The organism is Streptomyces sp. SCSIO ZS0520, assembly GCF_025643355.1.
GTDB classification, from domain to species: domain Bacteria; phylum Actinomycetota; class Actinomycetes; order Streptomycetales; family Streptomycetaceae; genus Streptomyces; species Streptomyces physcomitrii.
In genome coordinates this window covers 1,895,367-1,948,231 of sequence record NZ_CP092644.1, presented here as the reverse complement: position 1 = coordinate 1,948,231, position 52,865 = coordinate 1,895,367, and the positions used below count along the sequence as shown (strand labels likewise).

At 72.1% G+C, this 52,865-nt stretch carries 77 protein-coding genes and 1 pseudogene (1 of these 78 only partly in view); 72 read left to right on the top strand and 6 right to left on the bottom strand.

The window, feature by feature from the left end; all coding sequences use genetic code 11:
- The first annotated feature begins 2 nt into the window (after positions 1–2).
- From MID12_RS06930 to MID12_RS06820, 23 genes are all read left to right on the top strand, one after another.
- Positions 3–326, top strand: coding sequence for a hypothetical protein (locus tag MID12_RS06930; protein ID WP_263165460.1), 324 nt, complete (start codon positions 3–5; stop codon positions 324–326).
- On the top strand, positions 323–532 hold the full coding sequence (locus MID12_RS06925) for a hypothetical protein (protein WP_263165459.1): 210 nt from the start codon (positions 323–325) through the stop codon (positions 530–532). The genes MID12_RS06930 and MID12_RS06925 overlap by 4 nt, the downstream gene beginning before the upstream one ends.
- Positions 529–762: a hypothetical protein gene (locus MID12_RS06920; RefSeq protein WP_263165458.1), complete on the top strand. Its 234-nt coding sequence runs from the start codon at positions 529–531 to the stop codon at positions 760–762. Before MID12_RS06925 ends, MID12_RS06920 begins: the two co-directional genes overlap by 4 nt.
- A complete protein-coding gene (locus MID12_RS06915; RefSeq protein WP_263165457.1) occupies positions 759–1,004 on the top strand; it encodes a hypothetical protein in 246 nt (81 codons plus the stop codon). Before MID12_RS06920 ends, MID12_RS06915 begins: the two co-directional genes overlap by 4 nt.
- Positions 1,001–1,432, top strand: a complete 432-nt coding sequence (locus MID12_RS06910; RefSeq protein WP_263165456.1) for a hypothetical protein — start codon at positions 1,001–1,003, stop codon at positions 1,430–1,432. Before MID12_RS06915 ends, MID12_RS06910 begins: the two co-directional genes overlap by 4 nt.
- The gene (locus tag MID12_RS06905) at positions 1,429–2,208 is read left to right on the top strand and encodes a hypothetical protein (RefSeq protein WP_263165455.1); all 780 of its coding nucleotides are present in this window, start codon (positions 1,429–1,431) and stop codon (positions 2,206–2,208) included. Before MID12_RS06910 ends, MID12_RS06905 begins: the two co-directional genes overlap by 4 nt.
- Positions 2,205–2,462, top strand: a complete 258-nt coding sequence (locus MID12_RS06900) for a hypothetical protein (RefSeq protein ID WP_263165453.1) — start codon at positions 2,205–2,207, stop codon at positions 2,460–2,462. The genes MID12_RS06905 and MID12_RS06900 overlap by 4 nt, the downstream gene beginning before the upstream one ends.
- Complete coding sequence (locus MID12_RS06895) at positions 2,459–2,758, top strand: hypothetical protein (RefSeq protein WP_263165452.1); 300 nt, start codon at positions 2,459–2,461, stop codon at positions 2,756–2,758. Before MID12_RS06900 ends, MID12_RS06895 begins: the two co-directional genes overlap by 4 nt.
- Entirely contained in the window at positions 2,751–3,653 is a 903-nt protein-coding gene (locus tag MID12_RS06890) for a PD-(D/E)XK nuclease-like domain-containing protein (RefSeq protein WP_263165451.1), read from the top strand. Before MID12_RS06895 ends, MID12_RS06890 begins: the two co-directional genes overlap by 8 nt.
- On the top strand, positions 3,650–4,453 hold the full coding sequence (locus MID12_RS06885) for a hypothetical protein (protein ID WP_263165450.1): 804 nt from the start codon (positions 3,650–3,652) through the stop codon (positions 4,451–4,453). The genes MID12_RS06890 and MID12_RS06885 overlap by 4 nt, the downstream gene beginning before the upstream one ends.
- Positions 4,450–4,641, top strand: a complete 192-nt coding sequence (locus tag MID12_RS06880) for a hypothetical protein (protein WP_263165449.1) — start codon at positions 4,450–4,452, stop codon at positions 4,639–4,641. The genes MID12_RS06885 and MID12_RS06880 overlap by 4 nt, the downstream gene beginning before the upstream one ends.
- The gene (locus MID12_RS06875; RefSeq protein WP_263165448.1) at positions 4,638–4,934 is read left to right on the top strand and encodes a WhiB family transcriptional regulator; all 297 of its coding nucleotides are present in this window, start codon (positions 4,638–4,640) and stop codon (positions 4,932–4,934) included. The genes MID12_RS06880 and MID12_RS06875 overlap by 4 nt, the downstream gene beginning before the upstream one ends.
- A 76-nt stretch (positions 4,935–5,010) precedes the next feature.
- A complete protein-coding gene (locus MID12_RS06870) occupies positions 5,011–5,808 on the top strand; it encodes a helix-turn-helix domain-containing protein (protein WP_263165446.1) in 798 nt (265 codons plus the stop codon).
- Positions 5,805–6,458 (top strand): hypothetical protein, encoded by a 654-nt coding sequence (locus MID12_RS06865; protein WP_263165444.1) that lies wholly within the window; start codon positions 5,805–5,807, stop codon positions 6,456–6,458. Before MID12_RS06870 ends, MID12_RS06865 begins: the two co-directional genes overlap by 4 nt.
- A complete protein-coding gene (locus MID12_RS06860; RefSeq protein ID WP_263165442.1) occupies positions 6,455–6,757 on the top strand; it encodes a hypothetical protein in 303 nt (100 codons plus the stop codon). The genes MID12_RS06865 and MID12_RS06860 overlap by 4 nt, the downstream gene beginning before the upstream one ends.
- Positions 6,754–7,086: a hypothetical protein gene (locus MID12_RS06855; RefSeq protein ID WP_263165441.1), complete on the top strand. Its 333-nt coding sequence runs from the start codon at positions 6,754–6,756 to the stop codon at positions 7,084–7,086. The genes MID12_RS06860 and MID12_RS06855 overlap by 4 nt, the downstream gene beginning before the upstream one ends.
- Positions 7,086–7,451: a hypothetical protein gene (locus tag MID12_RS06850; RefSeq protein ID WP_263165440.1), complete on the top strand. Its 366-nt coding sequence runs from the start codon at positions 7,086–7,088 to the stop codon at positions 7,449–7,451. The genes MID12_RS06855 and MID12_RS06850 overlap by 1 nt, the downstream gene beginning before the upstream one ends.
- On the top strand, positions 7,448–7,633 hold the full coding sequence (locus tag MID12_RS06845) for a hypothetical protein (RefSeq protein ID WP_263165439.1): 186 nt from the start codon (positions 7,448–7,450) through the stop codon (positions 7,631–7,633). Before MID12_RS06850 ends, MID12_RS06845 begins: the two co-directional genes overlap by 4 nt.
- On the top strand, positions 7,633–9,330 hold the full coding sequence (locus MID12_RS06840) for a DNA cytosine methyltransferase (RefSeq protein ID WP_263172936.1): 1,698 nt from the start codon (positions 7,633–7,635) through the stop codon (positions 9,328–9,330). Before MID12_RS06845 ends, MID12_RS06840 begins: the two co-directional genes overlap by 1 nt.
- Positions 9,330–9,602, top strand: coding sequence for a DUF6011 domain-containing protein (locus MID12_RS06835; protein WP_263165438.1), 273 nt, complete (start codon positions 9,330–9,332; stop codon positions 9,600–9,602). The genes MID12_RS06840 and MID12_RS06835 overlap by 1 nt, the downstream gene beginning before the upstream one ends.
- The gene (locus MID12_RS06830; protein WP_263165437.1) at positions 9,602–10,234 is read left to right on the top strand and encodes a hypothetical protein; all 633 of its coding nucleotides are present in this window, start codon (positions 9,602–9,604) and stop codon (positions 10,232–10,234) included. The genes MID12_RS06835 and MID12_RS06830 overlap by 1 nt, the downstream gene beginning before the upstream one ends.
- A gap of 66 nt (positions 10,235–10,300) precedes the next feature.
- The gene (locus MID12_RS06825; RefSeq protein ID WP_263165436.1) at positions 10,301–10,993 is read left to right on the top strand and encodes a hypothetical protein; all 693 of its coding nucleotides are present in this window, start codon (positions 10,301–10,303) and stop codon (positions 10,991–10,993) included.
- Between the two features lie 70 nt (positions 10,994–11,063).
- On the top strand, positions 11,064–11,318 hold the full coding sequence (locus tag MID12_RS06820) for a hypothetical protein (RefSeq protein ID WP_263165434.1): 255 nt from the start codon (positions 11,064–11,066) through the stop codon (positions 11,316–11,318).
- Positions 11,319–11,382: 64 nt separating this feature from the next.
- On the opposite strand, the gene MID12_RS06815 is transcribed toward MID12_RS06820, so the two are convergent.
- The 3 genes from MID12_RS06815 to MID12_RS06805 form a co-directional block, all read right to left on the bottom strand.
- The gene (locus tag MID12_RS06815; protein ID WP_263165433.1) at positions 11,383–11,556 is read right to left on the bottom strand and encodes a hypothetical protein; all 174 of its coding nucleotides are present in this window, start codon (positions 11,554–11,556) and stop codon (positions 11,383–11,385) included.
- A 253-nt stretch (positions 11,557–11,809) separates the two neighbouring features.
- Positions 11,810–12,148 carry a DUF6233 domain-containing protein gene (locus MID12_RS06810; protein WP_263165432.1) on the bottom strand — a complete coding sequence of 113 codons (339 nt, stop codon included), beginning with the start codon at positions 12,146–12,148 and terminating at the stop codon, positions 11,810–11,812.
- 75 nt (positions 12,149–12,223) lie between these two features.
- Positions 12,224–12,427: a hypothetical protein gene (locus tag MID12_RS06805; RefSeq protein ID WP_263165431.1), complete on the bottom strand. Its 204-nt coding sequence runs from the start codon at positions 12,425–12,427 to the stop codon at positions 12,224–12,226.
- Positions 12,428–12,585: 158 nt separating this feature from the next.
- On the opposite strand from MID12_RS06805, the gene MID12_RS06800 reads away from it, so the two are divergent.
- The 36 genes from MID12_RS06800 (at position 12,586) to MID12_RS06625 (ending at position 38,565) form a co-directional block, all read left to right on the top strand.
- Positions 12,586–12,735, top strand: a complete 150-nt coding sequence (locus tag MID12_RS06800; protein WP_263165430.1) for a hypothetical protein — start codon at positions 12,586–12,588, stop codon at positions 12,733–12,735.
- Entirely contained in the window at positions 12,732–12,902 is a 171-nt protein-coding gene (locus tag MID12_RS06795) for a hypothetical protein (protein ID WP_263165429.1), read from the top strand. The genes MID12_RS06800 and MID12_RS06795 overlap by 4 nt, the downstream gene beginning before the upstream one ends.
- Complete coding sequence (locus tag MID12_RS06790) at positions 12,899–13,075, top strand: hypothetical protein (RefSeq protein ID WP_263165427.1); 177 nt, start codon at positions 12,899–12,901, stop codon at positions 13,073–13,075. The genes MID12_RS06795 and MID12_RS06790 overlap by 4 nt, the downstream gene beginning before the upstream one ends.
- 232 nt (positions 13,076–13,307) lie before the next feature.
- Complete coding sequence (locus MID12_RS06785; protein ID WP_263165426.1) at positions 13,308–14,087, top strand: helix-turn-helix domain-containing protein; 780 nt, start codon at positions 13,308–13,310, stop codon at positions 14,085–14,087.
- A complete protein-coding gene (locus tag MID12_RS06780; protein ID WP_263165425.1) occupies positions 14,084–14,653 on the top strand; it encodes a hypothetical protein in 570 nt (189 codons plus the stop codon). Before MID12_RS06785 ends, MID12_RS06780 begins: the two co-directional genes overlap by 4 nt.
- Entirely contained in the window at positions 14,650–15,150 is a 501-nt protein-coding gene (locus tag MID12_RS06775; RefSeq protein WP_263165424.1) for a hypothetical protein, read from the top strand. Before MID12_RS06780 ends, MID12_RS06775 begins: the two co-directional genes overlap by 4 nt.
- A complete protein-coding gene (locus MID12_RS06770; RefSeq protein WP_263165423.1) occupies positions 15,147–15,767 on the top strand; it encodes a hypothetical protein in 621 nt (206 codons plus the stop codon). Before MID12_RS06775 ends, MID12_RS06770 begins: the two co-directional genes overlap by 4 nt.
- Before the next feature lie 74 nt (positions 15,768–15,841).
- The gene (locus MID12_RS06765) at positions 15,842–16,084 is read left to right on the top strand and encodes a hypothetical protein (RefSeq protein WP_263165422.1); all 243 of its coding nucleotides are present in this window, start codon (positions 15,842–15,844) and stop codon (positions 16,082–16,084) included.
- 76 nt (positions 16,085–16,160) lie between these two features.
- The gene (locus MID12_RS06760; protein ID WP_263165421.1) at positions 16,161–16,313 is read left to right on the top strand and encodes a hypothetical protein; all 153 of its coding nucleotides are present in this window, start codon (positions 16,161–16,163) and stop codon (positions 16,311–16,313) included.
- Between the two features lie 69 nt (positions 16,314–16,382).
- Positions 16,383–16,970: a hypothetical protein gene (locus MID12_RS06755; protein WP_263165420.1), complete on the top strand. Its 588-nt coding sequence runs from the start codon at positions 16,383–16,385 to the stop codon at positions 16,968–16,970.
- A gap of 449 nt (positions 16,971–17,419) precedes the next feature.
- Positions 17,420–17,803, top strand: a complete 384-nt coding sequence (locus tag MID12_RS06750) for a holin (protein ID WP_263165419.1) — start codon at positions 17,420–17,422, stop codon at positions 17,801–17,803.
- Between the two features lie 35 nt (positions 17,804–17,838).
- Positions 17,839–18,111 carry a hypothetical protein gene (locus MID12_RS06745; RefSeq protein ID WP_263165417.1) on the top strand — a complete coding sequence of 91 codons (273 nt, stop codon included), beginning with the start codon at positions 17,839–17,841 and terminating at the stop codon, positions 18,109–18,111.
- Positions 18,112–18,293: 182 nt separating this feature from the next.
- The gene (locus tag MID12_RS06740; protein WP_263165416.1) at positions 18,294–18,743 is read left to right on the top strand and encodes a hypothetical protein; all 450 of its coding nucleotides are present in this window, start codon (positions 18,294–18,296) and stop codon (positions 18,741–18,743) included.
- The gene (locus tag MID12_RS06735) at positions 18,740–20,353 is read left to right on the top strand and encodes a terminase TerL endonuclease subunit (protein ID WP_263165414.1); all 1,614 of its coding nucleotides are present in this window, start codon (positions 18,740–18,742) and stop codon (positions 20,351–20,353) included. The genes MID12_RS06740 and MID12_RS06735 overlap by 4 nt, the downstream gene beginning before the upstream one ends.
- A 19-nt stretch (positions 20,354–20,372) precedes the next feature.
- Complete coding sequence (locus MID12_RS06730; protein ID WP_263165412.1) at positions 20,373–21,833, top strand: phage portal protein; 1,461 nt, start codon at positions 20,373–20,375, stop codon at positions 21,831–21,833.
- A complete protein-coding gene (locus MID12_RS06725) occupies positions 21,830–22,855 on the top strand; it encodes a hypothetical protein (RefSeq protein ID WP_263165410.1) in 1,026 nt (341 codons plus the stop codon). The genes MID12_RS06730 and MID12_RS06725 overlap by 4 nt, the downstream gene beginning before the upstream one ends.
- A gap of 45 nt (positions 22,856–22,900) precedes the next feature.
- Positions 22,901–23,629: a hypothetical protein gene (locus MID12_RS06720; RefSeq protein ID WP_263165409.1), complete on the top strand. Its 729-nt coding sequence runs from the start codon at positions 22,901–22,903 to the stop codon at positions 23,627–23,629.
- A 16-nt stretch (positions 23,630–23,645) separates the two neighbouring features.
- The gene (locus tag MID12_RS06715; RefSeq protein WP_263165408.1) at positions 23,646–24,629 is read left to right on the top strand and encodes a major capsid protein; all 984 of its coding nucleotides are present in this window, start codon (positions 23,646–23,648) and stop codon (positions 24,627–24,629) included.
- Positions 24,630–24,642: 13 nt separating this feature from the next.
- Positions 24,643–25,155 carry a hypothetical protein gene (locus MID12_RS06710; protein WP_263165406.1) on the top strand — a complete coding sequence of 171 codons (513 nt, stop codon included), beginning with the start codon at positions 24,643–24,645 and terminating at the stop codon, positions 25,153–25,155.
- Position 25,156: 1 nt separating this feature from the next.
- Complete coding sequence (locus MID12_RS06705; protein WP_263165405.1) at positions 25,157–25,705, top strand: hypothetical protein; 549 nt, start codon at positions 25,157–25,159, stop codon at positions 25,703–25,705.
- Positions 25,702–26,115 carry a DUF6093 family protein gene (locus MID12_RS06700; protein ID WP_263165403.1) on the top strand — a complete coding sequence of 138 codons (414 nt, stop codon included), beginning with the start codon at positions 25,702–25,704 and terminating at the stop codon, positions 26,113–26,115. Before MID12_RS06705 ends, MID12_RS06700 begins: the two co-directional genes overlap by 4 nt.
- Positions 26,112–26,519, top strand: a complete 408-nt coding sequence (locus tag MID12_RS06695) for a hypothetical protein (RefSeq protein ID WP_263165401.1) — start codon at positions 26,112–26,114, stop codon at positions 26,517–26,519. Before MID12_RS06700 ends, MID12_RS06695 begins: the two co-directional genes overlap by 4 nt.
- Complete coding sequence (locus MID12_RS06690; RefSeq protein ID WP_263165399.1) at positions 26,516–26,914, top strand: hypothetical protein; 399 nt, start codon at positions 26,516–26,518, stop codon at positions 26,912–26,914. The genes MID12_RS06695 and MID12_RS06690 overlap by 4 nt, the downstream gene beginning before the upstream one ends.
- A gap of 12 nt (positions 26,915–26,926) precedes the next feature.
- Positions 26,927–27,256: a hypothetical protein gene (locus MID12_RS06685; RefSeq protein ID WP_263165398.1), complete on the top strand. Its 330-nt coding sequence runs from the start codon at positions 26,927–26,929 to the stop codon at positions 27,254–27,256.
- A gap of 70 nt (positions 27,257–27,326) precedes the next feature.
- Positions 27,327–27,806 carry a hypothetical protein gene (locus MID12_RS06680; protein ID WP_263165396.1) on the top strand — a complete coding sequence of 160 codons (480 nt, stop codon included), beginning with the start codon at positions 27,327–27,329 and terminating at the stop codon, positions 27,804–27,806.
- Complete coding sequence (locus tag MID12_RS06675; protein ID WP_263165395.1) at positions 27,806–28,324, top strand: hypothetical protein; 519 nt, start codon at positions 27,806–27,808, stop codon at positions 28,322–28,324. Before MID12_RS06680 ends, MID12_RS06675 begins: the two co-directional genes overlap by 1 nt.
- A 20-nt stretch (positions 28,325–28,344) precedes the next feature.
- Positions 28,345–28,626 carry a hypothetical protein gene (locus tag MID12_RS06670; RefSeq protein ID WP_263165394.1) on the top strand — a complete coding sequence of 94 codons (282 nt, stop codon included), beginning with the start codon at positions 28,345–28,347 and terminating at the stop codon, positions 28,624–28,626.
- 6 nt (positions 28,627–28,632) lie between these two features.
- On the top strand, positions 28,633–32,670 hold the full coding sequence (locus MID12_RS06665) for a phage tail tape measure protein (RefSeq protein WP_263165392.1): 4,038 nt from the start codon (positions 28,633–28,635) through the stop codon (positions 32,668–32,670).
- A gap of 16 nt (positions 32,671–32,686) precedes the next feature.
- Positions 32,687–33,556 carry a phage tail family protein gene (locus MID12_RS06660; RefSeq protein WP_263165390.1) on the top strand — a complete coding sequence of 290 codons (870 nt, stop codon included), beginning with the start codon at positions 32,687–32,689 and terminating at the stop codon, positions 33,554–33,556.
- Between the two features lie 10 nt (positions 33,557–33,566).
- Positions 33,567–34,589: a hypothetical protein gene (locus MID12_RS06655; protein ID WP_263165389.1), complete on the top strand. Its 1,023-nt coding sequence runs from the start codon at positions 33,567–33,569 to the stop codon at positions 34,587–34,589.
- The gene (locus MID12_RS06650; protein ID WP_263165388.1) at positions 34,586–35,719 is read left to right on the top strand and encodes a hypothetical protein; all 1,134 of its coding nucleotides are present in this window, start codon (positions 34,586–34,588) and stop codon (positions 35,717–35,719) included. The genes MID12_RS06655 and MID12_RS06650 overlap by 4 nt, the downstream gene beginning before the upstream one ends.
- Positions 35,719–36,489: a hypothetical protein gene (locus MID12_RS06645; protein ID WP_263165386.1), complete on the top strand. Its 771-nt coding sequence runs from the start codon at positions 35,719–35,721 to the stop codon at positions 36,487–36,489. Before MID12_RS06650 ends, MID12_RS06645 begins: the two co-directional genes overlap by 1 nt.
- A 199-nt stretch (positions 36,490–36,688) precedes the next feature.
- Complete coding sequence (locus tag MID12_RS06640; RefSeq protein ID WP_263165384.1) at positions 36,689–37,543, top strand: N-acetylmuramoyl-L-alanine amidase; 855 nt, start codon at positions 36,689–36,691, stop codon at positions 37,541–37,543.
- Positions 37,543–37,806, top strand: a complete 264-nt coding sequence (locus tag MID12_RS06635; RefSeq protein ID WP_263165383.1) for a holin — start codon at positions 37,543–37,545, stop codon at positions 37,804–37,806. Before MID12_RS06640 ends, MID12_RS06635 begins: the two co-directional genes overlap by 1 nt.
- Positions 37,806–38,246: a hypothetical protein gene (locus tag MID12_RS06630; RefSeq protein ID WP_263165382.1), complete on the top strand. Its 441-nt coding sequence runs from the start codon at positions 37,806–37,808 to the stop codon at positions 38,244–38,246. Before MID12_RS06635 ends, MID12_RS06630 begins: the two co-directional genes overlap by 1 nt.
- Complete coding sequence (locus MID12_RS06625; protein WP_263165380.1) at positions 38,239–38,565, top strand: hypothetical protein; 327 nt, start codon at positions 38,239–38,241, stop codon at positions 38,563–38,565. The genes MID12_RS06630 and MID12_RS06625 overlap by 8 nt, the downstream gene beginning before the upstream one ends.
- A gap of 36 nt (positions 38,566–38,601) precedes the next feature.
- On the opposite strand, the gene MID12_RS06620 is transcribed toward MID12_RS06625, so the two are convergent.
- Positions 38,602–39,270, bottom strand: a complete 669-nt coding sequence (locus MID12_RS06620) for an HAD family hydrolase (RefSeq protein ID WP_263165378.1) — start codon at positions 39,268–39,270, stop codon at positions 38,602–38,604.
- Between the two features lie 72 nt (positions 39,271–39,342).
- Here MID12_RS06620 and MID12_RS06615 point away from each other — a divergent pair, with 72 nt between their 5' ends.
- The 4 genes from MID12_RS06615 to MID12_RS06600 all read left to right on the top strand — a co-directional run bounded on the left by MID12_RS06615 (position 39,343) and on the right by MID12_RS06600 (position 41,135).
- Positions 39,343–40,545: a helix-turn-helix domain-containing protein gene (locus MID12_RS06615; protein ID WP_263165376.1), complete on the top strand. Its 1,203-nt coding sequence runs from the start codon at positions 39,343–39,345 to the stop codon at positions 40,543–40,545.
- A 67-nt stretch (positions 40,546–40,612) separates the two neighbouring features.
- The gene (locus MID12_RS06610; protein WP_263165374.1) at positions 40,613–40,810 is read left to right on the top strand and encodes a hypothetical protein; all 198 of its coding nucleotides are present in this window, start codon (positions 40,613–40,615) and stop codon (positions 40,808–40,810) included.
- On the top strand, positions 40,807–40,980 hold the full coding sequence (locus tag MID12_RS06605; protein ID WP_263165373.1) for a hypothetical protein: 174 nt from the start codon (positions 40,807–40,809) through the stop codon (positions 40,978–40,980). The genes MID12_RS06610 and MID12_RS06605 overlap by 4 nt, the downstream gene beginning before the upstream one ends.
- Positions 40,977–41,135, top strand: a complete 159-nt coding sequence (locus MID12_RS06600; protein WP_263165372.1) for a hypothetical protein — start codon at positions 40,977–40,979, stop codon at positions 41,133–41,135. The genes MID12_RS06605 and MID12_RS06600 overlap by 4 nt, the downstream gene beginning before the upstream one ends.
- Positions 41,136–41,236: 101 nt before the next feature.
- On the opposite strand, the gene MID12_RS06595 is transcribed toward MID12_RS06600, so the two are convergent.
- On the bottom strand, positions 41,237–41,479 hold the full coding sequence (locus tag MID12_RS06595) for a helix-turn-helix domain-containing protein (RefSeq protein WP_263165371.1): 243 nt from the start codon (positions 41,477–41,479) through the stop codon (positions 41,237–41,239).
- 338 nt (positions 41,480–41,817) lie between these two features.
- Here MID12_RS06595 and MID12_RS06590 point away from each other — a divergent pair, with 338 nt between their 5' ends.
- A complete protein-coding gene (locus MID12_RS06590; protein WP_263165370.1) occupies positions 41,818–42,060 on the top strand; it encodes a hypothetical protein in 243 nt (80 codons plus the stop codon).
- A 16-nt stretch (positions 42,061–42,076) separates the two neighbouring features.
- Positions 42,077–43,336: a hypothetical protein gene (locus MID12_RS06585; protein WP_263165369.1), complete on the top strand. Its 1,260-nt coding sequence runs from the start codon at positions 42,077–42,079 to the stop codon at positions 43,334–43,336.
- 48 nt (positions 43,337–43,384) lie between these two features.
- Here the strand turns inward: MID12_RS06585 and MID12_RS06580 are convergent, their stop codons facing one another.
- A complete protein-coding gene (locus tag MID12_RS06580) occupies positions 43,385–43,714 on the bottom strand; it encodes a DUF427 domain-containing protein (RefSeq protein WP_411576915.1) in 330 nt (109 codons plus the stop codon).
- A 240-nt stretch (positions 43,715–43,954) separates the two neighbouring features.
- Between MID12_RS06580 and MID12_RS06575 the strand changes: the two are divergent.
- From MID12_RS06575 to gatA, 7 genes and pseudogenes are all read left to right on the top strand, one after another.
- Positions 43,955–44,495, top strand: a pseudogene (locus MID12_RS06575) (TIGR00730 family Rossman fold protein).
- A 73-nt stretch (positions 44,496–44,568) separates the two neighbouring features.
- Positions 44,569–45,258, top strand: coding sequence for an SDR family oxidoreductase (locus MID12_RS06570; protein WP_263165367.1), 690 nt, complete (start codon positions 44,569–44,571; stop codon positions 45,256–45,258).
- A gap of 29 nt (positions 45,259–45,287) precedes the next feature.
- Entirely contained in the window at positions 45,288–46,325 is a 1,038-nt protein-coding gene (locus tag MID12_RS06565) for a methionine synthase (RefSeq protein WP_263172931.1), read from the top strand.
- 39 nt (positions 46,326–46,364) lie between these two features.
- A complete protein-coding gene (gene ligA / locus MID12_RS06560) occupies positions 46,365–48,530 on the top strand; it encodes an NAD-dependent DNA ligase LigA (RefSeq protein WP_107071282.1) in 2,166 nt (721 codons plus the stop codon).
- 259 nt (positions 48,531–48,789) lie between these two features.
- Positions 48,790–50,997, top strand: coding sequence for a putative bifunctional diguanylate cyclase/phosphodiesterase (locus tag MID12_RS06555; RefSeq protein ID WP_078844794.1), 2,208 nt, complete (start codon positions 48,790–48,792; stop codon positions 50,995–50,997).
- A gap of 432 nt (positions 50,998–51,429) precedes the next feature.
- Positions 51,430–51,726: an Asp-tRNA(Asn)/Glu-tRNA(Gln) amidotransferase subunit GatC gene (gene gatC / locus MID12_RS06550; RefSeq protein WP_040247996.1), complete on the top strand. Its 297-nt coding sequence runs from the start codon at positions 51,430–51,432 to the stop codon at positions 51,724–51,726.
- Positions 51,727–51,730: 4 nt separating this feature from the next.
- Positions 51,731–52,865, top strand: the 5' portion of a protein-coding gene (gene gatA / locus MID12_RS06545) for an Asp-tRNA(Asn)/Glu-tRNA(Gln) amidotransferase subunit GatA (RefSeq protein WP_411576914.1). Its footprint extends 377 nt past the window's final position; 1,135 of the gene's 1,512 nt are visible here — the first part of the coding sequence; it begins with the start codon at positions 51,731–51,733; the stop codon falls past the right edge of the window.

The window sequence follows — 52,865 nt, the reverse complement described above, 5'->3', positions numbered from 1 at the left end:
CCGTGTCCCGCAAGGTACCCCAGCTCGCACCGGCCATGGCGCTGGCGCAGCTCCTTCAGGAGCACCCCGAACTTCCGCCCGTGCACTGGTCGGTCAGCTCACACGGCCTCCTGGAGGGCTACGTGGAGAGCGACGACCCGATGGCCGGGCTCGCCGAGTATGCCGCGCTGTTCGGCGCCGAGATCGTTCCGGCCGTGAGGGCGTTCGAGCACGACGGCGAGACGCTGCGTTCGTTCGAGGCGTCGACCCGCTGGCGTGACGTCCCGGTCCGCGTGAAGGCGATCGTCCCGGCCGCGGTCGAGGCCCCGCTGGCGGTGGCGGCATGAGCGCCCGGATCATCGGCGGTGTCTCCTTCGACCTGGACGACGCCGCGTTCTGGACCTACGAGTTGACCGAGGGCGGCACCACGGTGGTGCACATCGGTGACCTCGCCCTCCACATCGGCCCGGCGACCCCGGCCGAGGGGCTGCGCGCTCTGGCTGCCGAGTTGGTTCGGCTGGCCGAGGCCCGCGAGACGGGCGGTGCCTCGTGAGCGCCCCGACTCGCCCGATCTCCGACCTCGACGTGCCCGCGGCGCAGGTGTCTGCGCTGGCGATCCTCTCGGACGCGGCGGCCCGGTCGCATTCGCCGTCGGATCGGCTGGCCTATGCGCTGGACGCGTTCCTGGTGACGCATCCGGATGCGCCGGTGTCGACGGTTGCGGACTACCCGGAGTGGGCTGCCGCGCTCGGCGCCACCGAGACCGAAGGGGGTGCGTCGTGAGCACAGTCTGGATTCTGTCGCAGGGCGAGGGCCACGAAGGCGGCGAGGTCCTTGGAGTCTTCGCCACCCGCGACCTCGCACGCGGTTTCGTCGCCGAGGCCGCGAACCGCCTGCCGTTCGACCTGGACGGCGCCCGCCAGGAGCCGGACGGTTCGGTTCACCTGCGCGCGGGGTGTGACTGGCTGGCGCTGGAACCGCACGAGGTCATCGACCGGCCGCAGATCGCCGGAGGTGCGTCGTGACCATGGAACTCCGCACCTACCGGACCGCCCGCATTCCGCGCCGCTGCGACATGGGCTGCTGCGGCCGGACCGTCCAGCCCGGCGACCGCTACCTGCGTGGGTCGCTGCCTCCGGGGATGGGTGCCAATGCAGGCGAGACCTGGTGGACGTACACGGTCTGCGCCGAGTGCATGTCTCCCGCCGATCGGGCGACCGTGCAGGCCGCTGCGTTCAACGCGGCCCACCCGGTGGGGACTCCGGTCCGCGCCTACCCCGGCTTCCGGCCCGAGGACTGCCCGGACACCACGGTCCTGACGACCCGCACCCGCAGCGCGGCCTCCGTCCTCGGCGGGCACACCGCGGTCGTCTGGGTCGAGGGCCACGGGGCGTGCATCGCCCTCACCCACATCGACGTGATCACCACCGAGAACGCTGGAGGTGCGGCATGAGCGAGCCGATGACGCCCGAGCAGGAGCAGGCCATCCGCGACCGCGCGGCCACCGTCACCCCCGGCCCGTGGACGGTGGAGCTTGAGCAGTGCGACTGCTGCGATGGGCTGTGCGGCCACGGCACTTACGTCAGCGCGGTCTACGCGGGCGGCGAGCGACGGAACGAGTTCGTCGACTTTCCTGACGAAGACTGGCAGTTCGTGATCCTGGCTCGTACCGCTGTGCCTGCGCTGCTGGCCGAGCTGGACCGCACCCGCCGCCAGCGGGACGCGGTGGTCGAGGCCAACGCGCAGCTGCTCGCCCGGGAGCAGGCCGTCCGAGCCGAGCGGAATGCCTTCGCTGATCGGGTCGACACCCTGACCGCCGTGGCGAAGAGCAACAAGCGGCACGTCCAGGAGATGTACCGCGAGACCGTCCGTCTCAGCGCCCGTGTCGCCGAGTTGGAGGCCCGGCCCAGCCGCGCTGAGGCGTACCGTCACCTCGCCGACGAGCTACGGCTGTTGCAGGGCGTAGAGCCCGACGGCGTGAAGGTTGCAGGGCTCTACGCCGCCGAACTGCGCGTCCGCCGCATGGCCGCCGACGCTGAGGCGGCCGAGCCCGCCCCGATCGTGCCGCCCGCACAGGCCATCGCCGACGCCCTCAACCGCGCCGGGGCCATCGGCATCGACCTCGACGGCACCATCACCGACCACGACACCTGGTCCGTCATCTGGGACCCGGACGCCGAGAAGTGGGCAGTCGCCGCCTCCGAGTACGACGAGGAGGCCGACGAATGAGCGACCGCCCCGTCATTCCGGCCGCGTCCCTGCGGCTCCTGCGCGAGCTCGCCGAGCACGACGCCGTCACCTTCACGCCGATGCCCCGAGCCCGATGGCGGCACCCGCACACCGGCACCGTGTTCAACGACCGAACCTTCCACCCGCTGGACAAGCACGCCCTCATCCACGTCGGCGACGGCCACACCGACCCCGTCCGCATCACTCCGGCCGGGCGCGCCTACCTCACCGCCGAGGCGGGTGAGGGCCGATGAGCGCCCCGACCCTCACCGTCGAACTCGACGGCCAGCAGCTGCCGTTGGCCCGCTGCTTCTGGGTTCTCGCCGACCCGAACGGCTGCGTCTACGGATCCGTCCACGGCGACCAGGCAGTAGACGCCGAGACCGCGCACCGCAGGCTCACCCGCCTCCAGCGTGATCGCGATCGCCAGACCCGGCAGGGCTGGACCGTCCAGCTGCTCAGCCCCGAGCAGTGGGACCAGCAGGCGAAGAGGTGCTTCCTCGGCACCTGCCAGCACCGCGACGCCGGGCGGGAGGCCGACCGTGGCTGACACCCGCACCGGCCGCTGCCCTACCTGCCGCCGTGACTTCGAGGGCTGCACCTGCACCAGCGAGCAGCGCGAGCCTGGCCTGTACGAGATGACCGCGGTCGAGTACCACGCCGACCGGGCGTCCCTCTCCTCCAGCGGCGCCCGCCGCATCCTCGACTGCCCGGCCCTGTTCCGCCACGAGCAGGACAACCCCCAGCCCCCGAAGAAGACCTTCGACCTCGGGCACGCCGCCCACCGCCTCGTCCTCGGCACCGGCCCCGAGCTGGTCCGCATCGACGCGGACGAATGGCGCACGACCGCCGTCAAGGCGGAGGTCGCCGAGACCCGGGCCCGCGGCGCGGTGCCCCTCAAGCCCGGCGAGTGGCAGCAAGTCCACGACATGGCCGCCGCCCTCCACCGACACCCCGTCGCCGGACGCCTCTTCCAGGCCGGCACCGGTACCGCCGAGTCCGCCGGGTTCTGGCGCGACGACCGCACCGGCGTGATGCGCCGCGTGCTCTGGGACTGGCGCCCCGACCCGGGCCCGGGCCGCACGATCCTGCCCGACTACAAGACCTGCCGGTCCGCCGCCCCCGACGCGCTGTCCAAGGCGATGTGGGAGTACGGCTACCACCAGCAGGCCGACTGGTACCGCGCCGGAGCGCAGGCCCTCGACCTCGCCGACAAGGACGCCGAGTTCGTCTTCGTCTGCCAGGAGAAGACCCCGCCCTACGTGGTCACCGTGATCCAGCCCGACGCCCTCGCCATGCGCCTCGGCGCCGCCCGCAACCGGGCCGCCCTCGACACCTACGCCGAGTGCGTCGCCACCGGCCACTGGCCCGGCTACACCGACGAGATCGCCTACCTCCCCCTGCCCCCGTGGGCCGAGAAGAACGACGCCGAGGAGTACCTGTGACCCACCAGCCCGCGCGCACCACCGCACCCTCCCCGGCCCGTATCGGCCAGGGCACCGCCGTCGAACAGTCCCGCGCCGCCGCCGAGGTCCAGGCCGCCGTCGTCGTCGCCCAGCAGTGCCCGCGCAACATCCAAGCCGCGCTCGCGGAAATGCGGGAATCCTGCCGCCAGCCCTACCTCGCCGACCGGGCGTTCTTCCGCTACAGCCGAGCCGGATCCACCATCACCGGCCCGTCCGTACACCTCGCCCGCGAGCTGGCCCGCGTCTGGGGCAACGTCCAATACGGCCTGGTCGAGCTGCGCCGCGACGACGAGTACGGCCAGTCCGAGATGCAGGCCTTCGCCTGGGACGTACAGACCAACTCCCGCAACAGCAGCACCTTCGTCGTCCCGCACCGCCGCGACACCAAGCACGGCGTGAAGGAACTCAAGGACATGCGGGACATCTACGAGAACAACGCCAACAACGGCGCCCGCCGAGTCCGTGAAGCGATCTTCGCGATCCTGCCGCCCTGGTTCGTGGAAGAGGCCAAGGACCTCTGCAACCGGACCCTCCAGGACGGCGGCGGCAAGCCACTCGCCCGCCGTATCGCGGACGCCGTGAAGGCGTTCGAGGGACTGGGCATCACGGCCGGCCGCATCGAGACCAAGCTCGGCCGCCCCTCCGACCAGTGGACCGAACACGACGTCGCACAGCTCGGAGTCATCCACCAGTCCCTCCAGCGCGGCGAAGTCACCGCGGACGAGGAGTTCCCCGCCCCGCGCGTGACCGCCGAGGAGATCACCGGGGGCGCGCAGTGACCACCGCCCTCGACCGCACCGCGGACATCCTCGCCCTGGCCACCGCCGCCACCACCGAGCCCGCGAAGACCGAGTTCCGGGCCCGTGCCCGCCGGGACGTCCTCTTCCTCGTCGCCGAGATCCAGCGCCTCCGACGCGACCTCGAAGCCACCGCCGAGCGGCTCGCCGAATGGGAGGGAAGCGCATGAAGCTCCTTCGTCCTACTGCCCCGACCACCGGCCGCGAAGAGGACTGGCGCGAGCGGGCCGCCTGCATCGACCAGCCCGAGGCCATGTACCCGGACAGCGACGCCACGGAGATTCAGGTGGCCAAGGCGCTCTGCGCCCGCTGCCCGGTCGCCGCGGCCTGCCTCGCCGAGGCCATGCGCCTGGAGGGCTCCCGCGGCAGGGACGGCCGCTTCGGGGTCTGGGGCGGACTCACCGGCCCCGAGCGGTACCTCCGCTACCACCGCTCCGCCCGCGCCCGCCGCGCCGCCGCCTGACCCGCTCGGGGCGGGGTGCCACCAAGGCCTCCGCCCCGGGCGCCCCGAATCGCCGCACGATCCGAGAGAAGAGCTTGTGAGCATCAAGGTCACCAACTGGGTGTGGTCCCGGTCCGAGTCCCGTAACGGGGCGCGGCTGGTCATGCTCGCGCTCGCGGACCGGGCCGACGACCAGGGCCGGGCGTGGCCCTCTCACGACGACATCGCCGAGCGGACCCGGCTGACCCCGCGGGCGGTGCGGAAGTGCATCGCCGAGCTGGTCGCGCTGGGGGAGCTGGAGGTCGAGTCGGGGGGTGGGCGCCACCGGGTGAACCGGTACCGCATCGTCCCGAAACCCGGAACTCTCGACCGGGTTTCCGACGGTAAACCCGGAACTCTGGACCGGGTTTCACCCCCAGAAACGCGGAACTCTGTTCCGGAAACCCGGAACTTTGAGACCGGAAACCCGGAACTCTGCGACCGAAACCCGGAACAGAGTTCCTACGAACCCTCTAAGAACCATCAAGAGAACCGTCAAGGAACCAACCCCCCTACCCCCCGCGAACCCGAGCCCGCCGACACCCTCACCGCCAAGTGGTGGGAGCAGTACGGCCGCAACACCGCCCAGGGGAAGAGCAGCGTCCGCCGAGCCATCGCCGACGCCCTCCGCAACGGACTCGACCCAGCAGACCTGTGGTCCGCCCTGTGCCGCCTCGGCGACCTCTCCAAGCCCGTCACCGGCGGCACGTTGCAGTTCGCCCTCTCCGAACTCCGCCGCCCCGCCAGCAACGTCATCGCCCTGCCGACCGGCCAGCAACTCACCGGCACAGACGCCCGCGTTGCCGGCCACGCCGCCCTCATCGCTGCTCTCGAAGCCAAGGAGACTTCCCAGTGACCCCGACCGAAGCCGCCCGGCTGCTGCTGCACGCCTCGGCGTTCGACAACCGGCAGCCGTCCGAAGCCGCCGCGACCGCATGGTCCGCCGCCCTCCCCGACATCCCCGCCGACGCCGACTCCCTCGCCGCGGTCGCCCGCTACTACGGCACCCCGCCTGCCCGGCCCGGCGAGCGCCTGTGGATCCAGCCCCACGACGTCCGCACCCTCCGCCAGCAGATCCGCGACGAGCGCCTGACCGGCTTCCGGTACGAGCCCGTCCCCGGCGACGACCAACCCGCGGTGTACCTCGCCGCGCTGAAGCAGCAGCGTGCCGCCGTCGCGGACGGCCACCGGCCGCCCGCCATCGACCGCCCGGCACTGCCCGGCCCGACGATGGCCGAAGTCCTCGGCGGCAACTGGCCGATGCCGCCGGCGCCGTCCGAGGACGCCCCGGTGCCGCGGGCGCACGGCCCGCTCGGCGTGATCTGCCCCGCCTGCGGCGCCCCCATCGGCCGCCCCTGCAAGGGCAGCCTGCGCCGCCAGCGCCCGCCGCACGGTGCCCGCCGCCGTGCTGCTGCCGGTCTGCCGTCCGTGAGCGACACCCCCGCCGACATCGACGCCCGCCGTGCCGCCTCCGCCCGCGCCCTCGCCACCGAGGAGCAGCCGTGAGCGAGGTCACCGAAGCCGACATCCACCAGATGCGCGAGCAGGGCGACCTCGGCCCGTTCCTCCGCCAGCAGCAAGCCCTCGGCCACCAACGCGCCGCGGCCAACCTCGCCGCCGTCCGCCGCCACCCCGACCTCATGCAGCAGGTCGCCGACCTCGGCCTCCGCACATGGACCGGCCGCGTACCGCCCGCCCGCGACGCCACCGGCGCCATCAACAACAGCCCCCTGGCCGCCCGCCTCACCGCCATCGTCACCGAAGCCCAACGCCGCACCACCGAGACCGAGAGGAAAGCCGCATGACCACCGCCCAGCCCCTCGAAGCCCGCTGCGACCACTGCCACCAGACCCGCCCGCTGTTCCTCTACGAGCCCGAGCACGACATGCACATCACCGGCATCACCTGCGAGTGGTGCGAGCGCGACAAGCAGCCCCTGCTCTGCACCCGCTGCTGGAGCACGGAGAAGCAGCGCGAAGAGAACGATCCCGGCGACCCCGAAGACAACGCCGCGGCCGACTTCTTCTTCAGGGCCTGCGCCAACAACGCCCGCATCGCTGCCCGCCAGGAAGCCGACCGCGCCACGTGCGACGGCATCGCCGCGGCCACCCAGCAGGCCGAAGGGGGTGCCTGATGGCCCGCCGCCTCACCCCGGCTGAGCGTCTCGCCGCCGCCGACCGCGACCTCACCCTCGCCGACATCACCGCTGCGTCCACCTGGGACCGGTTCCTGGTCGAACAGGCCGCGTACGCCTTCGGTCTCGCCCATGCCGAGTTCAGCGCCAACCAGCTCCGGGACGTCCTGCCCGAGCAGGGGCACGGTTACCTCGGCGCCGCCCTCAACAGCCTCCGCTCCGCCGGGATCATCGCCCACACCGGCCGCCACGTCCCCTCCACCAGCACCGCCACCAAGGGCCACCGCCTCGCCATCTGGGAGTTGACCCCGCGCGGCCGGGAGATAGCCGCACAGCGCCGCCCGGCACACCGGGAGGCAGCGTGAACCCCATCCCGGAGGCGGCGATCGCGGTCATCGCCGCCGCCCTCGAGGACCACCGGCTGCTCACCCCGCCCGATGAGTCCACCCCGCGAGTGCAGGCCGAGTACGCGGCCATGTACCTCGCCTCCAGCGGCTACGCCCTCGTACCCGCACCCGCCACCGCCGCGCCCCGGGAGGCCGCGTGATGTACCGCCATGACGACGAACTCACCCTGATGGACTGGTTCTGCGGGGCCGGCGGCTCCTCCCAGGGCGTGCACGCCGTGCCCGGTGTCCGGGTGGAGCGGGCCGCGAACCACTGGAAGCTGGCCATCGAGTCCCACGCCGCGAACTTCCCCGCCACCAGCCACTACCAGGGCGACATCCGCAAGGCCCCGGTGTGGGACTGGCCCGTCACCGACATCTTCTGGGCGTCCCCGGAGTGCACGAACTGGTCCGTCGCGAAGGGCAAGAAGCGGGACTTCACCAGCGCCATGCAGGGCAGCCTCCTTGACCTCCTGGCCGCGACCGACGAAGACGACGAGCCGTCCGCCGAGGAAGAGTCCCGCGCGCTGATGGAGGAGGTGCCGCTGTACCTGCGGGGCGTGCAGGAGCGCGGTGGGCTGGTGAAGGCCGGCATCGTCGAGAACGTCACCGACGTCCGCGCCTGGGACCAGTGGGACCGGTGGATCGGCGAGATCCACAAGCTCGGCTACCGCACCCGGATCATCGCGCTCAACTCGATGCACGCGAACCCGCGGTCGGTGCACGCGGCGCCGCAGTCCCGGGACCGGCTGTACGTCGGCTACTGGCACGAATCCCTCGGCCGGACGCCGGACTGGGACAAGTGGCTGAGGCCGCGCGCCTGGTGCTCCGGCTGCGACAAGCACGTACAGGCCATGCAGGTGTTCAAGGACCCGAAGCGGGACATGGGCCGCTACCGACAGCAGTACGTCTACCGCTGCCCGAACACTTCCTGCCGCAACCAGGTCGTCGAGCCGGAGGCGTTGGCCGCCGCCGCGGCGATCGACTGGTCCATCCCCGGTCAGCGGATCGGCGACCGGGCCAGGCCCCTCGCCGACAAGACCCTGAAGCGGATCGAGGCCGGACTGAAGAAGTTCGCCCGCCCGGTGCCGATGATGGTCCCGGCCGGCGGCACCTGGCGGGACGCGGCCGTATCGGTCGGCGAGCCGATGGCCGCCCGCACCACCCGCGAGAACGACGCCCTGATGGTGCCGCCGCTCATGGTCCCCGTCGAGGGCCGCGACGGGAAGGACGCCGCGACCGCGCACGGACCACTTCGCACGATGACGACGCGCAACGAGACCGGCCTGGCCTGGCTCCCGTTCATCGCCGAACTCCGAGGTGGCGGCTCCATGGCCCGCCCGGTCACCGAGTCCCTCGCCACCGTCACCGCGTCCGGGAACCATCACGGACTCGTCGCCCCGGCAGCGATGGTCATGCGAAACAACGGCTCCAGGGGCGACGGTGGCGAGCACTGCACCTCGCCAGCCGAACCCTTCCGGACGATGACCACGGCGGGACACCAATCGCTGCTCACCTGGGAGCACATGCTCATCCCGTACTACGGCAACGGCGCCCCCCGGTCCGTGAACGAGCCGATCGGCGCGCTCACCACCCGCGACCGGTACGCCCTTGTCCGTGGTGAAGTCGACATCGACGACGTGCTGTTCCGGATGCTGGAGCCGCACGAGATCGGCCGGGCGATGTCCTTCGCCGACAGCTATGTCGTGCTCGGGAACAAGCGGGAGAAGGTCCGCCAGTACGGCAACGCCGTCACCCCGAACGCTGCCGAAGTCCTCGTCTGCGCTCTCGTGGAGGCCGTCACCGGCGAGCAGCTGTCCCGGCACGAAGGCGTCGGTGCGACGGCCGAGGCCGCCTGATGCGGACCCTGCGGACCCACCCCTACGGCATCCGGGACGAGCGCCTCCCCGGCGACCCGCCGCCCGGCCGCCTGACGGCACCGCGGTGCGGGCTGTGCGGACGCGTGCTCGCCGATCCCGCCTCCCGGGCCCGCGGCTACGGCCCGCGCTGCGCACGCCGCCTCACGCCCCCGCCACGCCGCGCCACCATCCCCGCACCCCGCACCGACGGCGTACCCGGCCAGACCGAACTGCCCCTCGTCGACCTGCAACCCACCCTCTGGAGCCTCTGATGACCGATACCCCACAGCCCCGGGTTCTGGTGGCCCGTGCGCTCGCCGCCGCGACCGGCGACCGGGTGCCCGCCCGCGAGTTCCTGGCCGACGCCGACACCGCGCTGCGCCTCCCCGTACACCAACTCGCCTTGCTGCTGCGGGAGGTGGCCGACGGCATCGACCCGCAGACCGGCGAGGAGAGCGTCGAGCGGCTGCGCGTCGAGCTGACGCACGCGAGAGAGAGCTGGCTGCACGAGCAGAAGATGACCGCGCACTACCGCGAGGCCTCCCAGCGGGAGGCCCGCGCGCTCGGCGAGAGCTGGGACGCAGAGAAGGAACTGCGCGCCGAGAACGAGCGCCTGCGCCACGAGCTGGAGGTGATGTACGGGGCCGCGTTCGACAGCCCGCCCGCGGCCGTCGAGGCGCAGCAGGCCGAGCCCCGGCCCACCGCGTCCACCATCACCGACCCGCAGCTGGACGCCCTGTACGCCGAGCGGGCCCGGCTCGCCCGCGCCCTCGACCTCAACAGCCGCCGCCTGGAGGAGGTGCTCGCCGACCGGGAGAGGGAGCGCGCGGTCATGGCCCAGCAGCAGCGGGACCTCACCGCTCTGCGCGGGCGAGCTGCCCGCGCCGAGCAGCAGCCGCACTGACCCGGGCCCGCGCCCCACCGCGGGCCCCTCGCGCCGCCGACACCACCGCACCACAGGGGAGCCACCATGAACCGCACCACCGAGCACCTCACCCTCGTCGCCACCCACTGGGACGACCTCGCCGACACCCTCGGCACCCACACCGTCACCACCTGGCCCCCCACCCAACTCCGCACCTACCTCCGCGAACTCGACCAGCACGACGCCCACGAGATCGCCGGACTCCGCCACCTCGAACGCGACCCCGCACAAATCGGTGCCACCCGGCCGCCCCTCCGCATCGACATCCTCGACACCATGCACACCATCACCGCCGCCCTCCTGCACTGCGCCGACCAGATCGCCAGCAGCGTGCAACGCCCCGTCATGAGCCACCTCCCCGAGGGCTACCCGGCCGCCGACCGGCACCGCCGCGCGCTCCTCGTCGCGCAGGACCGCAATGACCCCCGGCGCTGGGCCTGGACCGGCCCCCGGCCCACCGCCCCCCACGCCGCCCTCTGGCTCGCCGCACGGGTGGAAGGCGGCCCCGGCCCGTTCCAGCCCCTCACCACCCCCCAGCAGCAGCACATTGCCGTCGTCGCCCGCGGCGCCGCCCAGCGCCTCGAACACGCCCTCGACCTCGGCGCCCAGCAGCGCGAGTTGGACCGGCCGTGCGCCTGCGGCGGACGCATCACCATCCGCGGCGGCTCCGGCAACACCCCCACCGCCCACTGCCGTCAGTGCGGTGCGACATGGACGGAGCAAGGCGTGGCCGCCTGAACACAACCAACCGCGCACGTCACACGTCTCGCATGCGCGAGCCCAACCACCACATGCCTGGAGAAACTCCATGCGCTTGACCGCGACCGTCCGGCAGCAACTCCTCGACCAGAACGACGGGTTCGAGACGACCACCACCTACCGAAGCCGCAACTACACCGAGGAACGGCGCTACCGAATCACCGGCGGGCGCCTTTACATCCGGGTGAGCAGCAATACCTCGTGGGCCGACAGCCGATCCAGCAACGAGGGCGAGGCGTCCGATGACGAGACCCGCCGGTTCCTGCGCAAGTACCTCGGCGCTCTGAACACCGACGGCCTGTGAGCGCACGTCAATCGAGTTCGGCAGGGTGCCCCGCCCTCACGGGAAGGGCGGGGCACCGCTGCGTCTACCGCCGCGTGAGCCAGGCGACCGCCCCGGCCGCAGCAGCGACCAGGGCCCCGAAGCCGACGTCCTGCGCCGCGGCGAGATACCCGCCCACGTAGCCGGTAGCCAGGGCCACAGCCACCGTCGGGGGCGGCGGGTCCTGGGCGGGAGAAGCTGCCGATGGCAGACTGGACATGATCTGTCCTCCAAGGTTCAGGTCAGGCGTCGGGCCCGTTGCCCTCAGAAAGCCGGGCCCGGCGCATACTCTCCTGGCATATGCCAAGACTGTGATCGTGATCCTACGGTCCGTCACTATGTCGTGGTGAGCGGACCGATCGGCTCGTGATCCAGAAGAGCGGAGGACCCACCACAGGGAAAAGGGGGAACAGCCCCTCTTTACCGATCCGATAACCGGGGACTTCGGACTCGATGTGAGCTTTGGCCTGACCTCAACCGTCCACGAAGCCAAGCTCTCCGTCCGGGCGGCAATGCGTGCACGCCTCGACCCCCTCGGCGAGCGCGCGAAGCGCCTCCCCGCGGTCGACCCTGCGCGGTCGCTTCCCCGCCATGTGACAACCGCCGACATGCACGGCGACGGGATGTCGGCCACCGAGTGACATCTCGATCGTCCAGTCCGGCGCTGGGGGCCGAGCGGCAGCACCGCGGGCCCGCTCGGCGGCACGCCGCTCCTCATCCGCGATCCACCGACGCGTCCGCTCCAGGTCGGCGAGCTGCACGCGCTCCAGGAAGCGCAGCAGGTCGAGACGCGAGGGCGTGGTATCGGACATGTGTTCGACCGTATCGCGGGCGGGCCCGGACAGCGCGATGCCCCCGCCGCGGCGGGGGCATCGGTGGATCGGCGGCTACTCGTCTCCAGGTGGACGCTTCCAGGCCTCGCGCTCCGGGCGAGCGGGCATCTTCGCGCCCGGCTCCCGCAGGTACCAGGCGATGAACTCCCGGATCACGGAGGCTCGGTCGGTGCCCTGCGCCTTGGCTGCCGCGTCGAAGTCGTACCACTCGTCGCCGATCCGCATCTGACGAGCAGGGGTCTTCGGTGCGTTCGGCATGCGCGAACCGTATCCGCGTGTAGCTACAGACGGCAATGCGCTCTCCTCCTCCAGATCGGCCACACCACTTGCGGTGTAGCTACACCCGAGCCTAAGGTGTAGCTACACCTCACGCAAGACGAGGTGCCAACTCCCGTTCCAGAAACGGAGGCACCGCCATGCACGAACTCACCTACTGCCCCCGCTGCCGCGCCCGCCGCGCCCAGCTGGCCGCCGAACTGGCCGAACGCGCCGACGAGAACGGCGCGTCCATCACCCGCCGGGATCGCCTTCAGCTCGGCCTCAACATCACGCCGAGCACCCAGTGAGCCAGGACCAGCCGGAGCAGCTCCGGCCGAACCCGATCCTCTCCGAGCCCGCCACGCTGGAGGCCTGCGCTGCCGACTACGCCGCCCGCGACCAGACCGGCGCCGCACACACCGCCCTCGCCGAGACCCGCATGGCCGCCGCCGAGAACGCAGGGAACCTCCGGTGAAGGCGCTCGCCTGGCTCCTGCCCGGCCGCGACCGCGAGTTGGCCGCCACTCGGTACGCCGGCCGCGAGTCCGCGTCGGACCGGGCCGCCCGCCTCCGCCGCGAACAGCACCACCGCCGCGGCGCCACCCGGGCCGCACGCGCCGGACAGGCCTGGGCGGCGAACGGCCAGTGAAGACCGCCCTCCTCGCGCTCCTCGCCGCGCTGCTCTTCGCAGCCTGCGCCCCCGCCGGGACCCCCGCCCCGGCGCCCGGCCCGCCCATCACCCACTGACCGCCGGGCCCCCGCCCATCCCCCCGCGGGGGCTCGGCCCCACCTTCGGAGACCGCCGTGCGTTTCCTCTACGCCCTCGCCATCGTCTGGCCGTTCCTCCTGCTCGCCTTCCTCCTCGGCCGGGGCGGCATCTGATGCTCAACCTCACGCGCCTCCTGCGACGCCCGTCCCACCTGCCGTCCCACCCCCGTCCCAACACCCCCTGGTGGGTCCGCGGGTTCACCAACGGCGGCCGACCCGTCGTCGCCGTCGTCGTCCTGATCATGTGCGCCCCCGGCGAGCACCACCTCGCCCGGCTCGCTGGATGGGACGACCGTCTCGCCTGGGGCATGGCCGCCGTCCTCGCCGCCTACGCGGGCATCGCCGCATCCGTCGCCTCCAACCGGCCCAAGGGGACACCGGGACGCGTCAGCGCCATCGTCGGCGCCGCCGTCTCCCTCACCGCCGCCATGGCCGCACAGCCCGTCAGCCACCTGTTCGTCACCGGGCACTGGTCCGCGACACCGCACCCCCCGGCCTGGCTCGTCGTCGTGGTGAGCTGCGTCCCGCCGCTGGTGTTCGGCCACCTGCTCCACCTCGCCGCCACCCCCGTCCGTCCCACCACCACGCTGCCCGCCGCGGCGCCCCGACCCGCCATCGAGACGGCCCCCGTCGCACCGTCGTGGCCCGGGACGGCACCCGCCGGAGCCCCGCTCCTCCCGATCGTCGCCGCCACCGCCGAGGCATCCCGCCCTGTCGCACCTGAGACGGGGGCATTCCTCACCACGTCCCAGGTCGCGTCCCGCTACGGCATCGCCGTCTCAACCGTGCGCACCTGGGCGTCCCGCGGCAAGATCCGGGCCGCGTTCGTGGACCCGATGCGCGGCGCGATGTACGACCCCGAGACGCTGCCCGTCGCAGCCTCGGCCGGGTGAGCACCATGCCCGACGAGCCCCGTCCCATCACCCCGTCCCGGATCATCCCCGCGGGCGCGCCGCTCCCGGCCCGGCCCCCGCAGCCGGGCGAGCGACCGCCGTGGTGGGGCGACCCGCCGCCCCCGCCCCGGCGCCCGGCCGAGCCCCGCGAGGTCGTCCCCACGCCCGCAGGGCCACCACCGCCGATGCACGTCCACGTCACCATCGAGCAGAAGGCCCCCGAACCGGAGCCCGAGCCCGGCCTCTGGCAGCGGATCCGCGACCTCATCGAGCCGCAGCTCCGCCCGTGGCAGACCCTCACCGCCGCCACCGCCGCGCTCCTCCCCCTCTTCAGCGGGGAGTCCGCAGCCACCCTCTGGTCCGCAGCCATGGCCGACTGCCGCACCGAGGCGACCATCGGCGCCGCCTACCTCCTCGCCGGAATCGCCGTCCTGACCACCGGCTTCCTCGACCACCGCACCGGCCGCTGGCTACCCCGCGCCCTCACCATCACCACCCTCGTCGGAGGCTTCGGCGCCCTCGACTGGTTCGACCCCATCACCCTCGTCACCGGAGTCACCCGATGAACCTCACCCTGGCCGGCCTCGCGCTCGCCCTCGCGATCCTCCTGCTCAACCTCCGGACGTGGTGGAAGAGCCCCGGCCGCGACCCCAAGACGCTCATCCCGTTCGGCGGCGGCTTCACCATGGGCGCCCTCGCCCTGGCCTGCGGCGGGCTCCTCGGCTGGGGCGCCTACATGGCCGTCTCCGGCGCCAACCGCGGCGGCGACAAGGGCGTCTCCGGCACCACCGGCCAGAACGCGGGCGACTCCCTGAACGGCAGCAGCGTCGGCGCGCTCACCCCGGAGGGCGCCGTCGTGGTCTTCCTGCTGTTCGTCCTCGCCGTCGTCACCCTCCGCGCCGCAGGCAAGCAGGACAAACGCAGGATGCTCGGCGGGGCGTTCTGCGGCGCCACCCTCCCCGCCACCGCCGGAATCGCCGGAGCCCTCGCCTGGCTGGTCCCGCTGGTCAACCAGATCGGTGACGTGGTGCGCACCACCGCGGAGTCCGGGGGCCTGCTGTGAAGCGCCGCCTGGTCCGCCTCGTACTCCGGGTCGCCACCGGCAGCGAGCTGCTCGCACGCCTCCTCACTGGCACCCTCGAGAGCAGAGTCCGCGACGGGCGCAACGGGGACTACCACCCCGACGCCGACGAGCAGCAGGCCAACTCCCGTCGCCGCACCGGCCGTCGGGTGCGCCTGGCCCTGCTGCTCCTCGTCGCCTACGTCGCGGCCTCTATCGTGCGCGCGCTGCCCGGCCTTCTGTGGTTCCTCGCGGCGGCCTGGATCATCGCCGCCGCCCGCCTCGCCCGCCGCGCCGCGAAGACCCTCCCTCAGCCCGAGGAGAAGGCCCCCCCGGAGGGCGACCCGGACGCCGTCCGGCAGCTCCTCTCCGACCTCATCGGAGACCGCCCCGGAGTCCACCTGCGAGAGGTCCTCGCGCACCTCCAGTCCGAGGGCCACGCCGGGGGCTGGACGGTGGCCGACCTGAGGGTCCGCCTGGAGGCCCTCGGTATCCCCGTCGAGAAGCAGCTCCGGCTACCCGGAGAGAACCCCACCCGCGGGGTCCGCCGGGAATCCGTCACGGCCCCTTCCCCGGCCGAGACCGGTGCGGCATCTACAGCCCCGTCTACAGCCACCTGACCTGCACATCTACAGGCCCATCTACAGCCATCTACCGGCAGATCTACACCCCGTCTACAGCCCTGGAGGCACCCATGAAACGGCTCAGCTCCTACCTGACCGACGCCGCGAACCGGCGCGCAGAGGCCAGCACCGCCCGCGCCCGCGAGTCCTACGCCCGCGCCCAGAAGCTCCGTCTCGCCAAGGACATCTACGACGAGGCCAGCGCCGTCCTCGACGGAGCGGACCCCGACGACCTGGCCGACATCGAGGCCCGCATCAAGGAGTCCAACCGGCTCGCCGCGCAGGCGGATTACCTCCGCCGCGACGACGTCTGATCCCGGGGCGGCCCGCGCCTGCCAGCTACCGGCCGCCCCGGACACCCATCCCCAACCAGGAGACAGGAGCCCCATCGTGGCACTGCCCAAGTCCCTCTCCATCGCCGCCCTGAAGAAGACCCTCACCCCCGAGCAGGAGGAACGCAGCCGCACCGAATACGACCCGAAGCGCGGCGGCTGGATCCGCCCGGAAGCCGCCCCCGCGCGCCCCCTTCCCAAGAAGCCCTGACCCGACGTACAACCATTCCCCCCACACCTTCGTCACATCATCGCCACACAAAAACCGAAGGACGGCCACATGAGCCAGCAGCCGCACCAGCAGCCGTGGGGAACCCCGCCCCAGCAGCCCCAAGCCTGGGGCGCCCCCATGCCGCAGCCCCCGAAGAAGGGCAAGGGCAAGAAGATCGCCCTCGGCATCGTCGGCGGATTCGTCGGCATCATCGTCATCGCCGCAGTAGCCAGCGGCGGAAGCGACTCGACCGACGACAGCAAGGCCAACGACAAGCCCGCGGCAGCGGCGCAGAAGCCCGCCGAGAAGCCAGCCGAAGCGGAGAAGGCGGACGCCAAGCCCGCAGACAAGCCCGTCAAGAAGCCCGTGGACAAGGGCTCGCAGGCCGACCAGTTCAAGGCCTTCGTGACCAAGAACGGCACCCCCGCCGAGAAGACCGCCGTCGCCCACGTCACCAAGGTCCAGGGCGCCGACGAGCGGAACGACATCATGGACTCCGCCGACGTCTACACCGACTGGTCCGGCGGCATCATGAGCCCCAACCAGGGCAAGGCGAAGATCCTCGCCTCTGCGTTCGCAGACTGGAAGGACTCGGACAACGGGCTCGTCACCGTGTACGACAAGGACGGCGAGCTGATGGCGAACGGCAACTTCTGAGCACGTAGTTGCGTTCGGGGCGATCATGCCCCACACTGGTGCCGCTTCCGGCATGCCCGGACACACACCCACACAACGGCCCCCCGCCACAAGGCAGGGGGCCGTTGCCGTACCCAGACCTCCGCGCGGGGCCAACCCACCTCACAAGGGGTTGCTGCTGGCGCACTGCCCCGCGCGGATCACTCCCCCCGACGCCACGGTCGACCCACACCACCCGGCCTCAACGTCACCTCGGGATCCGGCCCCAACCGACGCTGACGAGCAGTCGCCGCCACCGCCCCCACAACCAAGCACGCGGCCGGCAACAGCAGCCACCACATCCGCGACCACACCGCCACCAGCACCAACACCACACCCGCGGCCACCACACCCGCCGCAGCATCCGACCGACCAGCCATGACCAACCCCCTCCACTTGTGGGGAAAGCGTAGAGCTGAGGGGGTGACCGCGTGGCCAGAAGGCGTGCACTCACCGTCTGCTCCGTCCCCGGCTGCCCCCAGCTCACCCCCTCCGGCCGCTGCCCCACCCACCGAGCCGCCGCCGAACAGCAACGCGGCACCGCACGGCAGCGCGGATACGGACGCGAACACGAGCAGCAGTTCCGACCCGCAGTCCTCGCCCGCAACCCCACCTGCGTGTGCACCACCGAAGGCCACGGCCACACCGCACCCTGTGGCCAACCCTCCCTCCACGCAGACCACTGGCCCCTCAGCAGACGCGAGCTGATCGACCACGGCCTCGACCCCAACGACCCAACCCACGGCCGCGGCCTCTGCCAGCGCTGCCACAGCAGCCACACCGCAACCCAACAGCCCGGAGGGTGGAACCGGTGAGCCAGCCCAAGCGCACGGTCATCACACCAGCCGACATGAAGACGCACAGAGACGCGCTGTGCACCTGGGCCGTCGCCAACGGCCTCGACCCACGGCAGATCGCTCAACAACCCATCACCATCCGCCCCCATGGCAACCACACGGTCATCGAGTACCGCGCCTTCGTCCTGGACAAGCAGGGCCGCCACCAGCTCGACCCCCAGCACCAGCACCAGGCCCTCACCACCACCCGCACCACCCGACTCACCCGGGCCCTCGCCGAGTTCGGCCTCGACCCCGACCAACTCGGCACACCACCCCACGCATAGTCACCCCCAGTCACCAACCCCCGGGGGGAGCCCCCCAAGGCCGCAGCGCCAGGGACCGCCGGGGAGGTGGCTCGCGGCGTGTACGGGTCTGGCGACCCCCTGTCGGTGACCTGCTGTTACCCCCTTGCCCGTGCCGCGACGGCCGGGCCCGAGGCGCCGCGACGGCGCACCTGGAGGACACCATGGCCGGTAGTGGACCGCCGCCCAGCGGCAACGCGCGGCGCCGGAATGCGGACCCGGTGGCGGGCACGGTGCTGCCCGCGAACGGCTTCTGCGGCCCGTCGCCGGATCTGCCGGGCGGGCACGACTACGACACGCGCACGCTGGGCTGGTACGAGACGTGGCGGTCCTCGCCGCAGGCGGCGACGTTCCTGGCCACGGACTGGCAGAGGTTGCACATGCTGGCCGAGCTGGTCGAGAAGTACTTCGAGGAGCCGTCGAAGGAGTTGCTCTCCGAGATCCGCCTGAACGAGGCGGCGATCGGGGCGCTTCCGGCGGACCGTGCGAGGCTGCGCTGGTCCCTGGGGCATCCGGAGGTCGGTAGGGGCTCGGAGAGGGCGGCCGAGCGGGCGGCAGCCCGGCAGGGCAAGGGCGACCCGCGTAAGCGGCTCCGGGCGGTCGGTGAGGAATGAGGACGCCGGGCGTCCGCCGTTCCCTCGGCTACGCCCTCGCGGACTGGATCGAGTACTACCTGCCGCACGGGCCCGGTGACGTCCAGGGCCAGGAGATCGAACTCGATGCGGAGATGCTGCGGTTCCTCGCGTGCGTCTACGCGATCGACGGGCAGGGGCGGCGCCGGTTCGATGAGGCGATGCTGTCTCGGGCGAAGGGCCGGGCGAAGTCCGAGGTTGCCGGGATGGTCGTGGTCGCCGAGGCGCTGGCGCCGGTGCGCTTCGACCACTGGGCGGAGGCCGGGGAGGTCTCGGACTGGGGCTACGAGTACGAGGCCGGGGAGCCGGTCGGCCGGCCGGTGACGTACCCCTTCATCCGGTGCCTGGCCACCGAGGAGACGCAGGCGGGGAACACCTACGCCAACGTCACCTACATGCTGTCCCACTCCGAGCGCTTGGCTGAGGACTATCCCGGGGTGGACATCGGGAACGACTGGCAGTCCTCGACGCGGGTGTTCCTGCCGGACGGCGGGGAGATCCGTCCGTCTACGGCCAGTTCGGCGGCGAAGGACGGCGGCAAGGAGAGCTTCAGCGTCGCGGACGAGACGCACCTGTACGTGCTGCCGGAGCTGCGGGACATGTACGAGACGGTCGAGCGGAACACGATGAAGCGCAAGGCCGCCGAGCCCTGGTTCCTCCAGACCAGCACGATGTACGCGATCGGCGAGGACTCGATTGCCGAGCGCACCCACCGCAACGCGAAGGCGAAGAAGGCGCCACGGCTGTACTTCGACCACAAGGCGGCCCCGGCGACGCTGCTGGAAGAGGAGGCCTATGAGGACCCGGCTGAGCTGAAGCGCGGCCTGATGCAGGCCTACGGCCCGTTCGCGGCGCACATGGACCTGGACCGCATGGTGACGTTGGCGCACAAGCCGACGCAGGACCGGGCGAAGTTCCGCCGGTACTTCCTCAACCTGCCGGTGAGCCTCAGCGAGACGTGGCTGTCCCGGCATCTGTGGGAGCGGTGCGCGCTGCCGCAGCAGGTCGAGCTCGGGGAGCGGGTCACGGTCGGCTTCGACGGCTCCGACCACGACGACTGCACGGCGATCACGTGCTGCCGCCTCTCGGACGGCTACGTGTTCACGCCGACGTTCCTGGACGGGCGTCCGATGATCTGGACGAAGTGGGACGACGGAGACCCGGACTCCTGGCGGGTGCCGCGGGCCGAGGTCCGGGCCGGCATGTCGCACGTCTTCGCGACGTACAAGGTCGAGCGAGCCTACGGGGACCCGCCGGACTGGCGGGACGAGTGCGACGACTGGGCGGCCGAGTTCGGCGAGGAGCGCTTCCTCATCTTCGAGACCCGGGTCGCGACCCGGATGTGCCCGGCTCTGGACCGGCTGAAGACGTCGGTGCTGGCCGGGGAGATCACCCACGACGGCAATCCGACGATGGCCGAGCATGTCGGCAACGCGAAGCCCGAGCGGCGGCCGAGCGGTATCGCGATCACGAAGCCGTCCCATGACCGGAAGATCGACAGCGCGGTGACGGCGGCGCTGGCCGTGGAGGCTCGCGCGGACGCGCTCAAGCTGGCCGCCGCGGCGGTCTCCAGTTCCTTTTCCGCCTACTGACCGGAGGTGCCCCGTGCCCGTGTCCGCGCAGGAAGCCCTCCGCATCACCTCCGTCCTGGAGCAGGAGTTGGACCGGCGACAGGCCGAGATCACCCTGTGGAACAACTTCTACAAGGGCATCCACAATCTCGGCTTCGCGAGCGACCGGTTCCGGCAGGCGTTCGGCGGGCTCTTCGAGCACTTCGCGGACAACTGGTGTGAGGTGGTGTGCGACGCCCCGGCCGAGCGGCTGACCCCGGTGGGCTTCCGGTTCGGGACCGGCGACGAGGACGATCCGCCCGCGGCCGACAAGGACGCGCAGCGGATCTGGCAGTCCTCGAACATGGACGCCTGGTCGAGGGTGGCGCACACCGAAGCCTCGGTGAAGGCCCGCAGCTTCGTGCTGGTGTGGGCTGCGGATCCCGACGCCGACGAGGTCGAGCCGGAGATCACGGTGGAGGATGCCACCCAGTGCATCGTGGCCTACGAGCCGGGCTCTCGCCGCAAGCGCAAGGCCGCGCTGAAGCGGTTCGCCGGGGACGACGGCTACGAGTACGCGACCCTCTACCTGCCCGATGAGCTGTGGAAGTGGCGGCGCGCGCTGGCCCCGTCCGGGCTGGTGCTGCCGTCCTCGCTGGCGCTGGAACGGTGGCAGGCCCGCGGGGACGCGCCGACGCAGCTGCGCATCGACAATCCCCTCGGCCGGGTGCCGATGGTGGAGCTGCGCAACCGGCCCCGGTTGACGGATGAGCCGACGCCGGAGCACCGGCAGGTCATCCCGATCCAGGGCGCGCTGAACAAGCTGATCGCCGACATGCTCACCGCGAGCGAGGCGGGCGCGTTCCCGGCCCGCTGGGGCACCGGCATCGACCTGCCGAAGGACCCGCTGACGGGGCAGGAGATCGATGACCCGGAGCTGTGGCGCCTGGCCGTGAACAAGATGCTGCGGGCGAGCAACCCGCAGGCCCGTTTCGGCAACTTCGAGGCCGCGGACCTGTCCAACTTCGTCGCCGGGATCACCCTGTTGACCGAGCACATGGCGGCGCTCAGCCGGACCCCGCCCACGTACTTCATGGGGAAGGTGCAGAACGTCTCCGCGGACGGCCTGACCGTCGCGGATGCGGCGCTGGCCTCGAAGTGCCGGGACAAGACGATGTTCCTCGGCGAGGACTGGGAAGAGGTCATGCGCCTTGGCTTCCTGGTCAAGGGCGACGAGAAGCGGGGCCGCAACCCCCTCGCGGAGACGATCTGGCGGGATGTGGAGTACCGCACCGAGGCGCAGCACATCGACGCGGTCCTGAAGAAGAAGGCCTTGGGCGTGCCGTGGCGGCAGCTGATGGAGGACGCCGGGTACACCCCAACGCAGATCGGCCGCATGGAGCGGATGCTGGAGCAGGATGCCGACCGTGCGGCCCGCGCGCTCGCCTTCCCGGCGCCCGGCGAGGAGCCGGACGATGAGGCCGAGGAGGACGTGCCGGAGTCCGCAGGGGCGCCGGTATGAGCGAGGAGACCCGGAGCCTGGCGCTGGCGCACTACGCGCAGCAGCAGGCACTCACCGCCCGGGCCGTCGCGCGGGTTCAGGCGTTGTGGCGGCGGATCGACGGGGGCCGGATCAGCGGCTCGTGGAGCGAGGTGGCGCCGCTGCTCGTCGCGGCGGTGACCGAGGCGCAGGTGCAGGCCGCGGCGCTCGCGGATCCCTACGTGGCGGCGGTCGCCGAGGCGGAGGGCGCGGGCGGGGCGTCGGTGGGGCGGGTGGTGCCCGCGGCGTTCGGCGGGATCGCTTCGGATGGGCGCCCGCTGGTGTCGCTGCTGTACCGGCCGGTCATCGAGTGGAAGACGCGTATGGCCGCGGGGCAGTCGGTGGACGATGCGGCTCGCGGGGCGCTGGCGTCGGCGCTGCGGATCACGGCGACGCAGGTGGCGGACGCCGGGCGGGGCGCGACCGGCACGGCGATGGCGGGCCGCCGCACGATCCAGGGGTACGTGCGGGTGGTGCAGCCCCCGGCCTGTGCGCGGTGCATCATCCTCGCCGGACGCGAGTACGGCTGGAACAAGGGCTTCCAGCGGCACCCCAAGTGCGACTGCATCCACCTGCCGACCACCCTCATCGCCCGCAACCAGAACCGCGGCTTCGTCGATCCGGACGCCTACTTCCGTGGCCTCGGCCGGGCGGAGCAGGAGCGGGTGTTCGGGGTGGCGGGGGCGCGGGCGATCCGCGACGGGGCGGACATGGCGCAGGTCGTCAACGTCCGCCGCGGCATGCAGACGATGACCGCCTACGGGCGCCGGGTGCAGGCCACCCGTGAGGGCACCACCCGGCGCGGCGAGTTCTACCGGCGGGAGCGGGCCCGTACCGAGGAGCGCACCGGGATCCGGTTCGCCCGCGACCGCACCGAAGTCGGCCGGGGGCTGCCGCAGTTCCGGCTCCGTACGCCCCGGCTGATGCCGGAGGAGATCTACCGGCTCGCGGCGAGCCGGGACGAGGCGATCCGCATGCTGCGGCGCTTCGGCTACCTGCAATGACCCAGCGAGCGGCGCGAGGCCGCCCGCCGACCCCTGGAGAGCGCGATGCTCAAGTACCCCCGTACCCGCCTGCTCGCTGCCGTGACCGGCGCCGGGTGGTCGCACCCCTACACCAGCCCGTTCGTGCTGTACGCCGATGGCGGCGACTCGGACGCCGGGGCCGGTGACGACGGCGGCGACGACGGCGCGGGAGACGACGGCACCGGCGACGACGACGCCGAGGACGGCGAGGGCGGCAAGGACGACGGGGACGCCGACGAGGACGCCCTCGGCGACAAGGGCAAGAAGGCGCTGCGGGAGCTGCGCCGCGAGAACCGGCAGCTCAAGGCGCGCCTGCGCCAGTCCGACGCCGGGGGCAAGGACACCAAGTCGTCCGCGAAGGACGGCAAGGACGGTGACGGGGACGACGCGGAGGCAATCCGCGAGCAGGCCCGCGCCGAAGCACGCGCCGAGGTGTGGAACGAGCGAGTCGAGTCCGCCGCCATCGCCGCGGCGGCCGGACGCCTCGCCAACCCCCAGCTCGCCGCGCGCCTGCTGGACCTCTCCGAGGTCGGAGAGAACGACAAGGGCCGCCCCGACCGGGACGCGATCGGCGAGCTGATCGATGAACTCCTGGAAGACGAGCCCTACCTGGCCGCGCAGTCCGCGAAGGACAGCAGCGGCCGGCGGTTCCAGGGCGACGCCGACAGCGGCGCCCGCAAGAAGACGAAGAAGACCGCGTCCAGCCTCGATGAGGCGGTCGCGGCCAAGTTCGCCGGGAAGTCCGGCGGCTGAACCCTAGGAGCCAGACATGCCCGTGACGCTCGCTCAGGCGAAGCTGAACGCGACGGACGACATCGACGTGAACGTGATCGATGAGTTCGCCAAGAACAACTTCCTCCTCCAGACTCTGACCTTCGACGACGTGGTGAACCAGGCCGGTGCCGGGGCCACCATGACCTACGGCTACACCCGGCTGACCTCGCAGGCCGATGCCGCGTTCCGCGCGATCAACTCCGAGTACACCCCGGCCGAGGTCACCAAGGCGCGCTACACCGTCGACCTCAAGCCCCTCGGCGGCTCGTTCCAGATCGACCGGATCCTGAACCGGGTCGCTGCCGCGGCGGAGACCACTCTGCAGATGCGGCAGAAGATCAAGGCGACGAACGCGAAGTTCAACGACGCCGTGGTCAACGGTGACTCCGCGGTGGACACCAACGGCTTCGACGGCCTGAGCAAGAGCCTCACCTCCTCCACGACGGAGATGGGCGTGGGCGTGTCCACCGACTGGCGGGGCGCCACGATCGGCGCGGACCTCGGCAAGGCCAACGACGCGCTCGACATGCTCGACGCCTGGCTGGCCACGCTGGACGGCACCCCCACCGCGATCCTCGGCAACATCGACTCCATCGCCCGTATCCGCTCCCTCGCACGGAGGGCCGGATACTTCGACCGGTCCACGAGCGCGGACTTCGGCTCGCAGGTGGAGACCTACCGGGGCATCCCCTTCATCGACCTCGGCGCCAAGGCCGGTTCGAACAACCCGGTGATCCCGACCACGAGCAAGACCGTGGCCACCGTCGCGGGCAACTACACGGACATCTACGCCGTGCGGTTCGGTCTGGACGGCTTCCACGGCGTCTCGATGGCCGGTGCCCCGCTGGTGCAGACCTGGATGCCCGACTTCACCACCGCGGGCGCGGTCAAGACCGGCGAGGTCGAACTCGGCCCGGCCGCGGTCGTCCTCAAGGCCACCAAGAGCGCGGCCGTCCTGCGCAACCTCCTCGTTCGCTGATCGGAGACGACCCATGGCACGCATCACCACCCCCGTCCCCGGCTACAGCGGCCCCGGCCCGGCCGGGGTCATGTTCCAGGACGGCACGGCCGAGTCGGACGACCCGGCGGTCCTCGCCTACTGCGAGGCGGCCGGGTACGGCATCGACGGCGATCCGCCCGAGCGGGAGCAGCCCACCGTGCCGGACCCGCGCGAGGTGACCACGCAGGTGGTCGGCTCCCCGGTCCGGGACGCCGCGGTCGACCCGCTGCCGTCCGATTTCCGGCCCCCGGTGAACGCCGGGGAGGCGAACCCGCACGGGCCCGAGGTGTACGCCCCGGGCCTGCCCGGCGGCGGCCACCAGCCCACCGCTCCGGCCGCCGAGCCCCACCCCGCCGGGGCCCCGGCCGGGGGCGGACGCCCGCCCCAGTCCGAACCGGTGGCCGTGTGGCGGGAGTACGCCGCGGGCGTCGCCACCAGCGAGGAGGAGCGCGCCGAGGTCGAGAAGATGACCAAGGCCGAGCTGATCAAGAAGTACGGGGGCTGAGATGGCGCTCGGCTCGTTCGCCTCGGCCGCGGACCTCGCCGAGCGCCTCGGCCGGGACCTCACCGACGCCGAACAGACCCAGGTGACCCGGCTCCTCGCGGACGCCTCCCACTTGATCCGGTCGGCCGCCGCCTACCAGCAGATCAGCCGCGTGGACGCCGACACCGTCCAGCTGCGGGGCTCGAACTCGGCGCTGCTGCGGCTGCCCCAGCGCCCGGTGCGGGCCGTTACTGCGGTGGCCGGGCTCGCCCAGGCGGCGTGGCGGTGGGACGGCGGCGAGTCCCTGTGGCGCCTCGACGGCCGGGTGTGGTGGGGCCCGGTCACCGTCACGTACAGCCACGGCTACGACGAGGACGACCCGCCGTACCAGGTCGCCCGCTCGGTGGCCTGCGACGCCGTCAAGCGCGCGCTGCTCAACCCCGAGTTGGTGCGGCAGCGCAGCATCGATGACTACTCCGAAACCCTCGCGGATGCCCGCGCCTCCCTGCTCCAGGGGGAGACGGAGACGATCCGGCAGGCGTTCGGGGTGGCCAGTTGGGGGGTGTCGTGAACGGTCTCGCCGCGTTCCTCGCCCGCGGCCGGACAGCGCACGAGGACCTCATGTCGGACCGGGTGCGCCTCTTCCGGCCCGGCGCGGAGACCTTCGACCGGGAGACCGGCGCCACCGTGCCGGGCGTCCCGCTGGTGCTGTACGAGGGCATGGCGCGGGTGCGGCCGGTGGCGCAGGCCTCGGGTACCGAGGAGCAGGCCGGGGAGCGCGAGGTGCGCCTCCTCGACTACGAGGTCGCCCTGCCCTTCGCCACCGAACTCCCTGCCGGGGAGCGGGTGGCGCCCGGGGACCAGGTCGAAGTGCTGGCCTCGCAGGACCCGCGGATGCCCGGCCTGACCTTGTGGGTGACCGGCGCCGAGGTATCCGGGACGGCATCAGCCTGGCGGATCAGGACGGAGGACCGGACGTGAGCAGCGCGCGGTTCGACATGAGTGAAGTGCGGGCCCTGGAGCGGCACTTGGCGCGCAGCGTCCCGCGAACGCGGCAGGCGGCGCGGGCGGTGACGGTCCGCGGTGCGCAGAACATCAAGCGGGACTGGGCGGCCAACGCGCGATCCACCAGCGGTCGGCACGCGCGGCACTACCCGCGCAGCGTCTCCTACGACATCGCGCCCTACGGCCCGGACATCGTCATGGCCACGATCGGCCCGGACAAGGGCCGGGTGCAGGGCGCGCTCGGCAACCTCCTGGAGTACGGCTCGGCGAAGAACCCGCCTCACAACGACGGCGGCCGGGCCCTCGCCGTGGAACTCCCGCGGTTCGAGGCGCAGTTGGCGTTGGCGGCCGAGCGCGGGCTCGCCTGGGGGCTCGCGTGAGCGTGCCCGATGTCCTGCCGGTGGTGGACGCGGTCCGGGCCGCGCTCACCACGGTCGGGCTGACCGTCTACGTGGGTGGCGCTCCGGACAAGGCGGGGCCGATGTACGCGGTGCTCTACCCGGACCCGGGCACCGCGGTGCGCCAGTCCCTCGCGGACGACCGCGGCGGCCTGGACAGCCTGATGCAGATCACCTGCGTGGGCACCACGGTGGAGCGGGCTCTGTGGGTGGCTGCCCGGGCCCGCTCGGGCCTGGCGGCGCCGCTGGTCGTCGCCGGGCGCTCGTGCTGGCTGCCCGAGGATCTGGGCGGGCCCCCGGTGCAGCGCGACGACGACGTGACTCCGCCCTTGTTCTTCGTGCCGGTGCAGTACCGGCTCATGTCTGTACCCCAGTAAGGAGTGCCTCTGATGGCGACCCTCTCCACCCAGACCGTGTCCCTGGCCGGACTCGCCCCCTCCTACGCCACCGCGGCGGGCGGCGGCGACAAGTGCGAGGTCGGCGACCGCAATTTCCTCCACGTCAAGAACGGTGCCGCCTCCCCGATCACGGTGACGCTGACCGTGACCGCGGCGGTGCGCGGGCAGGCGGTCGGCAACGTGACCGTGTCCGTGCCGGCCTCCGGGGAGCGGATGATCGGCCCGCTGTCCGCGGACCTGCTCCAGAACCAGACGGACGGCCTGTGCGCCGTGGGCTACAGCTCCGCGACCACGGTCACGGTCGCCTCGCTGCGCATCTGACCATCTCCCTCTTCCACCTCAGCCCTGAGCCGCTCGGCCGGGGCTTTTCTCGTGCCCTGGAGGCATCCTCATGGCTGACCTGATCTCGGACGGCAAGACCCGCGTCGCGTGGCTGTCGACCGTCACCAACATCAACGCCCCGACCGCCGCGGAGCTGAACGGGGGCGCCGACTACACCCGGCGCATCACCCCGGACGGCCTCAAGCTCGACCCGTCCACGGCCGACGTGGACACGTCCTCGCTCGCGAGCACCTTCGACACCAAGACGGTCGGCCGGGTCGGCTTCGACGTGGAGGTGACGTTCAAGCGCGGCGACAACCCGACCGACGACGCCCCGTACACCACCCTCAAGTACGGCGTCAGCGGGTTCCTGGCTGTGCGGCGCGGCGTGGCCGCAGGCACCGCGTTCGCCTCCGGCCAGAAGGTGGAGGTCTACCCGATCACCTGCGGCGAGCCCCAGAACTCCAGCCCGGCGGCGAACGAGGTCATGAAGTTCGTGTCCCCGATGCGGGTCACGGACGTCCCGGCGACCGCCGCGACGGTGGCCTGATGGCCGACATCGCCGACGTCCTGAAGCGGGCGCGACCGCGCGAGCAGACCGTGCAGGTGTGCATGCGCGGCGACCTCTCCGGCGAGGCCGAACGGCTCACCGAGGAACTCGCCCGCGTCTCCGAGGAATGGGAGCCCTCGGACCTCGCCGAGGAGCACCCCGCCCGGGCCATTGCCGCGCAGATCAAGGCCGTCCGCGAGGAGGCACGGCAGGCCGAGGTGTCGTTCCGGCTGCGGTACATCGGCGACCGCGCGTACTCCGACCTCCTCGCCGCGCACCCGTCGAAGGACGAGAACGAGGCGTTCAACAGCGACACCTTCCCGCGGGCACTGATCGCCGCCTGCTGCGTCGATCCGAAGATGACCGAGGAGCAGGCGGGCGAGCTGTTCGAGGTGATCTCGCAGGGGGAGATCAAGCGCCTGTTCGACGGGGCGTGGGAGGTCCACAACGGGTCGGGCATGGTCCCTTTCTCGCTGGCCGCCTCCGCGCTCCTGGCGGGCCTTGGCGGCGAGAAGTAGAGACCGCCCGCGCCTGGGGAGTGCCTCGCAGCGTCTTCCTCGGGCGGGTGGTCGCCGCCGGGGAGCCGCTGTGGCTGGACGAGGACCGGGCATGGGCGTTCGCGCTCGCCGAGGTGGAGGCGGACGCCTGCCCGGAGTGCGGCCAGCCCTGGGGCGAGGCCACCGATCCCGCCTCCGAGGAGGCGTACCGGGCCGAGTTGATCCGCTGCCACGCCTGCTCGACTTCGGCGAGCGCCGTGCGGGCCTACCAGGACAAGGGCGGCAAGACCGAGGGTCTGCACGTCCACATCGAGAAGAGGTGAGCGCGGGTGGCTGTCCGTACCGTTACTGTCCGGCTGCGCGCGGACGTCTCCCAGTACACCCGCGGCATGCGGCAGGCCTCCGACACCACCAGCCGCCTCGCGGGCGGCGGCGCGGTGATCGGTGCCGCGATGCTGTCCGGGTTCGCGGTCGCCGCGGCCTCGGCCGCCAAGTTCGACAAGGCCCTGTCCAACGTGCGGGCGGTCACCGGGGCGTCCGCCCAGCAGATGAGCCAGCTGAGGGCGGCGGCGCTGGAGGCGGGCAAGACCACCTCCTACACGGCGACAGAGGCAGCGAACGCAGAGGCCGAACTCGCCCGCGCCGGCGTCTCGGTCGCGGACATCACCGGCGGCGCCCTCAAGGGCTCGTTGGCGCTGGCCGCCTCCGGGCAGATGGACCTCGCGGACAGCGCGGTCATCGCCGCGCAGACCATGAACACCTTCGGCCTCAAGGGCAAGGACGTCACCCACATCGCCGACGTCCTGTCCGCCGCGGCCAACAAGTCCGCCGCCGACGTGCACGGGCTCGGCATGTCGCTGCGGATGGGCGGCCTCCTCGCCAACCAGACCGGCCTCAGCCTGGAGGACACGGTCGGCACCCTGGCCGCGTTCGCCGACCACGCCCTGATCGGCTCGGACGCAGGCACCTCGCTCAAGGTCATGCTCCAGCGCCTGGTCCCGCAGTCCAAGGAAGCTGCGGCGATGATGGACTCCCTCGGCTTCTCCGCCTACGACTCGCAGGGCGAGTTCGTCGGCCTGGAGGAGCTGGCCCAGCGGCTGAAGACCTCCTTCGGCAAGCTCACCCCGGAGGCCCGGAACGCCGCGTTCGCGACGATCTTCGGCGCGGACGCCGTCCGCTCGGCGACGATCCTCTACGAGCTGGGCGCCAAGGGCATCAACCGCTACACCAAGTCCGTCAACGACCAGGGCGCCGCGGGCAGGATGGCCGCGATCCAGACGGACAACCTCATCGGCGACCTTGAGCGTCTGCGGGGCGCGGTCGAGGTCGCCCTCATCGAGGGCGGAAGCGCGGCGAACGGCAGCCTGCGGCAGATGACCCAGTGGGTCACCGCCCTCGTCAACGCCTACAACAACCTGCCCCCGGGCGTGCAGAAGGCTGTGACGCTGTTCGCCGGGGTCGGTGGCACTGCTGCGCTCGCGGCGGCCGGGTTCCTGCTCATGCTGCCCCGGATCGCCGCGACCCGAGCGGCGCTCGTACAGCTCGGCGTCACCGCGGCGCGCACCCGCGCGGTGATGATGGGGATGGGGCGCCTCGGCGTTGTCGTCGCCGGTATCGCCGCGGTGGGCTGGGGCGTCAACAAGCTGATGGACCAGTTCAAGGAGGCGCCCCCGAACGTCACCAAGATGGCCAACGCCCTCGTCGACTTCGCACAGAAGGGCCGCGCCGCAGGCGAGCTGACGCGGACGTTCGGCAAGGATCTGGACGGCTTCGGCGAGGCGGTCGCCCGCATCGCCCACCCCTCCGGACTCAAGCGCACCGTCGACTTCTTCAGCACCTTCGACCCCTTCGGTGAGACCGACCTGGACAGGGCCCGCGACAAGGTCAAGGCCCTGGACGAAGCCCTCGCCGGGCTCGTTCAGTCCGGGGCCCCGGACGCCGCCGCGGGCGCCTTCTCGAAGATGGCGCGCGAGGCGGAGGCGCAGGGGACGTCCACGGAGAAGTTGCGGACGCTGCTGCCCAAGTACAACGAGGCGCTGACGGCGACGGACACGCAGACCAAGCTCAGTGCGGAGGCGCAGGCCAAGCTCGGCTCGGAGGCCGGGATCACCGCGGACCAGTTGCAGGATCAGCGGTCCGAGGCGGAGAAGCTCGCGGACGCGCTCAAGACCCTCAACGGCGCCGCGATCTCGACGGCCGAGCGGGAGATCAGCTTCCGGCAGTCCCTCGCGGACCTGACGGGCGCGGTCAAGGAGAACGGCCGCAGCCTCGATGTGACCAGCGAGAAGGGGCGGAAGGTCAAGGGCGCGTTCCTCGACGCGGCGAAGGCGGCAATGGAGCATGCCGAGGCAGTCGCCGACCAGTCCAAGTCGCAGAAGGCCGGGCAAGCCGTCCTGGAGAAGGACATCGGCCTGTTGCAACGGCAGATGAAGGCGGCCGGGTTCTCCGAGGACGCCATCCGCAAGCTCACGGGCGCCTACCTTCAGCTGCCGGGGTCGAAGCAGACCCGCATCGACGCCGACACGAAGGCGGCGACGCGGGACCTGGACGAGGTACGCCGAAAGATCGCCACCACCAAGGGCAAGTCGTTCACTATGACAGCGCTCACCAAGACCGCCGAGAACATGCTCAAGGACCTCGGGTTCAAGGTCACGCACATGAAGAACGGGACGGTGCGGGTGACCGTGCCGACCGGCCCGCCCAAGGACGCGGTCCGCAGCATCCAGTCCGCGATCGACGGGATGCGCGGCAAGACGGTGGGCATCGGCGTGTACCGCACCGAGTACCTGAAGAAGGTCAACCAGGGCACCTTCTTCCTCGGGAAGAAGCAGGCCAACGGCGGTGTCCTCGACTTCTACGCCGACGGTGGCGTGCGCGAGAACCACGTCGCGCAGATCGCCCGCGCCGGTGAGTGGCGGATGTGGGCGGAGCCGGAGACCGGCGGGGAGGCCTACATCCCCCTCGCCCGCTCGAAGCGGGGCCGCTCCCGCGCGATCGCCGCGGAGACGGTCTCCCGTCTCGGCGGGCAGGTCGCCTGGTTCGCGGGCGGCGGCATCCCCGGGTTCACGTACACCCCGGCCGGGGCCGCGGTCCTCGGCGGTCCGTCGGACGCCAAGAAGCGCTACGACAAGGAGGTCGACGACCTCAAGAAGGCGTGGGAGGCGCTGTCCAAGGCGGTCTCCGACGCGCGGAAGAAGGCGGACGCGCTCAAGGACGCCGAGCGCAACCTGTCCCGTGTCCGTAAGGGGCACCACACCGCTACCCAACTGCGGTCGGCCAAGGCGAAAGTCGACAAAGCGAAGACGGCGCAGCGGGCCGCGGACGCCAAGGTGCGCGAGGAGCGCCAGGACGTCTACGACGCGGACAAGGCCCTCGGCGTGAAGAAGGGCGCCAAGGTCCCCTCCTCGTTCAACCTGGCCGCGTACCAGAAGCAGCTCGGGCTCTCCCTCGCGGCCACCAGCAAGTGGCGTGCGAGTCTCCAGAAGATCGCCACCCGGGGAGGGGAGGACATCCGCAACCTCCTCGAAGGGATGGGCGAGGACGGCTACGCCCTCGTCAACGCCCTCGCAGGCGCCAGCGAGGCGCAGTTCAAGAAGATCGTGAGCGACCTGACGAAGACCGGGGACCTCGCGGGCGCCACCCTCGCGGACTTCACCCGGCAGCTCGGCGCCGCCACGGCCACCAACCAGCAGTTCGCCAAGGACTTGCAGACCCTCGCGGCTCAGGGCTTCGGGGACCTCGCGCAGGCCCTCGCCGCTCAGGGCGACTCCAACGCCATGCAGCTCGCCCACCAGGCCGCGGCCGACAAGAAGGCCGCGGCCACGGCGAACACCGCGGTCGGCAAAGCGCAGTCGACGCTCACGGGCGAAGACCTCGCGAACTCGCTGGTGCTGCTGTCGACGCTGCGGGGCGCCCCGGGCCGCGGGTACGCGGACCTGATCGCCGCCGGGCTCGACGTGGCCGTGATCCGGGCGCTCGTGCCCCGGATGCTCGGCCAGATCAACGCCCTGCCCGAGGCGTACCGGACGCGGTTCCTGACGCAGTGGGCGGGGCAGTCCGGGGCGGTCGCGATGGCCCGCGGCGGGATCCTCTCCCGCCCGACGATGGTCCTCGGTGCCGAGGCCGGGGTGCCGGAGGCGTGGATCCCCTGGGACGGCTCCGCGCGCTCCCGCGGCCTGCTCGCCAAGAGTGCGGCGGCGATGGGCTACCGGCTCACCCCCGCCGGCCGGTACGCGGGCGCCGGGCCCTCGGCGGCGGCGGTCGCCCGCGAGGTCACGAAGAACATCACCATCAACCTGCACGGCGCCCGGCAGTCCTCGGCCGAACAGGCGATGGATGTGGCCCGGCACATGGCTCTGATCGGCTGACAGGAAGGGGGCCGCGGTGAGCTATGTCGCCGGGCAGGACCTCGGCGGGCTGCGCGCCGATCTCGGCGCGCTCCCGCTGGGCAGCGTCGACTCCGCCGGGGTGGCCTGGCGCCTCCAGGTTCTGGAGGGCTGGGACGGCGCGGAGGTGCGCACCGACATGCAGCCGCGGGAGGCCGACCACGGGGCGTGGGCGGCGCCGGGGTATCTCGGGGAGCGGCCGATCACCCTCGGCGGGCTCATCGAGGCACCCGACCGGCCAGCTCTTGAGGAGGCGATGGACCGGATGCGGGCCGAGGTCGGTCTCGCCGACACGGTGCTGACGGTGTGGGAGTCCACGCCGAAACAGTGCCTGGTGCGGCAGTCGGGGCGGCTGGTGATGCAGTACCAGAGCGACCGGATCGCGACGTACAGCGTGCTGGTGACGGCCCCGGACCCGCGCCGGTACGGCACCGTGCTGCGGCAGGCGTCGACCGCGCTGCCGGTGAGCACGGGCGGTCTCGCCCCGCCGGTCACCCCGCCCGTGACGATCACCGCGACCACCGTGGTCGGCAGCCTCGATGCCGCCAACGAGGGCTCGTTCGAGACGCGGCCGGTGTTCGTCATCGACGGTCCGGTGGACTCGCCGCAGATCCTGGCGCAGATGCCGGACGGCAGCGTGCGGTTCCTGACCTACTCGCAGTCCCTGGCCACCGGGGACCGGCTCGTCCTGGACACGGACGCCAAGTCGGTGATCCTCAACGGCAACGCGAGCAGGCGCCGGTTCCTGTCCACCCCGACCGGCTGGCCCGTCATCCCCGCAGGCAGCAGCGTCGGGGTGCTCTTCCGGGCCGCCTTCTACAACTCCGGCGCCCTGCTGACCGTGCAGTGGCGCCCCGCCTGGAAGTAAGGAGAGCCCCGTGGTTGCAGCGGACCCGGCATGGATCAACGGCGTCGCCCTGGACGGCATCGAACTGCGGCGCGTGCAGGCGCTCCAGGTCATGAGCAACGGCACCGCCCTCGGCGGCCGGGCCGGGGTGGTCCCCGGGGCGGGCGGGCTGAACGTCAGCTTGTCCGGGTCCGCGATCAGCGTGGGCTCCGGCACGGGCTGGGTGTACCAGGCCGGGCAGGGCATGTACGCGGTGTGCCTGCCCTCGGGCGCCACCGCGACGCTTCAGGCCGCGCACGCCACGCTGCCCCGCATCGACCTGGTGTACCTGCGGGTGTGGGACAACTCGGTCGACGCCTCCGGCCTGAACCAGGCCGACGCCGTGTACCTGCCGGGCACGGCCTCCTCGACGCCCGCGGCGCCGACTCCGGCGGGGACGCAGATCTATCTCCCGCTGGCCACGATCAACGTGCCCGCGTCTGGCGGCGGCAGCGCCACGGTCTCCAACGCCGTCCGCCCCGTCACGGTCGCCCCCGGCGGGATCCTGCCGGGGCAGACCAGCCCGCCCACCGGCCTGTACGTCGGGCAGTTCTACGACGACGGCACCGACCTCAAGCGCTGGAACGGCAGCAGCTACGACACCTATCAGAAGGTGGAGACGGTCGGCTGGACCACGCCGACCCTGGCCACCTCGTACACCCAGGGCGACACCACCACCAACGGCAACCTCAACGGCCCGATCCGCTACCGCCGTTACGTCGACCGGGGCACCACCTACATGGAATGGGACGGCGGCGCCCAGCGCGTCGCAGGTGTGCAGACCGCCAACATCCTCAACGCCGCCTTGGCGGTCGGGTTCCGGCCCACCGCCCGCGCCTCCTTCGTGATCGCCCGCAACGCCACCAGCATCACCGGCGTCTCCGGGTCCACCTCGGTCGTGCACTCGGCGAAGGTCGACTTCTACCAGGACGGCACGGTCGGCCTCGTCTCGGCGACCGCCGGTGACAGCGAAACGACCTGGTTCTCCCTCAAGGGCATCCGGTACCCGCTGTGAGCGAGGCCCTGCTCCGCGCCGAAGAGGACACGCCCGAGGGCTTCGCCGAGGAGCCCATCGAACTCGCCTGGTACGGCTGCGACCTCAAGTCCGGCCAGATCGTTGAGGAGTTGCCCACCCTCAGCCCCTCGGGGCCGCTGACGAAGCGCCTGGGGATGTCCACGAGCACGTCCTTCTCGCTGCGGCTGGAGGAGGCCGGGCGGGACTGGCTCGCCGCGACCGACCCCGGCCGCTCCCTCCTCGTGTGCGTCGACACCCTCACCGGGCAACCGGTGTGGGCCGGGATCGTCCTCACCCGGGATGCAGGCTCCGGCTGGACCGCGGGCCTCGGCGCCGCGACCCCGGAGGCATACCTCGACCGCCGGTTCACCGGCGACCAGACCCTCATCCAGCAGGACCAGGCCGCCATCGTCACTGCCCTGATGGCCGCCCCGCTCGCCCAGGGCCCTCCGTTCGTGATGGACGCCCCGGCCCTCGGCGTGCTCGCCGACTTCGTCGGCCTGGACGCCGACGACCGCACCGTCCTGTCCGCCCTCCAGGAGGTCATGGGTGCCGAGGGCGGCCCGGAGTGGACCGTGGACGTCGCCTGGGCCGACAGCAGCCGGACCGGGTTCGTGCTGCCCGTCCGCGTCCGCGCCGCGATCGGTGCCCAATCCGCTGCCCCGGAAGCGGTCTTCGACTACCCGGGCTGCGTCTCCACCTACACCCTCGCCGAGTCCTACGAAGCCGCGAAGGGAGCCACCGTCGTCGTCGCCCGCGGCGAAGGCGAAGGCGCCGGCCGCCTGTCGAGCCCCGTGCAGATCGCCACCGACCTCGAGGCCGCGGGCTGGCCCCGCTGGGTCTACCGCTACACCCCGGCCTCCGGACTGACCGATCCCGACCGGCTCGCCGCGCACGCCCGCCAGGCCCTCGCGCTCATGCAGACCGGCGCGACCGTGTGGACCGTGGAAGCCGCCGCGTCCCGGGCACCGCGGCTGGGCCGGGACTGGGGCATCGGCGACAGCGTGCGGATCGCCGTCGACTCCAGCCCCCGCCACCCCGCCGGGGCCGACGTCATCGCCCGCGCGTGGGCGTGGGAACTCGACGCCGCCGCCAACGTGGTGCGGCCGATCCTCGTGGAGGAAGACTGATGCCGACCGCAGGTGACCAGGTGCCCGGCGGCACCACCGACCTCTCCCGACGCGTCCAGGCACTGGAGAAGGAGGTACGCGAACTGCGTGCCGCGCGCCGCCTGGAGACCGCGACGGTCGGCAAGGGCGGCCTGCGCGTGGTCGACGGCGGCCGGTTCGCCATGGACACCCCCAGCGGGGTGCGGATGGTCGACATCGGCGCTCTCACCGGGTCCGCCTACAACCACTCCGACGGCACCTTGCAGCAGGGCATGCGCCTGTCCCGCGAAGACGGCTCGCTGATGTTTGCGGCGTTCAGCTACCCGCCCACCGGGTTCGAGTTCCAGGCCTGGACCTGGTACGACCGCAGCGGGAACACGATCTTCGCCGAGGACACCAACTCGGGTCAGGGGCTCGCCCGACCGGTGCTGCCCGTGCAACTCCAGCCCGCCTACGGGGGCGGCTGGGACCAGTGGCCCCGCAACACCACCACGACCATGGCCGATCTGTGGGCCGGGCGGATCTACCGGCAGCAGCCCCGCATCGTCGTCGTGGTCCGCGCGTCGATGGATGTCTCCGGCGCCACCGGCTACCTGGAGCTGCGCCTCAACAACACGCCCCAGGGCACGCCCACGCCGGTGGGCTTCGGGGTCACCTACTACACCCTCGGCCCGTACCTTCTGCCCGGCAACCACATGGAACAGATCGACGTGGCCGTGTGGGGCCGCCGCGACACCGGGACCGGGGCGCTGCGCGCCACGATCCACTCCGCCTACACGACGGGATCCTGACCATGTCGACGCCACCGGACCGGCCCCCGATCATCGAGCCCGAGGGCCCGCTGCTCCCGCCCTTGGGCCCGGGGATGCCGGGCCCGCCGACGTCGGAGGTACCGCCGGAGGACCGGCGCCCCGACGAGCCCCCCGTCCCCTGACCGACCCCGCCCCGTGCCGCCCGGCCCGGGGCTTCCTGCTGCCCGAGGAGACTCGCATGGCCACACCGCTATCCGCTGATCGGCTGCTCGCCGTACTGCGCGCCGAGGGCGTGCGCGTCGCCGAGCACGCCGGGTGGCGCAGCCACAACCGCAACGAGGCCGGGCCCTGGGGCCCGGTCAACGGGGTCCTCATCCACCACACCGCGGGTTCGAACTCCCTGGACGCGGTGTGGCGCGGCCGCTCGGACCTGCCGGGCCCGCTGTGCCACACCCACCTGGCCAAGAACGCCACCGCCACGATGATCTCGGCCGGGCGCTCGAACCACGCGGGCAAGGCGGCGAAGAACGCCTTCAACGCGCTGCTCAACGAGTCCTCCACGCACCCGCGGCCCTCGGTGGCGACCGGCACCGTGGACGGCAACCAGCACCTGTACGGCATCGAGATCGAGAACCGTGGCGACGGCAAGGACCCCTACCCGGCCGTCCAGTACGACGCGGCGGTGCGCTGGGCTGCGGCCCTGTGCCGGGCGCACGGCTGGTCCGCGGACTCGGTCGCCGGGCACAAGGAGACGTCGATCGAGGGCAAGATCGACCCCTCGTTCTCCATGGGCGGGTTCCGCGTCGCCGTCGCCGAGCGCCTCAAGCACCCGGCGAGCTGGTCGCCGGGCTCCAGCACCACCAAGCCCCCGAAGGAGAACGACGACATGACCACCGCCCGGCAGACCAATGACGCGGTGTGGGACCTGGACGTCCTCCCGGCGCCGCCGTCCGCGAGCACCTCGAAGACCAACAAGACCTGGAAGGCAGCCTCGTACCTGAAGGAGCTGTACGAGCTGCTCCTCAAGGTCCGCGCCGAGCAGACCGCGCAGAGCGCGCGCCTCGACGCCATCGAGAAGAAGGTGAACAGCTGATGGGCACCGCAGCCTTCTGGCGCGCGACTGGCGAGCGCGCCGTCCGCACCTTCGCGCAGGCCGAGTTGGCGCTCCTCACCGGAGACGGCCTCGGCGTCCTGGACATCGACTGGGGCGAGGCGCTCTCGGTCGGCGGCCTTGCGGCCATCGCCGCCGTGCTCACCGCGATCGTGGCCTACGGCGCCGGCCCGGTCGGGCCCGGCCTGACCGAGACCCCGGCGCCCGCCCGCGGCGACGTCCACACCCCGCGCTCGGGGTCCTGATGTGCCGGGCGGCTCGGCGGCTGCGCGCCCGGCTGGGCCGCCGCGGCGGATACCTCCTCGTCGCCGGGGCTGGGTGGCTGCTGTACGGCGTGCAGGTCGTGGCCGACCCGCGGCCGACCACGGTCCGCGCGGCCAGCATCCTGCGTACCGTCGCCCCGCTGGAGGCATGGGGCTGGCTGTGGATCGCCTGCTCGGCGGTCGCCGTCGGCGCCGCATGGGCGCGAGGCCCGGCCTGGCAGGTAGCCGGGTTCTCCGCGGCCGCGCTCCCGCCGCTGCTGTGGGCCGGGGGCTTCGCCGCGGCGTGGCTGCGCGGGGCGGACCCGCAGGCGTGGGCGGGGGCGGCGACGTGGGCCGGGGCATCTGCCCGGTTGATGGTGGTTGCGGGCTGGCGGGAGCAGGTTCCCGGCCCGGGCCCGGAGGTAGGGGTGCAGCGTGAGTAGCGGAGTCATCTCGGCCCTCGGAGTGGCGGTGCTCGCCCTGGTCGGCACCGTCTACACCGCGGCCACATCCCGGTCAGCGGCCCGGGAACAGGCGAAGGTCCCCACCTTCGAGTCCATCACCCGGCGCCTGGACGATGAGCGCGAACGGCGCGAGGCGGAAGTGCAGGAACTGAAGGGTCGGCTCTCGGTGGCCGAGCGCTCGCAGCGGATTCTCCTTGGCTACGTCCGCGACCTGCGGGAGGCGCTTCGCCGGACCGGCGCCGAGCCCCCGCCGCCCCCGGCCGAGCTCGACCTGTCCCCGTGGGACGACCTCGACTGACGAACCCCCGCCGCCTCCGGGCGGCGGGGGCTTTCGTCATGCCCGGAGGGCGTCCTCCAGGTCGCCGAGGTCGCCGAGTCCGGAGAGAACCGCGTCTGCGCCCTCCGCTCGCAGCTCGGCTACGGATGCCCGGCCCGTCGCCACGGCGACCACTCGGACCCCGGCACCATGCCCACCAGCGACGTCGGCTGGGGTGTCCCCGAGGAACACCGCCCGGTCCGGGTGGACTTCGGCACGGCGGAGGGCTGCGGCGATCAGCTCTGCGCGCTCTTCGCCGTCCTCGGCGAAGGCGCCGATCTCCAGATCCACGTGCGGGTCCAAACCGAAGGCGGCCAGCTTGACCTCGGCGGCCGAGCGGACGTTGCCTGTGACCACGGTCTGCCGGACCCCGCGGGCGGCGAGCGCTGCGAGGGCAGTAGCCGCGCCGGGCAGCGCATGCCCCCGCTCCCGCAGGGCTCCGGCACGCCGGACGTGCACCGAGCCGAGCGCCTCCGCGAACCGGCCGAAGAGCGCCTCGGTGTCGGTGATGCCGTGTAGGCGAGCCGTCTCCCGCAGGATCACCCGCTCCGTCGACCCCGTCACCGACGCCTGCTCACGCAACGGCCGCCCGGTCGCCTCTTCCCAGGCCGTTGCCCACAGCTCACCACCGAGGCCGCGGGTCGCCATCAGCGTGTGGTCGATGTCCCACATCACCAGGTCCAGCACAGCCCCTCCAGATGTCGCCCCGCCCACGTAGCGCGCACCCTACGCTGGGTCCACCGCACCACGGAGGCAGACATGGTCGCACCCGACCTCCCCATCGGGGACAGGATCCGGCACCACCGCGGGCCCCGGCGCCAAGACGTCATCGCGGGCTTGGTCGGCATCAGCCCCGACTACCTGTCCCAGATTGAGCGCGGCCTCAAGATGCCCTCGCTGCCGGTCCTGCACGCCCTTGCGCAGGAACTCGGCGTGCCCACCGCCGCGTTGCTGTCCGAGCAGCCCCCGGCCGAGGAGGCGACACCAAGCAGTTCGGAGGCCGCCGTATCCCGAGTGCTCCTCGGCTACGGCCCGCCTCGCAGCACCCCGCCCGCGACACCGGCCGCCCTACGAGAGCGCGTTGAAGGCGCATGGAGAATCTGGCAGGGGTCCCCGAATCGGTTCACGGAGGCCGCGGCCATGCTGCCCGACCTCATCGCCGACACTGACCATGCGGTGCGCGTCGCCCGCAAGGGCGCCGACCCCGCCGTGCGTCGGGACGTCCTCCGCTCCGCGGCAGACCTGTACTGCCTGCTTCGCTCCTACCTGCGCCGTACCGGCCGCATCGACCTGGCCACCCTCGCCGCGGACCGGGCGATGCGCGCGGCGGAGGACGCCGATGACCCCCTGCGGATCGCGGCCGCGCAGTGGAACCTCGGGCACGTCCTCCTCGCTACCGGGAATGCCGACGAGGCCGAAGACCTTGCCCTACTCGCAGCCGAGCGCCTGGTCGACCAGCCGATGCCCGAGACCGAGCGGATCGCGATGGCCGGTGCACTCCAGCTCGTCGCCGTCGTAGCGGCGGCGAGACGAAGGCAGTGGTGGGATGCCCGCGACAGGCTGCGGCAGCACGCTGCCCCCGCTGCGCGCGCCGTTCCGGACAGCAGCAACATCGGCTGGACGGCGTTCGGCCCGACGAACCTTGCCCTGCACGCCATGTCCATCGAGATGGAGGCCGGGGAGGCGGGGGAAGCCTTGCGGGCAGCGGACGCCATCGACATCAGCGGACTGCCCTCGCTGGAGAGGGAGTTCACCTTCGGCCTGGAGGTGGCACAGTGCCACAGCCTGCGGCGCGATGATGCCGCGACCCTGCTGTCGCTCCTGGGGCTGGAAGCCCTGGCGCCAGAGGACCTCGCGCGTACCCCGCTGGCGCGACAGTTGGTGCTCACGGTGATCCGGCGGGCCCGAGCGATGCACGCGCGGCAGGCAGAGCAGCTCGCCGAGCGGATCGGTCTCGTCTGACGAGCCCTTGGGTCACCCGAGCTGTCAGCTCGGGTGGGTCGCCCAGAGGCCTCCTACTTTCGGTCCTATGACCACCACGGACCGTGAGCTGCCTGCCCCCGACCTCCTGACCGAGGCGCAGCTGAGCGGTGCCGAGTGTGTCTGGTGCGCTGTGGCGCTATCCGGTCCGACCGCGCTTGACCTGGGCATGCGTCCGCATCCGGATGGGTTGTCCCACTGGTTCCCCCGTGCCTGCCCGAACTGCCACCCCGAGCAGACGGCATGACCGCGACCGAGGCCTACAACGCGCACCTGGAGCACATACTCGGCTGCGCCCGCTGCCTCACCGCGCCCGCGGCCGAGCTGTGCCCCACCGGCCGCCGCCTCAAGTCCGCCTGGGCCGAGGCCCGCCGCACCTCGCTCATCCCGCACCGCACGAAGAGGACTGCCGCATGATCTGCGTCCGCTGCCAGCAGGGCATCGCCCCCGGCGAGCCGTACAACGAGCACTACCACGAAGCGGCGTCCGGGCCCGGCTGCACGAACTACACCCACAAGAAGTGCCCGGAGCCGAAGCGCCGCGGGCGCCCGGCCGCGGGCGCTTCCCGCTGAACTCCCGTGTACCGGCCGCACATCACCCCCCGTCGCGCGGTCGGTGCGCGGGTGCGGGGCGGCTGCTCGACGGCAACGCAGGACGAGAGCAGCCGCCCCACCTACTCGGCTTCGGTGAGGAGTTCGGCGAGGGGGATGTCGAGGGCGCGGGCGAGGCGCCAGAGGTGCGTCAGCCGGGGGTCGTTGAGGGCGCCCTCGATGCGCTGGAGCGTGGATCGGTCGATGCCCGCCGTGTCGGCGAGGGCTTCTTGGGTGAGGTTCTGGTGGAGGCGCCGGGCGCGGACGCGGGCGCCGAGCGCCCGGCGGTAGGTGTCGAGTTGGCCGGTTGGATCTTGGGCGCGCACTCGACAGACGCTGTACGCACTGTGATCATTAGTCAGCAGCTACATTGAAGCGTTCTTTGATCTTGAAAGGTTTTCGGTCAACTGGCATATGTGCTGCGGGAGTTGATGACCGTGTCCAGGCGGGTTGTCCGATACGGCCGTCAATCTCTTGGCTCGATTGCTACTGTCGTGTCACTCTGAGCTTCCGTTTTCGAGCTAACGTTCGAATCCGTTCGGATGGAGGGCGGTGTCATGTCTCTGCCTCACGGTGTACGCCTCAGACACACCGGACACGCACCGCCGCACCCCGCGCCCCCCACAGGCACCGCACCAGACACCACGATCAGCCAGGGGGCAGCATGCGCCGCATCGACATCCACCTCGTCTCGGAAATGCCCCACCGCATCGCCGTCTGGGTGGACTGCCGGCCCGAGCGCGCTCTCGTCTACGTCGCCGAACCCCTCCACCGCGACGCGCAGTTGACCGCCGAGGGAACCGCGCAGGTGACTGCCGCTCTCGTCATGGCCCACTGCCTCCCGATCTGCGGTCTCGATGGTCATGCCGTAACGATTCACCCCCGCGCCACAGTGGCGCGCGGGTAGCCGGAGAGGGGGCGGCGTGGCGTACGCCGAGAAGGTCTACAAGGTCCGCAACGGCAAGCCCACCAAGCAGTTCACCTGGCGGGCCCGCTACAAGGCGCCGGAGGGACACGTCCCAGCCTGGCCCTCTGAACCCGGGTTTCCCACCAAGAAGCTCGCAGAGGAGTGGGGCGAGGCGCAGGAGGCAGCGATCCGTGGGGGCCGCTGGATCGACCCCGCTCTATCCCGCACCCTCTTCGGCACGTGGGCCCGGGAGTGGATGGCGTCGAAGTCGCCCAGGGGGCACACGGTCGCCACCCGCTGGAACAGGCTGGAACACCACATCCTGCCTCGCTGGGAACACACGCCGATCAGCCAGATCACATGGTTCGACGCCGAGCAGTGGGCCAACAGCATGGAGTGCGACGACAGCACGGCCACCCACTGCCTCACCCTGATGTCGCAGATCCTCACCGGTGCCGTCGACAAGCAAATGATCCTGGTGAACCCGATGTTCGGGCGACGCCGGTCACGGCCCGCTGAGGCCAAGGCGGCACGCTACAACCGCAACGAAGCGGAACTGTGGGCGCCCGCCGAGGTCGTCCTCCAAGCTGCCCGCCGCGGCGGGCCCGCAGACGGGCTGCACATTCTGACGGTCGCGTTCACCGGAGTGCGCTGGGGGGAGAGCCTCGCCCTGCGCCCCTCATCCCTCACCGAGCGCGTAGAGCGCACCTTCTCCTGCCCCGGGCTCTCGGTGGTTGAAGAGATCGCCGAGTACCAGAAGCGTGCTCCTGACGGCAGGAAGCTCGGGATGGTCCACGGCCTGGAACCTCTGAAGACGCGCCAGTCTCAGCGGCTCATCGATCTTCCCCCGTTCCTCGTGCAGCTGCTGGAGACGCACGTCGCGCGTGGACTTCGGTCGCCGGACTTCCTCTTCACAACGCCCCGCGGGCAGACCTGGTGGCGATCCAACTTCGCGAACCAGGTCATGCGGCCGGTGTGCGACGGACGCAAGGCTCTGGCAGCCGGGCGCGGGCACGCTGCCCGAGAAGCCTGGAAGCCGCTCATGCCCGGCCTGACGATGCGCGCCCTGCGGCACACCCACGACACCTACCAGGACCAGCTCGGTGTCCGGCCAACGCTCGCGTTCGAGCAGGCCGGACACCGGCGCCCTGGCATCAAGGCGGTCTACCAGCACCCCACGCCGGGCATGCGGCGTGAGAGACTGGACGGGCTTCAGGAGATCTACGAGGGAGCGATGAAGTCCCTCGGGTGGTCGGAGATCTGGCCGCAAAGTTGATCTCCTAAGAATCTCCTAAATCTCGCCCTACTCGCCCTTCTTAGCTGGTCAGGGCTTTACAACCTCGACCTCGTAGAAGCAGTAGTGGTCCTTGATCGCCGCCACCTCGGCCAGCGGCTCCGGGTACCCCCACACCTCGTCCTTGCCGCCCGGCAGCGACCAGTAGGAGGCGGTGCCCTTGAAGGGGCAGACGGAGTGGCTGTCGGAGGCTTCGAGGAGGTCGGTGCGCACGTCCTCGGGCGGCAGGTAGAACCGCGGCGGGCAGCCCGTCTCCTTCAGCACCAGCGGCCGGGTGCTCTCGGCGAGCACCTGCCCGTCGTGCACCACGCGGACGTGCTCGGTGCCCTGCTCGATGGTGATCGTATGTCCGTCGCTCACGGCGATGCCCTTCCCTGTCGGGTGTCGTGGACAGTAGAGCACCCGGGACCCGGCGGAGCTTCCCGTTCCGGCCCGGTCTGTCGGCCCTCGGACCTTTTCCTGTCCTCGGCGCGGCTTTCCTGACCTTCCGCGGGGCGAGCGGGGGCGGAGGGGAGTTGTCCACAGGCGATGCGAGGAGAGTTGTCCACAGACGCTACGGGGTCCCTGCCGTCTGTCGGTGCCTGCTCGTACGGTGTGCCCATGAACATCTGCGTCTTCCTCTCCGCCGCCGACCTCGACGAGCGGTACACCGGCCCCGGCCCGCGAGTTCGGCGAACTGCTCGCCCGCGGCGGGCACACCCTGGTCTGGGGCGGCTCCGACAGCGGCCTGATGAAGGTGGTCGCCGACGCGACCGCCTCGGAGGGCGGCCGCCTGGTCGGCGTCAGCGTCGAATTCCTCTCCGCCAAGGCGCGCACCGGCGTGGACGAGATGGTGATCGCCCGCGACCTCGCCGAGCGCAAGGCGCTGCTGCTGGCCAAGGCCGACGCCGTGGTGATCATGGTCGGCGGGATGGGCACCCTCGACGAGGCCACCGACATACTCGAGCTCAAGAAGCACGGCCACCACGACAAGCCGGTGGTCCTGCTCAACTCCGCGGGCTTCTACGACGGGCTGCGCGAGCAGTTCCTGCGCATGGACCAGGAGGGCTTCCTGCACCGGCCGCTGACCGAGCTGGTCTTCTTCGCCGAGGAACCGGTCGGGGCCCTCGCCTACCTGGAGGAATGGGCGGGGCAGCGGTGACGGCGGCCCTCCGCGCCGCGGGCCCGGCGCGAGGGAGGCCGGGCCCGCGCGCGCCGGGTGCGAGCATGGCCCCATGCCTACTCATGTGATCACCGGCGCCGGTTCCGGCATCGGCGCCGCCCTCGCCCGCCGCCTGCACACACGGGGCGACGACCTCGTCCTGCTCGCCCGGGACGCGGGCCGCGCCAAGGAACTCGCCGCCGCCCACCCGGGCGCCCGCACCCTGGTCGGGGACCTGGCCGACCCCGACAAGCTGTCCTGGGCGTTCTCGCACCAGTCGCTGCCCGACCGCGTCGACTCCCTGCTGCACGTCGCGGGCGTCGTCGACCTCGGCCCGGTCGGCGAGCTCACCCCCAAGACCTGGCGCCACCAGCTCAACGTCAACCTCATCGCCCCCGCCGAGCTCACCCGGCACTTCCTGCCCCAACTCCGCCTCGCCCAGGGCCATGTGGTCTTCGTCAACTCCGGGGCGGGACTCAACGCCCACCCCGACTGGTCGGCCTACGCCGCCTCCAAGCACGGCCTCAAGGCGCTCGCCGACTCGCTGCGCGGCGAGGAGCACGGCAACGGGGTGCGCGTCACCTCGGTCTACCCGGGGCGCACCGCGAGCCCCATGCAGGCCAAGGTGCACCAGCAGGAGGGCAAGGAGTACGACGCCGCCCGCTGGATCGACCCCGAGTCGGTGGCCACCGCGGTGCTCGCCGCCCTCGACCTGACGCGCGACGCCGAGGTCAACGACCTGACGGTGCGGCCCGGGCGCTGAGCGGGGTTACGTACGCTTCGGGCGTGAGCGTGAGCGAGAAGAACGAGTTCCCGGTGGTCCCCGCCACCGGCATCGGATCCCTGCCCGGCGGCGACGCCCGGGAGGCGGCCAAGACCGTGACCGGCAGTTTCGAGTCCGGCCGGGGCATGCCGCACCTGCCCGAACTGCCCGCCCGGGGCCCCGGAGCCGACATGATCGGCCGGACCGCGGGCCTCCTGGTCGAGCTGTACGCACGGGTCGAGCCGAGCGGCTGGCGGATCGGCGACCACCCGGGCGCCGACACCCGCCGGGCCCGCGCCTGGCTCGGCGAGGACCTCGACGCCCTGGAGGAGTTCACCCAGGGCTACCGGGGGCCGCTGAAGGTGCAGGCCGTCGGGCCCTGGACGCTGGCCGCCGCCCTGGAGCTGCGCGGCGGCGAGGCGGCGCTCTCCGACCCGGGCGCCTGCCGCGACCTCGCGGCCTCCCTCGCCGAGGGGCTGCGCGGCCACCTCGCGGAGGTGCAACGCCGCGTCCCCGGCGCCGAGTTGGTGCTCCAGCTCGACGAGCCCTCGCTGACCGCGGTGCTGCGCGGGCAGGTGCGTACCGCGAGCGGCTACCGCACCCACCGCGCGGTCGACCGGCAGCTCGTCGAGGGCACCCTGCGCGAGGTGATCGGCGTGCACACCCCGGGGCGGGTGGCGGTGCACTCCTGCGCGCCCGACGTCCCCTTCGCCCTGCTGCGCCGCGCGGGCGCCGCCGCCGTCTCCTTCGATGCGAACCTGCTCACCGAACGTGACGACGAGACGCTCGGTGAGGCGGTCGAGAGCGGCACCCGGCTCCTCGCCGGGGTGGTGCCCGCGCTGCCGCCCGTGTCGGAGTCCGGGGCGGCCGCATTGTCAGACCCGGCCGGTAGCGTCAGGGGGGTCAGGACGTTGTGGCGCAGGCTGGGGCTAGACCCGGGCCTCCTCGCGCGCGCCGTCGTGGTGACCCCCGCCTGCGGACTCGCGGGGGCCTCCCCGGCGTACGCGCGCCAGGCGCTCGCCCACTGCGTCCGGGCGGCGAGATCTCTCGCGGACAACCCTGAGTAACGGGAGGACTAGACGGTGGCCGGCCAGCAAGCACAGCCCATGGATGTGCCCGCCGAGGCACGGGAGCAGCACGCGCAGCTCGCCGAGCAGATCGAGGAGCACCGCTTCCGGTACTACGTGAAGGACCAGCCCGTCGTCTCCGACGCGGAGTTCGACACCCTGATGCGCCGCCTGGAGGCCCTGGAGGAGGAGCACCCGGGGCTGCGCACCCCCGACTCCCCGACCCAGAAGGTCTCCGGCGCCTACGAGACCGAGCTGACCGCGGTCCAGCACCGCCAGCGCATGCTCTCCCTGGACAACGCCTTCGACGAGGCCGAACTCGCCACCTGGGCCGAACGCGTGGCCAAGGACCTGGAGGGCGGCGCGCACCACTTCCTGTGCGAGCTGAAGGTCGACGGGCTCGCGGTCAACCTCACCTACGAAGGGGGCAGGCTCACCCGGGCGGCCACCCGCGGCGACGGCCGCACCGGCGAGGACATCACCCCCAATGTGCGCACCATCGCGGAGATCCCGCACCGCCTGCACGGCGAGCGCGTCCCCGACCTGGTGGAGATCCGCGGCGAGGTCTACTTCCCGATGGAGGCCTTCCAGGAGCTGAACGCCCGCCGGGTCGAAGCGGGCGAGAAGCCCTACGCCAACCCGCGCAACTCCGCCTCCGGCTCGCTGCGCCAGAAGGACCCGAGGGTGACCGCCACCCTCCCGCTGCACATGGTGGTGCACGGCATCGGCGCCCACGAGGGCCTGGAGCTGACCCGCCTGTCCGAGGCCTACGAGCTGCTCCACGAGTGGGGGCTGCCCACCGCCCGGCACAACAAGGTCGTCGACTCCCTCGACGGAGTGCGGGAGTTCATCGCCCACTTCGGGGAGAACCGGCACTCCGTGGAGCACGAGATCGACGGCGTCGTCGTCAAGCTCGACGAGATCCCGCTCCAGGGCCGCCTCGGCTCCACCTCCCGCGCCCCGCGCTGGGCCATCGCCTGGAAGTACGCGCCGGAGGAGGTCAACACCAAGCTGGTCAACATCCGGGTGGGGGTCGGCCGCACCGGGCGCGTGACGCCCTACGCGCAGGTCGAGCCGGTCACCGTGGCCGGCTCCGAGGTCGAGTTCGCCACCCTGCACAACCAGGACGTCGTCAAGGCCAAGGGCGTACTGATCGGCGACACCGTGGTGCTGCGCAAGGCCGGTGACGTCATCCCGGAGATCCTCGGGCCGGTCGCCGACCTGCGGGACGGCAGCGAGCACGCCTTCGTGATGCCGGCCGAGTGCCCCGAGTGCGGCACCGCGCTGCGGGCCATGAAGGAGGGCGACGTCGACCTGCGCTGCCCCAACGCCCGTACCTGCCCCGCCCAGTTGCGGGAGCGGCTGTTCTACCTCGGCGGCCGCAAGTCCTTCGACATCGAGCACTTCGGCTATGTGGCCGCGGCCGCCCTCACCAGACCCCTGGAGCCCGCCACCCCGCCGCTCACCGACGAGGGCGACCTCTTCGGCCTCACCGTCGACCAGCTCCTCCCGATCAAGGCGTACGTCCTCGACCAGGACAGCGGACTGCCCAAGCGGGACCCCAAGACCGGCGAGGAGAAGGTCGTCACGGTCTTCGCCAACCAGCAGGGCGAGGCGAAGAAGAACGCCCTCGCCATGCTGGAGAACATCGCCGCCGCCAAGTCCCGCCCGCTCGCCCGGGTGCTGACCGGACTCTCCATCCGGCACGTCGGACCGGTCGCCGCGGAGGCGCTGGCCCGCGAGTTCCGGTCGATCGACCGCATCGAACAGGCCACCGAGGAGGAGCTGGCCGACACCGAGGGCGTGGGCGGGATCATCGCCGCCTCGCTCAAGCAGTGGTTCGCCGAGGACTGGCACCGCGAGATCCTGCGCAAGTGGCGTGAAGCAGGTGTCCGGATGGAGGAGGAGGGCTCCGGCGAGGAGGAGGGCCCCCGCCCGCTCGCGGGCCTGACCGTGGTGGTCACCGGCACGCTGGCCTCGCACACCCGCGACGGAGCCAAGGAAGCCCTCCAGGAACAGGGCGCCAAGGTGACCGGATCCGTCTCCAAGAAGACCTCCTTCGTGGTCGTCGGGGACAGCCCGGGATCCAAGTACGACAAGGCGATGCAGCTGAAGGTCCCGGTGCTCGACGAGGCCGGATTCGCCGTCCTGCTGACCGAGGGGCCCAAAGCCGCGGCCGAGGCGGCGCTTCCCGCGGAGGAGTAGGGGGAATCACACAGTCGGAGGTCACCCGTAGCGCGCATACCAGAGTGATACGGGTGGCCGGGCTGTATTCGGGCAACCGTCCGCGACCGCTGCCCGTGAATGCGTTCGGAGGCCTACTGTTGACGTGTGCGCCTGCCGTGGCTCCGTTGGCGCGGCGGGAAGTGAGACGCTGGGCCGGGCAGCCCTGACGCGCCGACAGGTGCCGCCGACCCGAACGGACCGTGTGGCGAGGGCACCGCCGGCTGTGAGAGGGACGGGAATGGAACCCACCGAGAGCGCCGCCCCGTACTCGTGGCTGCGGCGCCGCCCGGAATCCGAACGCCCCCACCCGCGCACCGAGGGGCCCTACCGACCACCCGCCGCCTCAACCGGCGCGCCCCGCACCGGACTTCGCGCCGCACTCCCGCTCGCGGTCCTGCTGCTCGCCGCCGCCGTCCTCGGCGCCGGAATCCTCCGCGCCTTCCGCGGCGGCCACGCCCTCTTCCCCGGCGGCACCACCGGCTGGGCCCTCGCCGTGCTCACCGGCACCCTCGTCGGGCACCGGGTCGCCCTCGGCCGCAACCGCTGGTGGGGCGCGACCGGTTCGGGCGCCGCGCTCACCCTCGCGGTGCTCCTGCTCTACGGCTGGGCGCCCGCCGGGATGGTCAGCCTCGCCGTGGTCGTCCTGGTCGCCCTCGCCCGCCACCAGCACTGGGGCCAGAGCCTGGTCCAGGGCGCGGCCGACATCCTCGGCATCGCGGTCGGCGGCCTGCTGCTGTGGGCCTTCGGCCGGGTGCCCGCTGTCGAGACCCCCTGGGACCCCGCGGGCTGGGACACCCTGACCGTGCCCCTGCTCGTCCTGGTCGCGGTCGCCTACCTCGCCGTCACCCGCGGCATCCTGTGGGCGGTGCGGATGCCCGGCGGCGGAGAGCTCACCAACCCGCTGCGCGCCACCCTGACCCGGCAGGGCGTCGTGGCCACCGCCCTGCTCGGCATCGCCCCGCTGATCTGCGTGGTCGCCGTGGCCCGGCCCGTCCTCCTGCCGCTGTTCGCCGTCCCGCTGATAGCCCTCGACTCCACCCTGTGGATCGCCCACGCCCGCGCCGAGGAACAACTGCGCGACCCGCTCACCGGGCTCCCCAACCGGGCCTGGCTGCTCGAACGCACCTGGGCCGCGCTCGACGAGGCCGAACGCCTCGGCGCCCGCAGCGCGCTCTTACTCATCGACCTGGACCGCTTCCGCGCGGTCAACGACACCCTCGGCCACCTCGCCGGCGACCGGCTGCTGCTCCAGATCGCCGACCGGCTGCGGCTCGCGCTCCCCGGCGGCGCCGAGGCGGCCCGGCTCGGCGGCGACGAGTTCGCGGTACTGCTGCCGGTCGCCGACTCCACCACCTCCGCCACCCGGATCGCCCGCTCCGTCGTCGCCGCCCTCGGCTCCCCGCTCGACCTCGACGGGCTCACCCTCGTCCTGGAGGCCAGCGCCGGGCTCGCCGTCTTCCCGGACCACGCCGCCGACGCGGAGGGACTGCTGCGCCGCGCGGACGTCGCCATGTACCAGGCCAAGCGCGACCGCACCGGCGTCGAGGTGTACGAGTCCAAGCGGGACTCCAACACCCCCGACCGGCTCGGCCTCCTCGGCGACCTGCGCCGCGCCCTCGACGCCCGCGAAGTCGCCCTGCACTACCAGCCCAAGGTCCGCTTCGACGGACAGGTGGCGGGGCTGGAGGCGCTGGTCCGCTGGGTGCACCCGGAGCGCGGGAGCGTGCCCCCGGACGAGTTCATCGCCATCGCCGAGTCCTCCGGCCTGATGCCGCACCTCACCGAGTACGTCCTCGACACCGCCCTCGCCCAGGTGGCCGCCTGGCGCGCCCAGGGCCTGTTCGTCCCCGTCGCCGTCAACGTCTCGCCGCGCGATGTGCACACCCCCGGCTTCGCGGGCTCGGTGGCCGCCCGGCTCGCCCGGCACGGGGTCCCCGCGGGCTCCCTCCAGTTGGAGATCACCGAGCACGTCCTCCTGGAGGACCCGCAGCGCGCCGCCGACACCCTCGCCGGGCTCACCGGGCACGGCGTGAAGATGTCCCTGGACGACTTCGGCACCGGGTACTCCTCCCTGGTCCACCTGCGGCGGCTGCCGGTCAGCGAGCTGAAGATCGACCGCTCCTTCGTGGCCCGGCTCGCCATCGACGCCGAGGACGCCGAGATCGTCCGCTGCACCCTCGACCTCGCCCACTCGCTCGGACTGCTGGTGGTCGCCGAGGGCGTCGAGGACGACGAGACCTGGGAGCGGCTGCGCGACCTCGGCTGCGACGCGGTGCAGGGCTGGCTGGTCGCCGCCGCCATGCCCGCCGACGAGACCACCGACTGGCTGCGGGCCCGCGGCGCCCACGGCTGGCAGCGCCACTCGGTCGCCCGCGAACCCGAGACCCCGGCTGACGCCGCCCAGGCGAAGGCGCCGGGGCAGGTGCCGGGGCATGTGGTGCAGTAGCAGTGGGGCTCGGGTTGGTGGGGTGGGAGTGGCGGCGGGGGGGGGGCGGGGAGAGAGGTCGGGGAGGGCTGACGGCTGGCGGATCACAGGTGACAACTAACAGATGACGGATGACAGATATCGACATCTGTCATCCGTCATCTGTTAGTTGTCACCCGTCACCCTTCACCTGTCACTCCAGCCCCTCCCGCCCCAGCGCCCCCACCCGGCGCCCCGCGCCCCCGCCCCCCCGGGCTCCGCCCCGCGCCCCCGCTCCGCCCCCGCGCCCTCCCTCCACGCCCCAAGTCGCCCCACCCCGCCCCGCACACCCCCGCCCTCCAGCACGCTGCCCTCACCCCCATCACCCCACCCCCCCGCCCTGCGTTGCACAGGCACCCCGCCCCGCCCCATAGGATTGCCCCACACACCACTCACCCATCAGAGGATCGCTGCATGCCTGGCATCACGCGCGAGGAGGTCGCCCACCTCGCCCGGCTGGCGCGTCTGGAGCTGAAGCCCGAAGAACTGGAGCACTTCGCGGGCCAGCTCGACGACATCATCGGCGCGGTAGCCCGTGTCTCCGAGGTCGCCGGCCAAGACGTACCGCCGACCTCCCATCCGCTGCCGCTGACGAACGTCATGCGCCCGGACGAGGTCCGTCCCTCGCTCACCCCCGAGCAGGCGCTCTCCGGCGCACCGGCCCAGGAGCAGCAGCGTTTCAAGGTGCCGCAGATCCTGGGGGAGGACTGAGAACGTGAGCGACCACGAGAAGAACCAGCGCATCATCCGCCTGACGGCCGCCGAGATCGCCGGGAAGATCGCCTCCGGCGAGCTGACCGCCGTCGAGGTCACCGAGGCCCATCTCGCCCGTACCGGCGCGGTGGACGAGAAGGTCCACGCCTATCTGCACCTCGACCGCGAGGGCGCGCTCGCGCAGGCCCGCGCCGTCGACGAGAAGCGGGCGCGCGGCGAGAAGCTCGGCCCGCTGGCCGGGGTGCCGCTGGCGCTGAAGGACATCTTCACCACCACCGACATGCCCACCACCGTCGGTTCGAAGATCCTCGAGGGCTGGATCGCGCCCTACGACTCCACGGTCACCCGGAAGCTGAGGGCCGCCGACGTCGTCATCCTCGGCAAGACCAACATGGACGAGTTCGCCATGGGGTCCTCCACCGAGAACAGCGCCTACGGACCGACCGGCAACCCCTGGGACCTCACCCGCATCCCCGGCGGCTCCGGCGGCGGCTCCAGCGCGGCGCTCGCCTCCTTCCAGGCCCCGCTCGCCATGGGCACCGACACCGGCGGCTCCATCCGCCAGCCCGCCGCCGTCACCGGCACGGTCGGCGTCAAGCCCACCTACGGCGGCGTCTCCCGCTACGGCATGGTCGCCTTCTCCAGCTCCCTGGACCAGGGCGGACCCTGTGCCCGTACGGTCCTCGACGCGGCCCTGCTGCACGAGGCGATCGCCGGGCACGACCCGCTCGACTCGACCTCCATCGACGCCCCGGTGCCGCCGGTCGTCGAGGCCGCGCGCAACGGCAGCGTCGCGGGCATGCGGGTCGGTGTCGTGAAGCAGTTCCGCGGCGAGGGCTACCAGGCCGGGGTGCTCCAGCGCTTCGACGAGTCGGTGGCCCTGCTGAAGGAACTGGGCGCCGAGATCGTCGAGTTGGACTGCCCGTCCTTCGCGCTCGGCCTCTCCGCCTACTACCTGATCGCGCCGTCGGAGTGCTCCTCCAACCTGGCCCGCTTCGACGCCATGCGCTACGGGCTGCGGGTCGGCGACGACGGCACCCGCTCCGCCGAGGACGTCACCGCGCTGACCCGCGAGGCCGGCTTCGGTGCCGAGGTCAAGCGCCGCATCATCCTCGGCACGTACGCGCTCAGTTCCG

Coding starts and splice junctions, on each gene's coding strand:
- MID12_RS06925 (WP_263165459.1), top strand. CDS start 323: ATGAGCGCCCGGATCATCGGCGGTGTCTCCTTCGACCTGGACGACGCC.
- MID12_RS06905 (WP_263165455.1), top strand. CDS start 1,429: ATGAGCGAGCCGATGACGCCCGAGCAGGAGCAGGCCATCCGCGACCGC.
- MID12_RS06900 (WP_263165453.1), top strand. CDS start 2,205: ATGAGCGACCGCCCCGTCATTCCGGCCGCGTCCCTGCGGCTCCTGCGC.
- MID12_RS06895 (WP_263165452.1), top strand. CDS start 2,459: ATGAGCGCCCCGACCCTCACCGTCGAACTCGACGGCCAGCAGCTGCCG.
- MID12_RS06875 (WP_263165448.1), top strand. CDS start 4,638: ATGAAGCTCCTTCGTCCTACTGCCCCGACCACCGGCCGCGAAGAGGAC.
- MID12_RS06855 (WP_263165441.1), top strand. CDS start 6,754: ATGACCACCGCCCAGCCCCTCGAAGCCCGCTGCGACCACTGCCACCAG.
- MID12_RS06850 (WP_263165440.1), top strand. CDS start 7,086: ATGGCCCGCCGCCTCACCCCGGCTGAGCGTCTCGCCGCCGCCGACCGC.
- MID12_RS06840 (WP_263172936.1), top strand. CDS start 7,633: ATGTACCGCCATGACGACGAACTCACCCTGATGGACTGGTTCTGCGGG.
- MID12_RS06835 (WP_263165438.1), top strand. CDS start 9,330: ATGCGGACCCTGCGGACCCACCCCTACGGCATCCGGGACGAGCGCCTC.
- MID12_RS06830 (WP_263165437.1), top strand. CDS start 9,602: ATGACCGATACCCCACAGCCCCGGGTTCTGGTGGCCCGTGCGCTCGCC.
- MID12_RS06825 (WP_263165436.1), top strand. CDS start 10,301: ATGAACCGCACCACCGAGCACCTCACCCTCGTCGCCACCCACTGGGAC.
- MID12_RS06820 (WP_263165434.1), top strand. CDS start 11,064: ATGCGCTTGACCGCGACCGTCCGGCAGCAACTCCTCGACCAGAACGAC.
- MID12_RS06815 (WP_263165433.1), bottom strand. CDS start 11,556: ATGTCCAGTCTGCCATCGGCAGCTTCTCCCGCCCAGGACCCGCCGCCC.
- MID12_RS06810 (WP_263165432.1), bottom strand. CDS start 12,148: ATGTCCGATACCACGCCCTCGCGTCTCGACCTGCTGCGCTTCCTGGAG.
- MID12_RS06805 (WP_263165431.1), bottom strand. CDS start 12,427: ATGCCGAACGCACCGAAGACCCCTGCTCGTCAGATGCGGATCGGCGAC.
- MID12_RS06800 (WP_263165430.1), top strand. CDS start 12,586: ATGCACGAACTCACCTACTGCCCCCGCTGCCGCGCCCGCCGCGCCCAG.
- MID12_RS06785 (WP_263165426.1), top strand. CDS start 13,308: ATGCTCAACCTCACGCGCCTCCTGCGACGCCCGTCCCACCTGCCGTCC.
- MID12_RS06775 (WP_263165424.1), top strand. CDS start 14,650: ATGAACCTCACCCTGGCCGGCCTCGCGCTCGCCCTCGCGATCCTCCTG.
- MID12_RS06765 (WP_263165422.1), top strand. CDS start 15,842: ATGAAACGGCTCAGCTCCTACCTGACCGACGCCGCGAACCGGCGCGCA.
- MID12_RS06755 (WP_263165420.1), top strand. CDS start 16,383: ATGAGCCAGCAGCCGCACCAGCAGCCGTGGGGAACCCCGCCCCAGCAG.
- MID12_RS06745 (WP_263165417.1), top strand. CDS start 17,839: ATGAAGACGCACAGAGACGCGCTGTGCACCTGGGCCGTCGCCAACGGC.
- MID12_RS06740 (WP_263165416.1), top strand. CDS start 18,294: ATGGCCGGTAGTGGACCGCCGCCCAGCGGCAACGCGCGGCGCCGGAAT.
- MID12_RS06735 (WP_263165414.1), top strand. CDS start 18,740: ATGAGGACGCCGGGCGTCCGCCGTTCCCTCGGCTACGCCCTCGCGGAC.
- MID12_RS06725 (WP_263165410.1), top strand. CDS start 21,830: ATGAGCGAGGAGACCCGGAGCCTGGCGCTGGCGCACTACGCGCAGCAG.
- MID12_RS06720 (WP_263165409.1), top strand. CDS start 22,901: ATGCTCAAGTACCCCCGTACCCGCCTGCTCGCTGCCGTGACCGGCGCC.
- MID12_RS06715 (WP_263165408.1), top strand. CDS start 23,646: ATGCCCGTGACGCTCGCTCAGGCGAAGCTGAACGCGACGGACGACATC.
- MID12_RS06710 (WP_263165406.1), top strand. CDS start 24,643: ATGGCACGCATCACCACCCCCGTCCCCGGCTACAGCGGCCCCGGCCCG.
- MID12_RS06705 (WP_263165405.1), top strand. CDS start 25,157: ATGGCGCTCGGCTCGTTCGCCTCGGCCGCGGACCTCGCCGAGCGCCTC.
- MID12_RS06685 (WP_263165398.1), top strand. CDS start 26,927: ATGGCGACCCTCTCCACCCAGACCGTGTCCCTGGCCGGACTCGCCCCC.
- MID12_RS06680 (WP_263165396.1), top strand. CDS start 27,327: ATGGCTGACCTGATCTCGGACGGCAAGACCCGCGTCGCGTGGCTGTCG.
- MID12_RS06675 (WP_263165395.1), top strand. CDS start 27,806: ATGGCCGACATCGCCGACGTCCTGAAGCGGGCGCGACCGCGCGAGCAG.
- MID12_RS06645 (WP_263165386.1), top strand. CDS start 35,719: ATGCCGACCGCAGGTGACCAGGTGCCCGGCGGCACCACCGACCTCTCC.
- MID12_RS06640 (WP_263165384.1), top strand. CDS start 36,689: ATGGCCACACCGCTATCCGCTGATCGGCTGCTCGCCGTACTGCGCGCC.
- MID12_RS06635 (WP_263165383.1), top strand. CDS start 37,543: ATGGGCACCGCAGCCTTCTGGCGCGCGACTGGCGAGCGCGCCGTCCGC.
- MID12_RS06630 (WP_263165382.1), top strand. CDS start 37,806: ATGTGCCGGGCGGCTCGGCGGCTGCGCGCCCGGCTGGGCCGCCGCGGC.
- MID12_RS06615 (WP_263165376.1), top strand. CDS start 39,343: ATGGTCGCACCCGACCTCCCCATCGGGGACAGGATCCGGCACCACCGC.
- MID12_RS06610 (WP_263165374.1), top strand. CDS start 40,613: ATGACCACCACGGACCGTGAGCTGCCTGCCCCCGACCTCCTGACCGAG.
- MID12_RS06605 (WP_263165373.1), top strand. CDS start 40,807: ATGACCGCGACCGAGGCCTACAACGCGCACCTGGAGCACATACTCGGC.
- MID12_RS06600 (WP_263165372.1), top strand. CDS start 40,977: ATGATCTGCGTCCGCTGCCAGCAGGGCATCGCCCCCGGCGAGCCGTAC.
- MID12_RS06590 (WP_263165370.1), top strand. CDS start 41,818: ATGCGCCGCATCGACATCCACCTCGTCTCGGAAATGCCCCACCGCATC.
- MID12_RS06570 (WP_263165367.1), top strand. CDS start 44,569: ATGCCTACTCATGTGATCACCGGCGCCGGTTCCGGCATCGGCGCCGCC.
- ligA (WP_107071282.1), top strand. CDS start 46,365: ATGGATGTGCCCGCCGAGGCACGGGAGCAGCACGCGCAGCTCGCCGAG.
- MID12_RS06555 (WP_078844794.1), top strand. CDS start 48,790: ATGGAACCCACCGAGAGCGCCGCCCCGTACTCGTGGCTGCGGCGCCGC.
- gatC (WP_040247996.1), top strand. CDS start 51,430: ATGCCTGGCATCACGCGCGAGGAGGTCGCCCACCTCGCCCGGCTGGCG.